The organism is Pseudomonas sp. LH1G9 (assembly GCF_002949975.1).
In the GTDB taxonomy this organism is placed as follows: Bacteria; Pseudomonadota; Gammaproteobacteria; order Pseudomonadales; family Pseudomonadaceae; genus Aquipseudomonas; species Aquipseudomonas veronii.
In genome coordinates this window covers 3,873,895-3,930,185 of sequence record NZ_CP026880.1, presented here as the reverse complement: position 1 = coordinate 3,930,185, position 56,291 = coordinate 3,873,895, and the positions used below count along the sequence as shown (strand labels likewise).

At 61.7% G+C, this 56,291-nt stretch carries 51 protein-coding genes and 1 pseudogene (2 of these 52 only partly in view); 30 read left to right on the top strand and 22 right to left on the bottom strand.

All coding sequences use genetic code 11. The annotated features are described in order from the left end of the window. The 3 genes from C5F70_RS18230 to C5F70_RS18220 form a co-directional block, all read left to right on the top strand. Positions 1-1,785: the 3' portion of a potassium transporter Kup gene (locus tag C5F70_RS18230; protein ID WP_017844675.1), read on the top strand. The gene continues 117 nt to the left of window position 1, outside the view; only the last 1,785 of its 1,902 coding nucleotides appear in the window; its start codon lies beyond the left edge, outside the window; it ends in the stop codon at positions 1,783-1,785. A gap of 225 nt (positions 1,786-2,010) precedes the next feature. Continuing rightward, positions 2,011-3,117, top strand: coding sequence for an NADH:flavin oxidoreductase/NADH oxidase (locus C5F70_RS18225; RefSeq protein WP_017844676.1), 1,107 nt, complete (start codon positions 2,011-2,013; stop codon positions 3,115-3,117). A 271-nt stretch (positions 3,118-3,388) separates the two neighbouring features. After that, positions 3,389-3,574, top strand: a complete 186-nt coding sequence (locus C5F70_RS18220; protein ID WP_017844677.1) for a hypothetical protein — start codon at positions 3,389-3,391, stop codon at positions 3,572-3,574. Between the two features lie 59 nt (positions 3,575-3,633). Here the strand turns inward: C5F70_RS18220 and C5F70_RS18215 are convergent, their stop codons facing one another. From C5F70_RS18215 to C5F70_RS18175, 8 genes are all read right to left on the bottom strand, one after another. Continuing rightward, positions 3,634-5,259: a glucan biosynthesis protein D gene (locus C5F70_RS18215; RefSeq protein ID WP_026139759.1), complete on the bottom strand. Its 1,626-nt coding sequence runs from the start codon at positions 5,257-5,259 to the stop codon at positions 3,634-3,636. A gap of 355 nt (positions 5,260-5,614) precedes the next feature. Next, positions 5,615-7,039 carry a gamma-aminobutyraldehyde dehydrogenase gene (locus tag C5F70_RS18205; RefSeq protein ID WP_017844679.1) on the bottom strand — a complete coding sequence of 475 codons (1,425 nt, stop codon included), beginning with the start codon at positions 7,037-7,039 and terminating at the stop codon, positions 5,615-5,617. Positions 7,040-7,121: 82 nt separating this feature from the next. Continuing rightward, complete coding sequence (locus C5F70_RS18200; protein ID WP_010563467.1) at positions 7,122-7,931, bottom strand: ABC transporter permease; 810 nt, start codon at positions 7,929-7,931, stop codon at positions 7,122-7,124. Further along, the gene (locus tag C5F70_RS18195) at positions 7,921-8,844 is read right to left on the bottom strand and encodes an ABC transporter permease (protein WP_046484936.1); all 924 of its coding nucleotides are present in this window, start codon (positions 8,842-8,844) and stop codon (positions 7,921-7,923) included. Before C5F70_RS18195 ends, C5F70_RS18200 begins: the two co-directional genes overlap by 11 nt. 1 nt (position 8,845) lies before the next feature. After that, positions 8,846-9,880: an ABC transporter ATP-binding protein gene (locus C5F70_RS18190; RefSeq protein ID WP_017844681.1), complete on the bottom strand. Its 1,035-nt coding sequence runs from the start codon at positions 9,878-9,880 to the stop codon at positions 8,846-8,848. 120 nt (positions 9,881-10,000) lie between these two features. Continuing rightward, positions 10,001-11,152: a putative ABC transporter substrate-binding protein YdcS gene (ydcS, locus tag C5F70_RS18185; protein WP_017844682.1), complete on the bottom strand. Its 1,152-nt coding sequence runs from the start codon at positions 11,150-11,152 to the stop codon at positions 10,001-10,003. 73 nt (positions 11,153-11,225) lie between these two features. Next, positions 11,226-12,683 (bottom strand): gamma-aminobutyraldehyde dehydrogenase, encoded by a 1,458-nt coding sequence (locus C5F70_RS18180; RefSeq protein WP_017844683.1) that lies wholly within the window; start codon positions 12,681-12,683, stop codon positions 11,226-11,228. A 131-nt stretch (positions 12,684-12,814) separates the two neighbouring features. After that, on the bottom strand, positions 12,815-13,726 hold the full coding sequence (locus tag C5F70_RS18175) for a LysR family transcriptional regulator (RefSeq protein ID WP_017844684.1): 912 nt from the start codon (positions 13,724-13,726) through the stop codon (positions 12,815-12,817). A gap of 168 nt (positions 13,727-13,894) precedes the next feature. Here C5F70_RS18175 and C5F70_RS18170 point away from each other — a divergent pair, with 168 nt between their 5' ends. Then, the gene (locus C5F70_RS18170) at positions 13,895-14,605 is read left to right on the top strand and encodes a tellurite resistance TerB family protein (RefSeq protein WP_102617361.1); all 711 of its coding nucleotides are present in this window, start codon (positions 13,895-13,897) and stop codon (positions 14,603-14,605) included. Between the two features lie 356 nt (positions 14,606-14,961). Here the strand turns inward: C5F70_RS18170 and C5F70_RS18165 are convergent, their stop codons facing one another. Next, positions 14,962-15,573: a hypothetical protein gene (locus tag C5F70_RS18165; protein WP_104903820.1), complete on the bottom strand. Its 612-nt coding sequence runs from the start codon at positions 15,571-15,573 to the stop codon at positions 14,962-14,964. After that, positions 15,570-17,009 (bottom strand): PAAR domain-containing protein, encoded by a 1,440-nt coding sequence (locus C5F70_RS18160; protein WP_158683867.1) that lies wholly within the window; start codon positions 17,007-17,009, stop codon positions 15,570-15,572. Before C5F70_RS18160 ends, C5F70_RS18165 begins: the two co-directional genes overlap by 4 nt. Before the next feature lie 216 nt (positions 17,010-17,225). On the opposite strand from C5F70_RS18160, the gene C5F70_RS18150 reads away from it, so the two are divergent. The 15 genes from C5F70_RS18150 (at position 17,226) to C5F70_RS18080 (ending at position 33,044) form a co-directional block, all read left to right on the top strand. Beyond that, entirely contained in the window at positions 17,226-18,848 is a 1,623-nt protein-coding gene (locus C5F70_RS18150) for a methyl-accepting chemotaxis protein (protein ID WP_017844689.1), read from the top strand. Then, positions 18,848-19,360 (top strand): chemotaxis protein CheW, encoded by a 513-nt coding sequence (locus C5F70_RS18145; protein WP_104903819.1) that lies wholly within the window; start codon positions 18,848-18,850, stop codon positions 19,358-19,360. Before C5F70_RS18150 ends, C5F70_RS18145 begins: the two co-directional genes overlap by 1 nt. Beyond that, the gene (locus C5F70_RS18140; RefSeq protein ID WP_104903818.1) at positions 19,357-20,616 is read left to right on the top strand and encodes a protein-glutamate O-methyltransferase CheR; all 1,260 of its coding nucleotides are present in this window, start codon (positions 19,357-19,359) and stop codon (positions 20,614-20,616) included. The genes C5F70_RS18145 and C5F70_RS18140 overlap by 4 nt, the downstream gene beginning before the upstream one ends. After that, positions 20,609-21,310, top strand: a complete 702-nt coding sequence (locus tag C5F70_RS18135; protein WP_017844692.1) for a chemotaxis protein CheW — start codon at positions 20,609-20,611, stop codon at positions 21,308-21,310. Before C5F70_RS18140 ends, C5F70_RS18135 begins: the two co-directional genes overlap by 8 nt. Continuing rightward, positions 21,307-23,589 (top strand): hybrid sensor histidine kinase/response regulator, encoded by a 2,283-nt coding sequence (locus tag C5F70_RS18130; RefSeq protein ID WP_102617366.1) that lies wholly within the window; start codon positions 21,307-21,309, stop codon positions 23,587-23,589. The genes C5F70_RS18135 and C5F70_RS18130 overlap by 4 nt, the downstream gene beginning before the upstream one ends. Further along, positions 23,586-24,596: a chemotaxis response regulator protein-glutamate methylesterase gene (locus tag C5F70_RS18125; RefSeq protein ID WP_026139760.1), complete on the top strand. Its 1,011-nt coding sequence runs from the start codon at positions 23,586-23,588 to the stop codon at positions 24,594-24,596. The genes C5F70_RS18130 and C5F70_RS18125 overlap by 4 nt, the downstream gene beginning before the upstream one ends. 51 nt (positions 24,597-24,647) lie before the next feature. After that, on the top strand, positions 24,648-25,649 hold the full coding sequence (locus C5F70_RS18120) for a PleD family two-component system response regulator (RefSeq protein WP_017844695.1): 1,002 nt from the start codon (positions 24,648-24,650) through the stop codon (positions 25,647-25,649). Positions 25,650-25,889: 240 nt separating this feature from the next. Further along, a protein-coding gene (gene prfB, locus C5F70_RS18115; protein ID WP_098100956.1) for a peptide chain release factor 2 occupies positions 25,890-26,985 on the top strand; the annotation gives its coding sequence in 2 pieces (ribosomal slippage) (positions 25,890-25,961 and positions 25,963-26,985; 1,095 coding nt in all). Positions 26,986-27,055: 70 nt separating this feature from the next. Further along, a complete protein-coding gene (lysS, locus tag C5F70_RS18110; protein ID WP_017844697.1) occupies positions 27,056-28,558 on the top strand; it encodes a lysine--tRNA ligase in 1,503 nt (500 codons plus the stop codon). Between the two features lie 106 nt (positions 28,559-28,664). Next, positions 28,665-29,381, top strand: coding sequence for a TetR/AcrR family transcriptional regulator (locus tag C5F70_RS18105; protein WP_017844698.1), 717 nt, complete (start codon positions 28,665-28,667; stop codon positions 29,379-29,381). A 15-nt stretch (positions 29,382-29,396) separates the two neighbouring features. Next, positions 29,397-29,945 (top strand): hypothetical protein, encoded by a 549-nt coding sequence (locus tag C5F70_RS18100; RefSeq protein WP_017844699.1) that lies wholly within the window; start codon positions 29,397-29,399, stop codon positions 29,943-29,945. Between the two features lie 21 nt (positions 29,946-29,966). Further along, complete coding sequence (locus C5F70_RS18095; protein ID WP_017844700.1) at positions 29,967-31,244, top strand: flavohemoglobin expression-modulating QEGLA motif protein; 1,278 nt, start codon at positions 29,967-29,969, stop codon at positions 31,242-31,244. Between the two features lie 104 nt (positions 31,245-31,348). Then, positions 31,349-32,254: an alpha/beta hydrolase gene (locus tag C5F70_RS18090; RefSeq protein WP_046490139.1), complete on the top strand. Its 906-nt coding sequence runs from the start codon at positions 31,349-31,351 to the stop codon at positions 32,252-32,254. Then, positions 32,251-32,577 carry a hypothetical protein gene (locus C5F70_RS18085; RefSeq protein WP_017844702.1) on the top strand — a complete coding sequence of 109 codons (327 nt, stop codon included), beginning with the start codon at positions 32,251-32,253 and terminating at the stop codon, positions 32,575-32,577. The genes C5F70_RS18090 and C5F70_RS18085 overlap by 4 nt, the downstream gene beginning before the upstream one ends. A gap of 119 nt (positions 32,578-32,696) precedes the next feature. Continuing rightward, positions 32,697-33,044, top strand: a complete 348-nt coding sequence (locus tag C5F70_RS18080) for a hypothetical protein (protein ID WP_104903817.1) — start codon at positions 32,697-32,699, stop codon at positions 33,042-33,044. 46 nt (positions 33,045-33,090) lie between these two features. Here C5F70_RS18080 and C5F70_RS18075 read toward each other — a convergent pair whose 3' ends face one another. The 3 genes from C5F70_RS18075 to C5F70_RS18065 form a co-directional block, all read right to left on the bottom strand. Next, positions 33,091-33,876, bottom strand: coding sequence for an OmpA family protein (locus C5F70_RS18075; RefSeq protein ID WP_017844704.1), 786 nt, complete (start codon positions 33,874-33,876; stop codon positions 33,091-33,093). Between the two features lie 56 nt (positions 33,877-33,932). After that, positions 33,933-34,358: a DUF4398 domain-containing protein gene (locus tag C5F70_RS18070; RefSeq protein ID WP_026139763.1), complete on the bottom strand. Its 426-nt coding sequence runs from the start codon at positions 34,356-34,358 to the stop codon at positions 33,933-33,935. Positions 34,359-34,642: 284 nt separating this feature from the next. Continuing rightward, on the bottom strand, positions 34,643-34,987 hold the full coding sequence (locus tag C5F70_RS18065) for a hypothetical protein (RefSeq protein WP_017844706.1): 345 nt from the start codon (positions 34,985-34,987) through the stop codon (positions 34,643-34,645). 198 nt (positions 34,988-35,185) lie between these two features. On the opposite strand from C5F70_RS18065, the gene ppc reads away from it, so the two are divergent. The 6 genes and pseudogenes from ppc (at position 35,186) to C5F70_RS18035 (ending at position 41,697) form a co-directional block, all read left to right on the top strand. Next, positions 35,186-37,831, top strand: a complete 2,646-nt coding sequence (gene ppc / locus C5F70_RS18060) for a phosphoenolpyruvate carboxylase (protein WP_046490144.1) — start codon at positions 35,186-35,188, stop codon at positions 37,829-37,831. 279 nt (positions 37,832-38,110) lie between these two features. Next, positions 38,111-38,758, top strand: a complete 648-nt coding sequence (gene adk / locus C5F70_RS18055; RefSeq protein ID WP_046384484.1) for an adenylate kinase — start codon at positions 38,111-38,113, stop codon at positions 38,756-38,758. A gap of 90 nt (positions 38,759-38,848) precedes the next feature. After that, a complete protein-coding gene (tsaB, locus tag C5F70_RS18050; protein WP_104903816.1) occupies positions 38,849-39,535 on the top strand; it encodes a tRNA (adenosine(37)-N6)-threonylcarbamoyltransferase complex dimerization subunit type 1 TsaB in 687 nt (228 codons plus the stop codon). Between the two features lie 160 nt (positions 39,536-39,695). Further along, a complete protein-coding gene (locus C5F70_RS18045; RefSeq protein ID WP_017844710.1) occupies positions 39,696-39,995 on the top strand; it encodes a hypothetical protein in 300 nt (99 codons plus the stop codon). Next, the gene (locus C5F70_RS18040; protein ID WP_104903815.1) at positions 39,995-40,855 is read left to right on the top strand and encodes a DUF72 domain-containing protein; all 861 of its coding nucleotides are present in this window, start codon (positions 39,995-39,997) and stop codon (positions 40,853-40,855) included. Before C5F70_RS18045 ends, C5F70_RS18040 begins: the two co-directional genes overlap by 1 nt. A 27-nt stretch (positions 40,856-40,882) precedes the next feature. Beyond that, positions 40,883-41,697 (top strand): annotated as a pseudogene (locus tag C5F70_RS18035) (oxaloacetate decarboxylase). Between the two features lie 40 nt (positions 41,698-41,737). Here the strand turns inward: C5F70_RS18035 and C5F70_RS18030 are convergent. After that, positions 41,738-42,358: a hypothetical protein gene (locus tag C5F70_RS18030; RefSeq protein ID WP_017844713.1), complete on the bottom strand. Its 621-nt coding sequence runs from the start codon at positions 42,356-42,358 to the stop codon at positions 41,738-41,740. Positions 42,359-42,454: 96 nt separating this feature from the next. On the opposite strand from C5F70_RS18030, the gene C5F70_RS18025 reads away from it, so the two are divergent. Then, a complete protein-coding gene (locus C5F70_RS18025) occupies positions 42,455-43,237 on the top strand; it encodes a class I SAM-dependent methyltransferase (RefSeq protein WP_017844714.1) in 783 nt (260 codons plus the stop codon). 18 nt (positions 43,238-43,255) lie between these two features. Here the strand turns inward: C5F70_RS18025 and C5F70_RS18020 are convergent, their stop codons facing one another. After that, positions 43,256-43,915, bottom strand: coding sequence for a TetR/AcrR family transcriptional regulator (locus C5F70_RS18020; RefSeq protein ID WP_046490153.1), 660 nt, complete (start codon positions 43,913-43,915; stop codon positions 43,256-43,258). Positions 43,916-44,008: 93 nt separating this feature from the next. Between C5F70_RS18020 and C5F70_RS18015 the strand changes: the two genes are divergently transcribed. Together C5F70_RS18015 and C5F70_RS18010 are read left to right on the top strand one after the other, a co-directional pair. Beyond that, positions 44,009-45,109: an efflux RND transporter periplasmic adaptor subunit gene (locus C5F70_RS18015; RefSeq protein ID WP_017844716.1), complete on the top strand. Its 1,101-nt coding sequence runs from the start codon at positions 44,009-44,011 to the stop codon at positions 45,107-45,109. A gap of 6 nt (positions 45,110-45,115) precedes the next feature. Further along, on the top strand, positions 45,116-48,187 hold the full coding sequence (locus C5F70_RS18010; protein ID WP_017844717.1) for an efflux RND transporter permease subunit: 3,072 nt from the start codon (positions 45,116-45,118) through the stop codon (positions 48,185-48,187). Positions 48,188-48,312: 125 nt separating this feature from the next. Here the strand turns inward: C5F70_RS18010 and C5F70_RS18005 are convergent, their stop codons facing one another. Then, positions 48,313-48,768 (bottom strand): Lrp/AsnC family transcriptional regulator, encoded by a 456-nt coding sequence (locus tag C5F70_RS18005; RefSeq protein ID WP_017844718.1) that lies wholly within the window; start codon positions 48,766-48,768, stop codon positions 48,313-48,315. Between the two features lie 406 nt (positions 48,769-49,174). Between C5F70_RS18005 and C5F70_RS18000 the strand changes: the two genes are divergently transcribed. Beyond that, complete coding sequence (locus C5F70_RS18000) at positions 49,175-49,792, top strand: LysE family translocator (protein ID WP_082118899.1); 618 nt, start codon at positions 49,175-49,177, stop codon at positions 49,790-49,792. A 703-nt stretch (positions 49,793-50,495) separates the two neighbouring features. Here C5F70_RS18000 and C5F70_RS17995 read toward each other — a convergent pair. From C5F70_RS17995 to plsB, 3 genes are read right to left on the bottom strand one after another with little or no spacing between them, the layout of a single operon-like run. After that, positions 50,496-51,185 carry a DUF4197 domain-containing protein gene (locus C5F70_RS17995; protein WP_104903814.1) on the bottom strand — a complete coding sequence of 230 codons (690 nt, stop codon included), beginning with the start codon at positions 51,183-51,185 and terminating at the stop codon, positions 50,496-50,498. A gap of 27 nt (positions 51,186-51,212) precedes the next feature. Continuing rightward, on the bottom strand, positions 51,213-51,614 hold the full coding sequence (locus tag C5F70_RS17990; RefSeq protein WP_104903813.1) for a YbaY family lipoprotein: 402 nt from the start codon (positions 51,612-51,614) through the stop codon (positions 51,213-51,215). Between the two features lie 50 nt (positions 51,615-51,664). Next, positions 51,665-54,184, bottom strand: a complete 2,520-nt coding sequence (gene plsB / locus C5F70_RS17985; RefSeq protein ID WP_104903812.1) for a glycerol-3-phosphate 1-O-acyltransferase PlsB — start codon at positions 54,182-54,184, stop codon at positions 51,665-51,667. A gap of 180 nt (positions 54,185-54,364) precedes the next feature. On the opposite strand from plsB, the gene C5F70_RS17980 reads away from it, so the two are divergent. Beyond that, the gene (locus tag C5F70_RS17980) at positions 54,365-54,574 is read left to right on the top strand and encodes a cold-shock protein (protein WP_017844724.1); all 210 of its coding nucleotides are present in this window, start codon (positions 54,365-54,367) and stop codon (positions 54,572-54,574) included. Between the two features lie 81 nt (positions 54,575-54,655). On the opposite strand, the gene C5F70_RS17975 is transcribed toward C5F70_RS17980, so the two are convergent. The 3 genes from C5F70_RS17975 to dapE all read right to left on the bottom strand — a co-directional run. Continuing rightward, positions 54,656-55,033: a hypothetical protein gene (locus tag C5F70_RS17975; RefSeq protein WP_046490163.1), complete on the bottom strand. Its 378-nt coding sequence runs from the start codon at positions 55,031-55,033 to the stop codon at positions 54,656-54,658. A 71-nt stretch (positions 55,034-55,104) separates the two neighbouring features. Beyond that, positions 55,105-55,914: a putative RNA methyltransferase gene (locus tag C5F70_RS17970; RefSeq protein ID WP_017844726.1), complete on the bottom strand. Its 810-nt coding sequence runs from the start codon at positions 55,912-55,914 to the stop codon at positions 55,105-55,107. Next, positions 55,914-56,291, bottom strand: partial view of a succinyl-diaminopimelate desuccinylase gene (dapE, locus tag C5F70_RS17965; RefSeq protein ID WP_017844727.1) — the 3' end only. The gene runs 774 nt beyond the window's last position; only the last 378 of its 1,152 coding nucleotides appear in the window; its start codon lies off the right edge, out of view; the stop codon is at positions 55,914-55,916. The genes C5F70_RS17970 and dapE overlap by 1 nt, the downstream gene beginning before the upstream one ends.

The following is a 56,291-nucleotide window of genomic DNA, read 5'->3' as shown; positions in this document are numbered from 1 at the left end:
ACCCTTAAAGAGGTGTTCGGTGGAGGTTATGGGGTTCAGGTCAACCAGGACGGAGTCTTCGGGATACTGGCGCTGATCTTCTGGTCGCTGATCTGGGTCGTTTCGATCAAGTACGTGTTGTTCATCCTGCGCGCCGACAACCAAGGCGAGGGCGGGATCATGGCCCTCACCGCGTTGGCGCGGCGAGCGGCGTCGCCGTATCCGAAGCTGCGTTCGGTGCTGGTGATTCTCGGGTTGATCGGCGCGGCGCTGTTTTACGGCGACAGCATGATCACCCCGGCAATCTCGGTGCTCTCGGCGGTAGAAGGCCTGGAACTGGCCTTCGAAGGGCTTGAACGCTGGGTCGTACCGCTGTCGCTGGTGGTGCTGGTGGGGCTGTTCCTGATCCAGAAACATGGCACCGACCGTATCGGCAAGCTGTTCGGGCCGGTCATGGTGTTGTGGTTCCTGGTGCTGGCGGGCCTGGGCGTGCATGGCATCAGCCAGCATCCGGAAGTGCTCAACGCATTGAACCCGGTGTGGGGTGTGCGTTTCTTCATAGTCCACCCAGGCATGGGTGTGGCGATTCTCGGCGCCGTGGTGCTGGCATTGACCGGTGCCGAAGCGCTGTACGCCGACATGGGCCACTTCGGGCGCAAACCCATTGCGCGTGCCTGGTTCGCCCTGGTGCTGCCGGCGCTGGTGCTCAACTATTTCGGCCAAGGTGCGTTGCTGCTGGAAAACCCCGAAGCGGCGCGTAACCCGTTCTACCTGCTCGCACCGAGCTGGGCGCTGATTCCGTTGGTGGTGTTGTCTACCCTGGCCACGGTGATTGCGTCCCAGGCGGTGATTTCCGGCGCGTTCTCCCTGACCCGTCAGGCGATCCAACTGGGTTACATCCCGCGCATGCACATTCAGCATACGTCCAGCGCCGAACAGGGCCAGATCTATATCGGCGCGGTGAATTGGTCGCTGATGGTCGGCGTGATCCTGCTGGTGCTGGGTTTCGAGTCGTCCAACGCGCTGGCTTCGGCCTACGGCGTGGCGGTCACCGGCACCATGCTGATCACCAGCATCCTGGTGTCGGCAGTGATGCTGTTGCTGTGGAAATGGCCACCGGTGTTGGCGATTCCGGTACTGATCGGTTTCCTGTTGGTCGACGGGCTGTTCTTCGCCGCCAACGTGCCGAAAATCGTCCAGGGCGGTGCATTCCCGGTATTGGCGGGGATTGTGCTGTTTATCCTGATGACGACGTGGAAACGCGGCAAGGAACTGCTGATGGACCGCCTCGACGAGGGCGGCCTGCCGCTGCCGATCTTTATCAGCAGTATCCGCGTGCAGCCGCCCCATCGCGTGCAGGGCACCGCCGTGTTCCTCACCGCGCGGCCCGACGCGGTGCCCCATGCGCTGTTGCATAACCTGCTGCATAACCAGGTGTTGCACGAGCAAGTGGTGTTGCTGACGGTGGTCTACGAAGACATTCCCCGCGTTCCCGCCGCACGGCGCTTCGAGGTGGATGCCTACGGCGAAGGGTTCTTCCGCGTGATCCTGCACTTCGGTTTCACCGATGAGCCGGACGTGCCCGAAGCGCTGAAGCTGTGCCACCTGGATGATCTGGATTTCAGCCCGATGCGTACCACGTACTTCCTCAGCCGCGAAACGGTCATCGCCTCGCGCATCAAAGGCATGGCCCGCTGGCGCGAAGGCTTGTTTGCGTTCATGTTGAAGAACGCCAACGGCAACCTGCGGTTCTTCAAACTCCCGGTCAACCGGGTGATCGAGCTGGGTACCCAGGTCGAAATGTAAGCGGTTGTTGGACGGGAGCCGGCAATCGGCTCCCGCTTTGTCTTCTGAACCCTGTGCAATCCCTCGTTGTCGACTAGGCTCTAAGCACTGTTGTGTAGGAGCGGGCTTGCCCGCGAAAAACCTTAACGGTAACGCGTCGATCCTGGATAAACGCGGTGCCCATGAGGCTTTCGCGAGCAAGCTCGCTCCTACAGAAGTGCCCAAAAAGCCAAGAAGAGGTGCGCCATGAGTCAGTTGCTCGAACCGTATACCCTGCGCCAATTGACCCTGCTCAATCGCATTGCCGTGTCGCCGATGTGCCAGTACTCCAGCGTCGATGGCCTGGCCAACGACTGGCACCTGGTCCACCTCGGCAGCCGCGCTGTCGGCGGGGCGGGGCTGATTTTCACCGAAGCCACCGCCGTGACCGCCGAGGGCCGTATCACCGCCGAAGACCTGGGCCTGTGGAACGACGCACAGATCGCCCCGCTGCAACGCATCACGCGCTTTATCACTGCCCAGGGCGCCGTGGCGGGGATTCAACTGGCTCACGCCGGGCGCAAGGCCAGTACCCATCGGCCGTGGATCGGCAAACACGGCAGCCTCAAGCCGCAAGACGGCGGCTGGGTGCCGGTGGGGCCCTCGCCGATTGCCTTTGACCCGAACCACACGCAGCCCAGGTCGCTGGACGAGGCGCAGATCGAGCAAGTGATCGCCGACTTCGTCGCCGCCGCCAAGCGCGCGTTGACCGCCGGTTTCAAAGTGGTGGAGATCCACGCCGCTCACGGTTACCTGCTGCATCAATTCCTCTCGCCCATCAGCAATCAGCGTCAGGACCAGTACGGCGGCACCTTTGAAAACCGTATCCGCCTGGTGCTGCAAGTCACCGAAGCGGTACGCGAAGTCTGGCCGCAAGACCTGCCGCTGTTTGTGCGGGTGTCAGCCACCGATTGGGTGGAGGACGGCTGGAACCCTGATGAAACCGTGGAACTGGCACGTCGCCTGAAAGCTTTGGGAGTCGACCTGATCGACGTGTCCTCCGGCGGCACCGCCGCCAACGCCGAGATCCCCATCGGCCCCGGCTACCAGACGCGGTTTGCCGAGCGTGTGCGCAAAGAGTCGGGCATCGCCACCGGCACCGTGGGCATGATTACCGAGCCGGCCCAGGCCGAACACATCCTGCGTACCTGTCAGGCCGACATCATCTTCCTCGCCCGCGAGCTGCTGCGTGACCCGTATTGGCCATTGCATGCCGACGATGACCTGGGCGGGCGCAAGGCGACCTGGCCGGCCCAGTACCAGCGGGCGACCCATCGGGAGCAGCCGATTCATGAGTCTGATCTCAGGGATTGAGCCTTCTTAGGTTCCAACAAAACCCACCCTTATCCGGTGGGTTTTTTTTGCCAGGAGCTGTGGGATAGGGCTGTAGGTATTTATTCCTGACCCAATTATTTAAGTGAATACTCTAAAAAAATCCCACACGTCATGAGATTGTTTCTACGCTTAGGGTACGTCTGATTTCTGGCCCAGGGAGTCAGTCGGTTTGTCTACCGAGGCATTGCGCTTCACGGCAGGCGGGTAATGGGCACACGGAGTTTTTGATCGATATCAGGAGAAACAGTCCATGGCCAAGTCCTATGGTGTAGCGGGTGTGGTGGCGTCTTTTCTGACCCGCAGGGTGTCCTTGCGTGCCCGAAGGTTGAGTTCCGATGAAGCTGAATTGCTCGCGCAGTATCGCGCCTTGACCGAGAACGATCAGGTGGCGATGCGCTATTTGATTGGGGCGATGAAGAGTGTATCGCGGTTCTGAGCGGGCGGTGACCCCATGTGGGGGCGGGCAAGCCCGCTCTCACATGGTCGGTCACGGTGTCAGGTGTATTTACGCTGCTCCGGTGCCGGCGGGAAGTACTGATACAACCAGGTTTCACTCAAGGTGCGGTCCTGCGTGCGGATAAACAGGCGCAGTTCCACTGGCTCCACGCTGTCGCTGGTCGGGTACCAGTCGAAGAGGATGCGATAGCCCTTGATGCTGTCGAGCACCAGCACGCTGAAGTCTTTCACCTCGCCGTGGGAACAGGTCACCACCGGCTCGATCCCGGTGCCGGCTGCCAGGCGATCCAGGCCGCCGCCCTTGAAGTCCACGGCAAACCGCCGCGCCCAGACTGGCGGGTAATGTTCGCCCGGTGCCCAGCCTTCGGTGAAGCCGCCCATGCCTGAACGCGTGGCGTCGACTTGCGCCAACGGCGTGCTCACCGGTGGCAGGGCGCTCCAGTACAACTTGTAGCCATAGTTGAGCGAGTCACCGGCGGCCACGGGTTTTTTCGGGGTCCAGAAGGCCACGATATTGTCCAGGGTCTCGCCGGTGGTCGGGATCTCCAGCAGGTCGATCGAGCCTTCGCCCCACGCGGTGGTCGGTTCGACCCACAGGCTTGGGCGCTTGCTGTACCAGTCGACGGTGTCCTGGTAGCTGGCGAATTCATGGTCGGTCTGCACCAGGCCGAAGCCTTTCGGGTCGGTGTCGGCGAACGCATTGAATTGCAGCTTGGCCGGGTTGTTCAGCGGGCGGCAGATCCACTCGCCGTTGCCGCGCCACATCGCCAGGCGGTCCGAGTCGTGGATCTGCGGGTGGATGGTGTCGCACATGCGCCGCTCGTGGGTGCCGCAGCTGAACATGCTGGTCATCGGCGCGATGCCCAGTTGTTCGATGGCGGTGCGCGCATTGATATGGGCGTCGATTGCCATGACCACCTGGTTGGCCTGGCAGTCGATATCGAAACGGTAGGCGCCGGTGGCGCTCGGCGAGTCGAGCAGGGCGTAGACCACAAAGCGCGTGGCATTTTTATCCGGGGTTTCGAACCAGAACTGCGTGAAGTCGGGGAATTCCTCGCGCTTTTTCGCGTAGGTATCGATCGCCAGGCCGCGTGCGGAAAGGCCATATTGCCCCGTGGAATCCACCGCGCGGAAGTAACTGGCGCCGAGAAACGACAGCACGTCATGGCGATCCAGTTCCGGCGCCTTGAACAGCTTGAAGCCGGAGAAACCCAGGTCGCCGGTCAGTTGTTGAGTGTCGACCGTGGTTTTTTCATAGTTGAACAGCGAAGGGCGGAAATGCACTTCGCGGGCCTCACGGGTCGTGGGGTCGACGGCGTGCATGCGAACGGGCGTCTTGAAGCCCATGCCGACGTGGAAAAACTGCACGTCCAACTGGCCGTTCACTTCCTTCCACAGCGAGTGTTTGCCGTCGTAGCCGATGGCGTTGAAATTTTGCGGGGTCATGGTCGCCAGGGTGGGCGGCAGCACCTGTTTGGTGTCTTTATACGCGGTCCCGGCGAGTTGCCTGGCCTGGGTCTTCAGCGTTTCGAAATCGAACGCCACGGCCTTGCCGTCGGCGGCGCGGTTCCCGGCCCAGGCTTGCGCAGCCAACAGGCCGCTGGCCGATAAACCGGTGTAAGCCGCAATGGCCATGGACGCTTTAAGCAAATTCCTGCGGTGCATAGAGACAACCTGTCGTGAGCAAATCCCGCGCCGGCCCTGGCGCGTGCTGGATCAAAGATAACGGTTCGGACATGCCTTCGGCCAAACGCAACGGACATTAAACAGACGCCGCATAGCTTAAGCGGTTCGATGGCGTAGGAAAAATGATTGATGGCGGGATGATGGCTTGGCAAATGAGACAAGACATTTCCGGGCTTTGAGTGAGCACATTACCCAGGAATTATGAAGATCCAATGTGGGCGGGGGCTTGCTCGCGACAGGCGCCTGGACACCGCGTTTAATCGGATGCCCCGCATTATCGTTGGCGTTCTTCGCGAGCAAGCTTGCTCCTACAGTCAAGGTATCAGGGCGAGGTTCAGTGCTTGAACATCACATGGCGCACGGTGGTGTAGTCCTCCAGCCCATACATGGACATGTCCTTGCCATACCCCGACAGTTTCTGACCGCCGTGAGGCATTTCGCTGACGAGCATGAAGTGGGTGTTCACCCAGGTGCAGCCATACTGCAAGCGCGCAGCCAAGCGATGGGCGCGTCCCACGTCGGCGGTCCATACGGATGACGCCAGACCGTAGTCCGAATCGTTGGCCCAGCCCAGCACCTGTGCTTCATCGGCGAACTTGGTCACCGACACCACCGGCCCGAACACCTCGCGACGCACGATCTCATCGTCCTGCTGCGCATCGGCCAAAACCGTCGGCTCAAAGAAGAAGCCGTTGCCTTCCACCGCCTTGCCGCCAGTCACCAGGCGGATATGCGGCTGCGCCACGGCACGTTCGACGAAACCGGCCACGCGGTCGCGGTGTTGCGCGGTGATCAGCGGGCCCAGTTCGGTGGTCGGGTCGTCCTGCAAGCCGTACTTGATACTGGCGACTGCCGCGCCGAGCTTCTCGACGAACGCGTCGTAGATTTCCGCCTGGGCATAGATGCGGCACGCCGCAGTGCAATCCTGGCCGGCGTTGTAGAAACCGAAGGTGCGGATGCCTTCCACCGCCGCGTCGATGTCTGCGTCGTTGAAGATGATCACCGGCGCCTTGCCGCCCAGTTCCATGTGCATGCGCTTCACGCGGTCGGCGGTGTTGGAAATGATGTTGGCGCCCGTGGCGATGGAGCCGGTCAGCGACACCATGCGTACTTTCGGGTGGTTCACCAACGGGCTGCCCACGGTGGGCCCACGGCCGAAGACCAGGTTGAGCACGCCGGCCGGGAAGATCTCCGACGCCAGTTCGACCATGCGCAACGCGGTCAGCGGGGTTTGTTCCGACGGCTTGAGCACCACGGTATTACCGGCGGCCAGGGCTGGGGCGATTTTCCAGGCGACCATCATCAGCGGGTAGTTCCACGGGGCGATGGAGGCGATCACGCCCACCGGATCGCGGCGGATCATCGAGGTGTGGCCCGGCAGGTATTCACCGCCGGCCGAGCCGCTCATGCAGCGGCTGGCACCGGCAAAAAAGCGGAACACGTCGGCAATCGCCGGGATCTCGTCGTTCAGTGCCGCACTGTAGGGTTTGCCGCAGTTGTCCGATTCCAGCTTGGCCAGTTCTTCGCCGTGGGCTTCGATCACGTCCGCCAGTTTCAGCAGCAACAGCGAGCGATCCTTGGGCGTGGTCTGTGACCAGCTTTCAAACGCTGCATCGGCGGCCCGCACGGCGGCGTCGACCTGGGCTTCGCTGGCTTCGTTGATTTCCACCAGCACACGGCCCAACGCCGGGTTGAATACGGCCTGCGCCGGGCCTTCGCCTTTGACCAGTTGGCCGTTGATCAAGAGTTTGGTTTGCATGGTTCACTCCTCCAAAAAACTGTTGTTATTGCCCTGAAGAAACCGGCTCTGAGTGTGGGGGGGCACTTCTCCAATACCCACATTATTTACCGCCACTGCCTGCCACGCTTTCACCGCCGCGGGTCAGGTAATAGGCGCCCAGAATCGGGAACATCGTCACGATCATCACCAGCATCGCCACCACGTTGGTCACCGGCACATCCCGTGGGCGACTCAACTGGTTGAGCAGCCACAGCGGCAAGGTGCGCTCATGCCCGGCGGTGAAGGTGGTGACGATGATTTCGTCGAATGACAGCGCAAACGCCAGCATGCCGCCGGCCAGCAGCGCCGAGCCGAGGTTGGGCATGATGATGTAGCGGAAGGTCTGCCAGCCGTCGGCGCCCAGGTCCATCGAGGCTTCGATCAGGCTGTGGGAGGTGCGGCGCAAGCGGGCGATGACGTTGTTGTAGACGATCACCACGCAGAAGGTCGCGTGGCCGACGATGATGGTGAACATCCCCGGCTCGATGCCCAGCGTCTTGAACGTCGCCAGCAGGGCGATACCGGTGATGATCCCCGGCAGCGCGATCGGCAGGATCAGCATCAGCGACACGCCTTGCTTGCCGAAGAACTCGCGGCGATACAGCGCGGCTGAAGCGAGGGTACCGAGGACCATGGCGATCAGGGTAGCGATCGCCGCGATCTGCAGCGACAGCTTGATCGCTTCGAGCACGTCCGGGCGGGCGAACGCCACGCTGAACCACCTCAGGGTGAAGCCCTGGGGTGGAAAGCTGAATGCCGCCTCTTCGGTGTTGAAGGCGTAAAGGAAGATGATCAGGATCGGGAAGTGCAGAAACACCAAGCCGCCCCAGGCCGCGATCTTCAGGCCGATGGATGATTTCTCAGAGTGCATCGAAGGCCCCCAGACGTTTGACGATGGACAGGTAAACCGCGATCAGCACGATCGGCACCAGGGTGAACGCCGCGGCCATGGGCATGTTGCCGATGGCGCCTTGCTGGGCGTACACCATGCCGCCGACGAAGTAACCCGGCGGCCCGACCAGCTGCGGCACGATGAAGTCGCCCAGGGTCAGCGAAAACGTGAAGATCGAACCGGCGGCAATCCCCGGCACCGACAGCGGCAGGATCACCTGCATGAAGGTCTGGCGCGGCTTGGCGCCCAGGTCGGCCGAGGCTTGCAGCAACGACGGCGGCAAACGCTCCAGCGACGCCTGGATCGGCAGGATCATGAACGGCAGCCAGATGTAGACGAACACCATGAACCGCCCCAGGTGCGAGGTGCTCAAGGTGCTGCCGCCCACGCCGGGGATCCCCAGCACGAACTGCAACAGCGGCCCCAGCCCCAGGTGCTGCACAAACCATTGCGCCACGCCGCCCTTGGCCAGCAGCAGGGTCCAGGCATATGCCTTGACGATATAGCTGGCCCACATCGGCATCATCACCGCGATATAAAAGAACGCCTTGGTCTTGCCCGTGGTGTAGCGCGCCATGTAATAGGCGATGGGGAAGGCGACGATGGCGCTGGCGAGCGACACCACGATCGCCATGCTCAGGGTGCGCAGGATGATGTCGAAGTTCGATGGCTGGAACAGTGCGGCAAAGTTGGCCAGGGTCAGGTCCGGCGTGACCGCCATGGTGAAGTCGTCGAACGTGTAGAAGCCTTGCCACAGCAAGGTCAGCAACGAGCCCAGGTAGATCGCGCCGAACCAGATCAGCGGCGGTATCAGCAGCATTGCCAGGTAGAGGTTGGGTCTGCGATACAGCAGGTTGGAAAACCTGCGCATCGGCGCTTGGGTCAGGCTCATGTCACACCTCGCCTGCGTGGTCGGTCAGGGTGGTCATGGCGGCCCGCGCCCAGCGTGCGGTGATGGGCTGGCCGACCTGATAGCCGTTGCTGATGTCCAGCCACTGGTTATTCGCCTGGCTGATGTTCAACGCCTGGCCGTTCGCCAGTTTCAGTTCGTAGCGGGTGGCGCTGCCCTGGTACTGGATGTCATGCAACAGGCCGCTGATTTCCACTTCGTCGGCCGCCAGCGGGCCTTCGGCAAAGCGCACGTGCTCCGGGCGGATCGAGAACGGCTGCGGGCTGCCGCTGAGGCGCTGGGCCAAATCGCCGCGAATCACATTGGAGGTGCCGACGAATTCGGCGACGAACGCGGTGGCCGGTTTCATATAGAGGTTGCGCGGGGTGTCGACCTGTTCGATGCGGCCCTTGTTGAACACGGCCACGCGGTCGGACATCGACAGCGCTTCGGTCTGGTCGTGGGTCACGAAGATAAACGTGATGCCCAACTGACGTTGCAGCTTTTTCAGCTCGCTTTGCATCTGTTCGCGCAGCTTGAGGTCGAGGGCACCCAGCGGCTCATCCAGCAGCAACACGCGCGGGCGATTGACCAGCGCGCGGGCCAGGGCGACCCGTTGGCGCTGGCCGCCGGAGAGCTGCACCGGCTTGCGCTCGCCGTAGCCGCCGAGGGCGACCATGGTCAGGGCTTCTTCGGCGCGGTCGAGGCGCTCGGTCTTGCCCACGCCTTTGACTTTCAGGCCGTAGGCCACGTTGTCGCGCACATTCATGTGGGGGAACAGCGCGTAATCCTGGAATACCGTGTTGACGTCACGCTGATACGGCGGCAAGCCGGCGGCTTCCTCGCCATGAATCCGGATCGAGCCTGCGCTCGGCTGCTCGAACCCGGCGATCAGGCGCAGGCAGGTGGTCTTGCCCGAGCCGGAAGGGCCGAGCATGGAAAAGAACTCGCCGTCCTGGATATCGATGGAAACCCGGTCAACGGCTTTCACTTCGCCGAACTGACGGGAAACGTGGGTGAATTGGACTGCAAGCGTCATGGTGCGGTGCTCCCAAAAGGCGCGGGTCGTCGCAGCGGCCCGGCCTGGACTTCTGAAAAAACAGAACATCGGTGAATGCGCTCAATGTGGGAGGGAGCAAGCCCCCTCCCACAGGGGGGATTAGCGCCCGCCCATGATCGCGATGTAATCCTGGGTCCAGCGGCTGTACGGCACGAACTTGCCGCCCTCAGCCTGCGGGGTTTTCCAGAAGGCGATCTTGTCGAACTGGTCGAAGCCGTTGGTCTTGCAGCCCTCGGCGCCGAGCAATTCGCTGCCGGTGCAGGCCGCCGGCACCGCCGGCAGGGAGCCGAACCAGGCGGCGACATCGCCCTGGACCTTCGGCTGCAGCGACCAGTCCATCCATTTATAGGCGCAGTTCGGGTGCTTGGCCTCGCTGTGCAGCATGGTGGTGTCGGCCCAGCCGGTGGCGCCTTCCTTGGGAATGGTCGAGGCAATCGGCTGCTTCTCGTTGATCAGGCCGTTGACCTGATACGGCCAGGCGCTGGAGGCGACCACGCCTTCGTTCTTGAAGTCACTCATCTGTACGGTGGTGTCGTGCCAGTAGCGGTGGATCAACGGTTGCTGTGCGCGCAACAGGTCGAGCACGGCTTTGTACTGGGTTTCGGTCAGTTCGTAGGGGCTCTGGATACCCAGCTCCGGCTTGGTCGACTTGAGGTACAGCGCCGCATCGGCGATGTAGATCGGGCCGTCGTAGGCTTGCACGCGGCCTTTGTTCGGCTTGCCGTCCGGCAGGTTTTGCGCCTCGAACAACACATTCCAGCTGGTGGGCGCGGTCTTGAACACGTTGGTGTTGTACATCAGCACGTTCGGCCCCCACTGGTACGGAGTACCGTAGGTTTGCTGGCCGACCACGTACCATGGCGCGTCTTTCAGGCGCGGGTCGATAGTCTTCCAGTTGGGAATCAACGCGGTATTGATCGGCTGCACCCGCTTGCCGACGATCAACCGCAGCGACGCATCGCCTGACGCGGTGACCAGGTCGTAACCGCCCTTGGCCATCAAGCTGACCATTTCGTCAGAGGTAGCGGCGGTTTTCACATTGACCTTGCAGCCGGTTTCCTTCTCGAAACCTGTGACCCAGTCGTAAGCCTTGTCGCTTTCGCCCCGTTCGATATAGCCGGGCCAGGCGACGATATCCAGCTGGCCTTCGCCGGCGCCTACCGCTTTGAGCGGTTCGGCGGCCTGCAGGCTGGCGCTGGCCAGCAGCGCGGTGGTCAGGGCACTGAGCAGTGCGGTCTTATGCGCGGACATGGGGAATCCCTCTTCTTTAATTATGGTCGGGGCAGTTTTTTGCAGCCGGTGACGCTTGAGCTTAGTTGTTGTTTTAAAGGTGCTGGCCGTGGCGGGCCATGATGTGCCGCACCACGCTGTAGTCCTGTAGCGAATCGCTGGACAGATCTTTGCCGTACCCGGAGCGCTTCAAGCCGCCGTGGGGCATTTCGCTGACCAGCATGAAATGGCTGTTGATCCAGGTGCAGCCGTATTGCAGGCGCGCCGCCACCTGCATGGCCTTGTCCAAGTTCTGCGTCCACACCGACGAGGCCAGGCCGTATTCGGAGTCGTTGGCCCAGTCCACCGCTTGTTCCAGTTCGTCGAAGCGGGTCACGGTGACCACCGGGCCGAACACTTCGCGCTGGACGATTTCGTCACTTTGTTTACAGCCGGCGAGCAAGGTCGGCTGATAAAAGAAGCCCGCGCCGGAATGCACGGCGGCGCCGGTGACGCGTTCGATATGCGGCTGGCCGAGGGCGCGTTCGACAAAGCTGGCGACGCGGTCGCGCTGGCGCGTGCTGATCAGCGGGCCGAGTTCGTTGTCGGCATCGCGCTTGCCAGCAAAGCGCAGGCTGCTGACCGCCGCGCCCAGGTCGGCGACCAATTTGTCGTGAATCCCCGCCTGGGCGTAGATGCGGCACGCGGCGGTGCAGTCCTGGCCGGCGTTGTAGTAGCCGTAGGCGCGCACGCCTTCGACCACGGCTTGCAGGTCGGCGTCGTTGCACACGATCACTGGCGCCTTGCCGCCCAGTTCCAGGTGCGTGCGTTTAAGGGTTTTTGACGCGGCTTGCAGGATCTTTTGTCCGGTGACGATATCGCCGGTCAACGACACCATCCGCACCTTCGGGTGGCTGACCAGATGGCTGCCGACGCCTTCGCCGCCGCCGCACACAATGTTGATCACCCCGCGCGGCAACAACTGGTTGAGCGCTGGAGCGAGGGCGAGGATCGACAGCGGCGTGTGTTCCGACGGCTTGAACACCAGGGTATTACCGGCGGCGAGGGCGGGGGCGATCTTCCACGCGGCCATCATCAGCGGGTAATTCCACGGCGCAATCGAGGCCACCACGCCAATCGGGTCACGCCGCACCATGCTGGTGTAGCCCGGCAGGTATTCGCCGCTGAGCTGGCCGGTCTGGCAGCGCACGGCGCCGGCAAAGAAGCGGAACACATCGACGGTGGCGCTCAAGTCATCCTGGCGGGCCAGGTGCAACGGTTTGCCGCAGTTCAGGGATTCGAGGCGGGCCAGGTAGTCGGCTTGGTGCTCGATGGCATCGGCGATGCCCAGCAGAATGTTCGAACGTTGCTGCGGCGTGGTGCGGGACCAGCCGGCAAATGCGCGGTGGGCGGCGAGGATCGCGGCTTCGACCTGTTCGATGCTGGCTTCGGCGATCTGGGTCAGCACTTCGCCCGTGGCTGGGTTGAGAATCGGTTCGACAAAGCCCTGGCCCTGGACCAGTTCGCCGTCGATCAGCAACGCAGTAAGCAGCGGGGTGGGCGCAGCGGACATTTTTCGCGATCTCTTTTCTTGTGTGGCCATGGGCGTTCTCTTACAAGGCGCCCGACTTCTCTTATGGATGCACAGAGACTAGAGGTCAGGCGCGAGGTCAACAAATACTAAATACTGAATGCAGCATTCGATTAAATAGATGGCTTGCGCGGGTGCGGCTGTTCCCGCGCCACGGTCAGGAACGGGTCGACCAGTGCCGGGCGCGCGGTGCCACGGCGCCAGGCGAGGCCGACGTCGAGGGTCTGGCTGAGGTCGGCGATGGGGCGCGCTTCGATAATGTCGCCCTCCAGGGACCAGGGGCGGTAGGTCATGTCCGGCTGGATCGACACGCCCAGGCCGGCGGCCACCAGGCTGCGCACGGCTTCGGTGGAGGCGGTGCGCAAAGTGACGTGTGGTTGCAGGCAGGCAGAGGCCCACATGCGTTGAGCGTTGTGGCCCATTTCGTCGACGTTCAGCTGAATCAACGGCTCACGCGCCACATCGGCCAGGTTGATGCTGTCGTGCTCCAGCAGCGGATGTTGCGCCGGCAGCCACAGGCGGTGGGGCGAGTGGGTGAGTACTTCGGTCTGCAGGGCGTGGCGGTCTTCGAGGTTGGAGAGGATCAACACGCCCACGTCGATCTCGCCGCTGACCAGCAAATGTTCGATGTACGGGCGCTCATCCTCCATCACGCGGATTTCCACATTGGGGTAGGCGCGTTGGAAGCGGGTGAGCAGGTCGGCCAGGTAATAACCGGCCACCAGGCTGGTCACGCCGACGATCAATTGCCCGGCCACCTGGTCGGTGCTCTGCTGCAGGCTGCGCTTGGCGTTGTCGACGGTGGCCAGGATCAAGTGCGCCTGGCGCAGGAACTGATGGCCCTGGTGGGTCAGGGTCATGCCCTTGGCGTGGCGGTTGAACAGGTTGACGCCGATTTCCTGCTCCAGTTGCTGGATCGCCAGGGTCAGGGTCGACTGCGAAATAAACGCGGTTTGCGCAGCGGCGGAGATCGAACCGGTCTCGGCCACGGCGATGAAGTGGCGGATCTGACGCAAGGTCATCATGCTGGAGTTACCAGTGGGGTGTTTTTATCGATTTGTTCGAGTGTATATCGATTTAACCGAAGGATAGCCGCGTTACATCTGGAAGCACTCTAGATCGGGGTTTTTTGGCGCTTAGTTTTACGCTGGGAGTCTATTGGTCTTATGAACCCTGGTGTCTGGAGGCTACGCATGAATACCCGTGGATTACTCGAACAACTGCTCAAGTCTGGTCAGGACATGTTGCAGAACAAGGCCGGCGGCCAGCGCAAATCCGACGACAAAGGCGCCCTCGGCGGCCTGCTCGGCAGTGGCGGGCTCGGCAGTTTGCTCGGCGGCGCTGGTGGCGGGGCCCTGGCCGCTGGGGCCATGGGCCTGCTGCTGGGCAATAAAAAAGCGCGCAAATTCGGCGGCAAGGCCCTGACCTATGGTGGGTTGGCGGCATTGGGCGTGATCGCCTACAAAGCCTATGGCAACTGGCAGGCGCAGCAGGCCAGCGCGCCCCAAGGCGAGCCGCAGACCATCGACCGTTTGCCACCGGCTCAGGTCGAGCAACACAGCCAGGGCATCCTCAAGGCATTGGTGGCGGCGGCCAAGGCCGACGGGCATGTGGATGAGCGCGAGCGCGCGCTGATCGAAGGTGAATTCAACAAGCTGGATAACGACCGTGAATTGCAAAGCTGGCTACACGGCGAACTGAACAAACCCCTCGACCCGGCAGACGTGGCGCAGGCCGCCGGCACCCCGGAAATGGCCGCCGAGATGTACATCGCCAGTGTGATGCTGGTGGATGAGGAGAACTTTATGGAGAAGGCGTACCTGGATGAGCTGGCGCGACAGCTCAAGTTGGAGCCCGGTTTGAAGGTTGAATTGGAGAAACAGGTGCGCCAGGCGACGCTTTAGGGATCGTTCCTCCTCATAAATGTTCTTGCGCGACCGCAAGCAGGTCTCAAGCAACCCCAACCCCCGGTCCTTACCTTCAAGGGCGATGTCCACTTGAGTGATGCAAAAGCCCCTCAAACCGCCGCCGACGGTCCCGCCAGCGGTGGTCTTGGCCTCTCAGGTAATGAAATAGCGGCGCATGCCAGCGGTGTCCTTTTGTTAGCTGGGACCAGCACGCTAGGCTCGGCGAGAAAAGCCTGGTAGTCGGACGTTGTAGGTTGGTTCTGGGAAAAGGGTGCCTCAGGCCACCCTCTAGGCATGCCCGCGCACGATGAAGATCGTTCTCACGTTCTGTGGAAACGATTTAACAAATCTATTTATGGCAGCCCCCACGGCCTGGATAATTCCAGTGTAATGAGGTACCGCTCTTCTGTGGGATGCCGATAGTCCTTGAAGCGCCCAACTACCAACATGACTTGGTATTTGTTTTCTGCCCGCCAGTAAGACTTGCCACCCCGGTTCACATTTCGCAATCGAGCACGCCATTCAGGTGTGTCGGCGAATGGAGGGTTGGAGGCGACTCGGATGGGCAGCCAGCCGGCATTGCTCCATTGTTTTTGCAAATACAGCACGACGTTGAGGGTGTCATCGAGCAATAGCGGTTCGATTTGGGGGGACATGCGGATACTGCCAACGCGCTCGTTGTCGAAACTTACCGCGAGGAAGCGGGCAGGCGGGGTAACGAATCCATATTGAGGGTCTATAAAGCGTAGGCGCGCATCGGACTTTGGTAGCCTCCCCCATATTTCTCCGGGAATAGCAGGGGCGATTGCTGCACTGGAGCGCTGACGCATGTCTTCCCAAGGCTCCCCAAGCATCAGTGCGATTTCTGGCGTACTGGTGAAGAAACGTATCATTCCTACCAGTAGTACGGCAGCGAACAATACAAGTGCGGCATGTTGCCAATTTACTTTTGAGAGCCGGTTCATCGAATGCCCCGACCTGCAGCGACATCATCCAGCGCTTGTTCGATTCGATGCCGCTCACCGCTATTTAACAGCTTGTCAAATTGCGCCGCGGCCTTGAGCACGAAGGTCATGCGTTGATCGATATCGGCCAAGTTGGCGATGGGGTTGTTGCTGAACTCAATGACCCTGCCGTCATCAACAGAGCGGCATTGGCTTGCCAGCGTTAGCTCAATGGCCTGTGCTGCTCCGGACGGTATGCCCGTGACGTATGAAAGATGGTTGCTACGTAGCAGAGCCACTAATTTTTGGTCGGTATACATGGTTGGCTGAAGGATATTTTGCTGTTCATGCCAAGCCAGATACTTAACACTTTCGGCGATATTTCCTTCGTCAATGGCCTGAAAGGCTTGCAGAATGTAGTCGTGGTCAAGCCCAAACCTTAAATTTTCCTGCCCCACCGGCCACAACACCCGCTGCAGCCCATCCTCAAAAATGTTCTGGCGCGAGGACAGGCAGGTCTCAAGCAACCCCAACCCCCGCTCCTTATAAAACGCATGCAACGGAAACACATCCAAAAACAGCGTGGTATTGCCCATCGCCATCATCTCGTACACATGTTGATAAAGCTGCTGCACGCTCGATAACGGTTCACCCTCGCGCCGCCAATCAACATCAGGCACCGGGTTATTACGGCTGGCCTGTTCATACTCCCGCAGGCGCCGCTCGTACTCCCGCAGCTTTGCCTGCCGTTCACGTTCCTCGGCGCTGAACAACCCCCAAACCCCTTTCCGGGCACTCTTTCGCAATTGCTCCGCCGCTTCAAATTCCGCCTGAATTTTCTCGATGGATTCTGCCGCGTGCAGCAAACCGCACCCCACTTGCTTGGAGGCAAACGCCGCAAGGCCCGCCCACTGGAAACGGTTATCGAGGCGCCAGAGCTGGGCATACGCCGAGTTGATGAGCCGGTTGCGCAACCTGGGGTCGGCGATCAGCTTGCCGCCGGGGGCGATCACGTCTTCTGCCTGCTTCTGGTAGAAGCGCCAATTGCGCTCGCAGGCTGACTCGAGTATTTCGCTGAAAGCGGAAGGCGTTGAGCTCGGGGCGGAGTTTTTCGCGGGCGCTGGCGCTTCCGATGCAGTCGCGCTTCGGCGGTGTACCGCGGAGTCTTCGGCGGTAAGGGTCTGAAACCGCTCGAACTGGTCGGCCAGCAGGCGAGGGGGCGGGTCGCATTGGCAGCGGCAGAGATCGTCCGAGAGCGCTACCCGTCGCCCTCGTGCCCACTGCTCCAGGCGCGGGCCGACACAGACTATGACTCCGGTGGTTTTGCATACCGGGCAAAGCACTTCATGACCTTCAAGGGCGATATCCACTTGGGTGATGCAAAAGCCCGTCAAACCGCCGACGACGGTCCCGCCAGCGGTGGTTTTGGCTCCTCGGGTAATGAAATAGCGGCGCATGCCAGCCGTGTCCTTTTGTTAGCAGGGACCAGCACGCTAGGCTCGGCGAGAAAAGCCCGGTAGTCGGACGCTTCGCGGGTTTTTGTAGGTTGGTTCTGTAATTACCTTCAGGGATGTTTTTGCATTCTGTGGGCACCACGTCGAAACCCATTGATAAATGAAGGCTTGTGCTCAGCTATACTCCCCCCCATTTGAATGGCTCTTCGAGGAAACACTGTGAAGAATTGGACCTTGCGCCAGCGGATTTTGGCGAGCTTTGCGGTCATTGTCGCGATCATGCTGCTGATGGTTGTGGTGTCCTACTCGCGGTTGCTGAAGATCGAAGTCAGCCAGGAATCGGTCCGGGACGATGCGGTACCGGGGGTTTACCTCAGTTCGATGATCCGCAGCGCATGGGTCGACAGCTATCTGCTGACCATCGATATCATCGGCCTGCGCGCAGATAAAACCCTCACCAGTGCCGATAAGACGGACTTCAAGTCTTTCGAAGCGCGTATTGAACAGCAGATCGCCAATTACGAAAAAACCGTCAACAGCCAGGCTGATCGCATGGAGTTCGATAACTTCAAGGCGGCGCATATCAACTACAACAAGGCCCTCGCCGAGGTGCTGGCGCGCATTGAAGCCAATGATTTGCCGGGTGCGAGCGTCCTGGTCGAAGAGCAATTGACGCCGATCTGGATCGAAGGGCGCATGAAGCTCAATGACATCATCACCGAAAACAAGAGCATGTCTGACCGCGCCACTTCGGCCATCGACGAGTCGGTGCTGTCGGCCAAGCTCAGCATGGCGGTTTCGCTGATTATCGCCATCTTCGCCGCCGGCCTGTGCGGTCTGCTGTTGATGCGCGCAATCATGGCGCCGATGCAGCGTATCGTCGAGATCCTCGACGTCATGCGTACCGGTGACCTGAGCAAGCGCTTGAACCTGGAGCGCAAGGACGAATTCGGCGCGGTCGAAACCGGCTTCAACGACATGATGACCGAACTGACCGCCCTGGTGTCCCAGGCTCAGCGTTCGTCGGTGCAGGTGACTACCTCGGTCACCGAGATTGCCGCCACCTCCAAGCAACAACAGGCCACGGCCACGGAAACCGCGGCGACCACCACCGAGATCGGCGCTACTTCGCGGGAGATCGCCGCCACTTCCAAGGACCTGGTCCGTACCATGACCGAAGTCTCCACCGCCGCCGACCAGGCCTCGGTCGCCGCCGGTTCCGGCCAGCAAGGCCTGGCGCGCATGGAAGAAACCATGCACTCGGTGATGGGCGCGGCTGAGCTGGTCAACGCCAAGCTGGCGATCCTTAACGAGAAGGCCGGCAACATCAACCAGGTGGTGGTGACCATCGTCAAGGTTGCCGACCAGACCAACCTGTTGTCCCTCAACGCCGCCATCGAGGCCGAGAAGGCCGGTGAGTACGGCCGCGGTTTTGCCGTGGTGGCCACTGAAGTGCGCCGCCTGGCCGACCAGACCGCCGTGGCCACCTACGACATCGAGCAGATGGTGCGCGAGATCCAGTCGGCGGTGTCCGCCGGGGTGATGGGCATGGACAAGTTCTCCGAAGAAGTGCGCCGGGGCATGTTCGAAGTGCAGCAAGTGGGCGAGCAACTGTCGCAGATCATCCACCAGGTCCAGGCCCTGGCGCCGCGGGTGTTGATGGTCAACGAAGGCATGCAGGCCCAGGCCACCGGGGCCGAGCAGATCAACCACGCGCTGGTGCAATTGGGCGATGCCAGCAGCCAGACCGTGGAGTCCCTGCGCCAGGCCAGCTTTGCCATTGATGAACTGAGCCAGGTTGCGGTCGGTCTGCGCAGCGGCGTGTCGCGTTTCAAAGTCTGATGAGCGACCTCGCGGCTAAACACGGCGTCGTCCCGGCAGCAAAAAAGGCGTTGTTCCTGGTGTTCCACATCGGCCACGAACGGTATGCCCTCAAGGCCACCGAAGTGGCCGAAGTGCTGCCGCGCCTGCCGCTCAAACCCATCGCCCATGCACCGCTGTGGGTGGCGGGTATCTTTGCCCACCGCGGCGCGATGGTGCCGGTCATCGACCTCAGTGCCTTGACCTTCGGCGAGCCGGCCCAGGCGCGGACCAGCACGCGGCTGGTGCTGGTCAACTATAAACCTGAGCCCTGGCTCGAGGCGCGTTGGCTGGGACTGATTCTGGAGCAGGCCACCGAAACCCTGCGTTGCGACCCGGCGGAGTTCAAGCCCTACGGCCTGGACAATCCCCAGGCGCCCTACCTGGGACCGGTGCGCGAAGATGCCTTGGGCTTGATGCAATGGATCGGCGTCGCAGATATGCTCACCGATGACGTGCGCGCCTTGCTGTTTTCTGCCGAGCCGAGCCTATGAGCAACGACCCGCGCTTCTTTGCCTTCTTGAAGGAACGCATTGGCCTGGACGTGGCCTCGGTGGGCGAAGCCATCATCGAACGCGCCGTGCGCCAGCGCAGCCAGGCCGTCGCGGCCCACACGGCGGATGAGTACTGGCAGCACCTGCAGCACTCCCAGGACGAACAGCAAGCGCTGATCGAAGCGGTGATCGTGCCCGAGACCTGGTTTTTCCGTTACCCCGAATCCTTCGCGACCCTGGCCCGTCTGGCCAAGGCGCGCCTGGCCGAGATCAACCAGTTGCGCGCGCTGCGCATCCTCAGCCTGCCCTGTTCCACCGGCGAAGAACCCTATTCGATCGCCATGGCCTTGCTCGATGCCGGCCTGGCGCCGCACCAGTTCAAGGTGCAGGGCATGGACGTCAGCCCGCTGTCGGTGGAGCGTGCCCAGCGCGGCGTGTATGGCCGCAACTCGTTTCGCGGCGGCGACCTTGAATTTCGCGACCGCCACTTCACCGAGCAGGCCGATGGTTATCGCATCGAAGACCGCGTGCGCGAACAGGTGCGCCTGCAAGTCGGCAACCTGCTCGACCCGGGGTTGCTCGCCAATGAACCGAGCTACGACTTTGTGTTTTGCCGCAACCTGCTGATCTATTTCGACCAACCCACGCAAAAACAAGTGTTCGACGTGCTCAAGAACCTGACCCACGTGGACGGCGTGCTGTTTATCGGCCCGGCCGAAGGCTGCCTGTTGGGGCGTCATGGCATGCGTTCGATCGGCGTGCCGCAGTCGTTTGCATTTAGCCGGCACACTGAGCCGGTCAAGCCTGAGCCGGTATTCGTGCCGATACCCGCGCCCGCGCCTCGACGCAGCATCGCAGCGATCCCGCCCAAGCCACGACCGTTCAGCACGCTCAACGCCCAGGTGGTGCCGATCAAGGCGCCGGCGTCGGAGGCCGGCGACCTGCTCAGCCAGATCGCGACCCTGGCCAACGAAGGCAAAAGCGCCGAGGCCCGTGCCGCCTGCGAGCGTTATTTAAGTCAACACCCGCCGGCCGCCCAGGTATTTTACTGGTTGGGGTTGCTCAGCGATGTGGCCGGCAACGCCCTGGACGCCCAGGGGTTTTATCGAAAAGCCTTGTACCTGGAACCGCAGCACCCGCAGGCCCTGATGCAGCTGGCCGCGTTGCTCGAAGCCCAGGGCGACATTGCGGCGGCGCGTCGGTTGCAGGCGCGGGCCGCGCGTAGCGAGCTGACAGTGAGCAAAAACCATGAGTAGCCCCAACGCGCTCGACACTGCGGGCCTGGCCCTGACGATGGACGACACCCAGGCCATCGACGATTGCTGGAACCGGATCGGCATTCACGGCGACAAGTCCTGCCCGTTGCTGGCGGACCATATCCACTGCCGCAACTGCTCGGTGTACTCCGCCGCCGCTACCCGCTTGCTGGATCGCTATGCGTTGCAGCAGGACGATCATCGCCCGGTCGCCGATACCCAGGCGAACGAAGACATCGTCACCCGTTCCCTGCTGATATTCCGCCTCGGCGAAGAATGGCTGGGGATCGCCACCCGATGCCTGGTGGAAGTGGCAACCCTGCACCCGATCCATTCCCTGCCGCACCAACGTTCCCGCGCGTTGCTTGGCGTGGCGAACGTGCGCGGCGCGCTGGTGGCGTGCCTGTCGCTGGTCGAGCTGTTGGGCCTGGACGCCATCAGCCACGGCACGCCGGGCGGGCGCATCATGCCGCGCATGTTGATCATCGCCGCGCAGGATGGCCCGGTGGTGGTGCCGGTGGATGAAGTCGACGGTATCCATGCCATCGATGAGCGTACTTTGACGGCGGCATCAGCCTCCGGCACCCAGGCCAGCGGCCGCTTCACTCAGGGCGTGTTGCAGTGGAAGGGCCGCAGCCTGCGTTGGCTGGACGAGGCTCAGTTGCTGTCTGCCGTGACCCGGAGCCTCACATGACCCCCGACCAGATGCGCGATGCCTCGCTGCTGGAATTGTTCAGCCTGGAAGCCGATGCCCAGACCCAGATACTGAGCGCGGGCCTGCTGGCCCTGGAGCGCAACCCGACCCAGGCCGACCAGCTCGAAGCCTGCATGCGCGCCGCGCACTCGCTCAAAGGCGCGGCGCGGATTGTCGGGGTGGACGCCGGGGTCAGCGTGTCCCATGTCATGGAGGATTGCCTGGTCAGCGCCCAGGAAAGTCGCCTGTATCTGCAGCCGGAACACATCGACGCGCTGTTGCAAGGCACCGACCTGCTGATGCGTATCGCCACGCCGGGCAACACCGTGGGGCCGGCGGATGTCGAGGCATATGTGGCCTTGATGGAGCGCCTGCTCGACCCGTCGCAGCCCACCGCCAAGGTGGCGCCGCCGCCAACTGCGCCTGCTCCAGCGCCCACTCCGCTGATTGAAGCACTGCCCGCCGAACCCGAGCCTGCGCCGTCCCTCGGCAGCGAACCGCTGCGTCAGAACAAGCGCATGACCGAAGGCGGCGAGCGCGTACTGCGTGTGACCGCCGAGCGTTTGAACAGCCTGCTGGACCTGTCGAGCAAATCCCTGGTCGAAACCCAACGACTCAAGCCATACCTGGCCAGCCTGCAACGCCTCAAGCGTGTGCAGGGTAACGGTGTGCGTGCGCTGGACCACCTCGATGGTCACCTCAAGACCCTCGACTTGAGCCTGGAAGCCCAGGAGTCCCTGGCCGATGCCCGCCGCTTGCTGAGCGAAGCCCAAGCCCTGCTGGCAGAAAAAACCGCTGAGCTCGATGAGTTCGGCTGGCAGGCCGGGCAACGCGCCCAGGTGCTTTACGACACCGCGCTGGCCTGCCGCATGCGCCCGTTTGCCGATGTGCTCGCCGGCCAGGTCCGCATGGTGCGCGACCTCGGCCGCAGCCTGGGCAAGCAGGTGCGCCTGGAGATCGAGGGCGAAAAGACCCAGGTCGACCGTGATGTGCTGGAGAAGCTCGAAGCGCCGCTCACCCACTTATTGCGCAATGCCGTCGACCACGGCATCGAAACGCCGGAACAACGCCTGCTGGCGGGCAAGCCGGCCGAAGGCTTGATCCGCTTGCGGGCCTCCCACCAGGCCGGTTTGCTGGTGCTGGAACTGAGCGACGACGGGAATGGCGTCGACCTCGAACGCCTGCGTGGCACGATCGTTGATCGGCATCTGTCGACGGTGGAAACCGCCTTGAACCTCAGCGAGGAGGAGTTGCTGACGTTCCTGTTCCTGCCGGGCTTCAGCCTGCGCGACAAGGTCACCGAAGTCTCCGGGCGCGGCGTCGGCCTGGATGCGGTGCAGCATATGGTCCGCCAACTGCGCGGCGCGGTGGTGCTGGAGCAAGCGGCGGGGCAGGGCAGTCGTTTCCATCTGGAAGTGCCGTTGACCCTGTCGGTGGTGCGCAGCCTGGTGGTGGAAGTCGGCGAAGAAGCCTATGCCTTCCCGCTGGCGCATATCGAGCGCATGTGCGACCTGGCGCCCGACGACATTGTGCAGCTCGAAGGCCGCCAGCATTTCTGGCACGAAGGCCGGCATGTCGGCCTGGTCGCCGCCAGCCAACTGTTGCAGCGCCCGCCGGGGCAAGGTAATGACGAGACGTTGAAGGTGGTGGTGATCCGCGAGCGCGATGCGGTGTATGGCATTGCCGTGGAGCGTTTTATCGGCGAACGCACGTTGGTGGTGCTGCCGCTGGATGATCGGTTGGGCAAGGTCCAGGATATTTCCGCCGGGGCGTTGCTGGACGATGGCTCGGTGGTGTTGATCGTCGACGTCGAAGATATGCTGCGCTCGGTGGACAAGCTGCTCAATACCGGCCGCCTGGAGCGTATCGCCCGGCGCAGCCAGCAGGCCGCCGAAGCCCCGCGCAAACGCGTGCTGGTGGTGGACGATTCGCTCACCGTGCGTGAGTTGCAACGTAAATTGCTGCTTAACCGCGGTTATGAAGTGGCCGTCGCCGTCGATGGCATGGACGGCTGGAACGCCTTGCGCTCCGAGGACTTCGACCTGCTCATCACTGATATTGATATGCCTCGTATGGACGGGATCGAATTGGTCACACTCTTGCGCCGGGATGCTCGCCTGCAATCGTTGCCGGTGATGGTGGTGTCCTACAAGGACCGCGAAGAAGACCGACGCCGTGGACTCGACGCCGGCGCCGATTACTATCTGGCCAAAGCCAGTTTCCACGATGACGCCCTCCTTGATGCCGTGGTGGAACTGATCGGAGGCGCGCGGGCATGAGGATTGCAATCGTCAATGACATGCCCATGGCTGTGGAGGCGTTACGCCGCGCCGTGAGCTTCGAGCCCGCGCACCAAGTGGTGTGGGTAGCCAGTAATGGCCTGGAAGCGGTGCAACGTTGCGCCGAATTGACCCCGGACCTGATCCTGATGGACCTGATTATGCCGGTGATGGACGGCGTGGAAGCCACCCGGCGGATCATGGCCGAGAGCCCGTGCGCGATTGTGATCGTCACCGTCGACCGCCAGGCCAATGTCAGCCGGGTGTTCGAAGCCATGGGCCATGGCGCCCTGGATGTGGTGGATACGCCGGCCCTGGGCGTCGGTAATCCCAAGGATGCCGCCGCGCCGTTGTTGCGCAAGATCCTCAATATTGGCTGGCTGATCGGCCAGCGCGGCAGCCGTGTGCGCGCCGAAACCGCGCCGCCGCGCAGCACCGGCAAACGCCAGAGCCTGGTGGCGATCGGTTCTTCGGCTGGCGGCCCGGCGGCCCTGGAAGTCCTGCTCAAGGGCCTGCCCCGGGACTTTCCCGCCGCCATCGTGCTGGTGCAGCATGTGGACCAGGTGTTCGCCGCCGGCATGGCCGAGTGGCTGAGCAGCGCCTCCGGCCTGCCGGTGCGCCTGGCCCGCGAGGGGGAGCCGCCACAAAGCGGGGTCGTGCTGCTGGCTGGCACCAATCACCACATTCGTCTGTTGAAAAATGGCACGCTAGCCTATACAGCCGAGCCGGTGAACGAGATTTACCGGCCATCCATCGATGTGTTTTTCGAAAGTGTGGCCAGCCACTGGAATGGTGATGCCGTCGGCGTGCTGCTGACCGGCATGGGTCGCGACGGAGCCCAGGGGCTCAAATTAATGCGGGACCAAGGATATCTGACCATCGCCCAGGACCAGCAGAGTTCGGCGGTGTATGGCATGCCCAAAGCGGCGGCGGCGATTGACGCTGCTGTTGAAATTCGCCCACTGGACAGAATTGCGCCCCGACTGCTGGAGGTATTTGCAAAATGATCAATATCCCCGGCGGTGCTGGTTTGCGGGCAGTAATTCAGGTGATTGCAGATGAATGATTTACAGATCGACGGCATCAAGACCGACGAAAATGCCGCCATGGTGTTGCTGGTCGACGACCAGGCCATGATCGGCGAAGCCGTGCGGCGTGGCCTGGCCCATGAAGAAAACATCGACTTCCACTTTTGCGCCGACCCGCACCAGGCCATCGCCCAGGCGATCCGCATCAAACCCACGGTGATTCTGCAGGACCTGGTGATGCCCGGCCTGGATGGCCTGACGCTGGTGCGCGAATACCGCAACCACCCGGCCACGCAGAACATCCCGATCATCGTGCTTTCCACCAAGGAAGACCCACTGATCAAAAGCGCGGCGTTCTCGGCCGGGGCCAACGATTATCTGGTCAAGCTGCCGGACAACATCGAACTGGTGGCGCGTATCCGCTATCACTCGCGCTCCTACATGACCCTGTTGCAGCGTGACGCGGCCTATCGCGCGCTGCGCGTCAGCCAGCAGCAACTGTTGGACACCAATCTGGTATTGCAACGGCTGATGAACTCCGACGGCCTCACCGGGCTGTCCAACCGCCGGCATTTCGACGAATACCTGGAACTGGAATGGCGCCGCGCCATGCGGGACCAGACCCAATTGTCGCTGCTGATGATCGACGTGGACTTCTTCAAGACCTACAACGACAGCTTCGGCCACGTTGAAGGCGACGAAGCCCTGCGCAAGGTTGCCGCCAGCATCCGCGAAGCCAGCAGCCGGCCTTCGGACCTGCCGGCGCGCTACGGCGGCGAAGAGTTCGCCCTGGTGCTGCCGAACACTTCGCCGGGTGGCGCACGGCTGGTCGCCGAAAAACTGCGCATGGCCGTCGCCGCCCTGAAAATCCCGCACATCGCTCCGGCCGAGGGTGCGAGCCTGACCATCAGCATCGGCCTGTCGACCATGACGCCGGTGCAAGGCACCGATTGCCGACAGTTGATCATGGCGGCGGACAAGGGGCTGTATACGGCCAAGAACAACGGGCGCAATCAAGTCGGTATCGAGTGATCCGAGGCCAGTGCAGGTCCACATGTGCGAGGGGCGGCGCGACGACTCGACTTGCCCCCCGATGGCGGTGTGACAGTCACCGGGTGTAGGGCTGACACACCGCCATCGGGGGCAAGCCCCCTCTCACAGTGGATATTCACTGTTCTTGAACCTGCCTTTTCGCCAAGCGGACTGCCGTTTGCGCACGTTTGTCGTTATACTCGTCGGCTTTCAAAAGTTCGCCAACGAGTGCTGCCCGCCATGGAAATCAACCCGATCCTTAACACCATCAAGGACCTGTCCGAGCGCTCCGAAACTATTCGGGGGTATCTTTGACTACGATCAAAAGCATGAGCGTCTGACCGAAGTCAATCGCGAGCTTGAAGATCCGAGTGTCTGGAACAAACCCGAATACGCCCAGGAACTGGGCCGCGAGCGCGCAGCGCTGGCGCAGATCGTCGACACCCTCGACGAACTGAACACCGGTCTGGCCGATTGCCGCGACCTGCTGGACATGGCTGTCGAAGAAAACGACGAAGGCGCGGTAGGCGATGTCGTCGCCGAGCTGGCCCGTCTCGAGGAAAACCTCGCCAAGCTTGAATTCCGCCGCATGTTCAGCCACGAAATGGACCCGAACAACGCCTACCTGGACATCCAGGCCGGTTCCGGCGGCACCGAAGCCCAGGACTGGGCCAACATCCTGCTGCGCATGTACCTGCGCTGGGCCGACAAACGCGGTTTCGACGCGACCATCATGGAGCTGTCGGCCGGTGAAGTCGCCGGCATCAAAGGCGCCACCGTTCACATCAAGGGTGAATACGCCTTCGGCTGGCTGCGTACCGAGATCGGCGTGCATCGCCTGGTGCGCAAGAGCCCGTTCGACTCCGGCAATCGCCGCCACACCTCGTTCTGCGCGGTGTTCGTCTCGCCCGAGATCGACGACAAGGTGGAAATCGAGATCAACCCGGCCGACCTGCGGATCGACACCTATCGCTCCTCCGGTGCCGGTGGCCAACACGTAAACACCACCGACTCGGCGGTACGTATCACCCACGTGCCGACCAACACCGTGGTCAGTTGCCAGAACGAACGTTCCCAGCACGCGAACAAGGACACCGCCATGAAAATGCTGCGGGCCAAGTTGTACGAGCAGGAAATGCAGAAGCGCAACGCCGCTTCCCAGGCGTTGGAAGACACCAAGTCGGATATCGGCTGGGGTCACCAGATCCGTTCCTATGTTCTGGACGCGTCGCGGATCAAGGATCTGCGCACTAACATCGAACGCAGCGACTGCGACAAGGTGCTCGACGGCGACATCGACGAATACCTGGAAGCCAGCCTGAAATCGGGGCTGTAAACCGCCAGCCCGACCTCAAGTCCCCCGTCAGTGGCGGGGGCAACGAACCTGTGATGGAAAATTTAAAGACATGAGCGACCAACAACTCGACCCGCAAGCCCTGCAACAGGAAGAAAACTCCCTGATCGCCCTGCGCAAGGAAAAGCTTGCTGCCGAGCGCGCCAAGGGCAATGCCTTCCCCAACGACTTCCGCCGCGATGCCTACTGCGAAGACTTGCAGAAACAGTACGCGGACAAGACCAAGGAAGAGCTGGCAGAGGCTGCGATCCCGGTCAAGGTGGCAGGTCGCATCATGCTCAACCGTGGCTCGTTCATGGTGATCCAGGACATGTCCGGGCGCATCCAGGTCTACGTCAACCGCAAGACCCTGCCGGAAGAAACCCTGGCCGCCGTGAAAACCTGGGACCTGGGCGACATCATCGCCGCCGAAGGCACCCTGGCCCGTTCCGGCAAGGGCGACCTGTACGTTGAAATGACCAGCGTGCGCCTGCTGACCAAATCCCTGCGCCCGCTGCCGGACAAGCACCACGGCCTGTCCGACACCGAGCAGCGTTATCGCCAGCGCTACGTTGACCTGATCGTCAACGAAGACGTGCGCCACACCTTCCGCGTGCGTTCGCAAGTGATTGCCCACACCCGCGCCTTCCTGATGAAGCGTGACTTCCTGGAAGTGGAAACGCCGATGCTGCAGACCATCCCCGGGGGTGCCGCAGCCAAGCCGTTCGAAACCCACCACAACGCGCTGGACATGGGCATGTACCTGCGTATCGCGCCTGAGTTGTACCTCAAGCGCCTCGTGGTCGGCGGCTTTGAAAAAGTGTTCGAGATCAACCGCAACTTCCGTAACGAAGGCGTCTCGACCCGGCACAACCCTGAATTCACCATGTTGGAGTTCTACCAGGCCTACGCCGACTACGAAGACAACATGGACCTGACCGAAGAACTGTTCCGCGAACTCGCGCAGCTTGTTCTGGGGACTACCGACGTGCCGTATGGCGACAAGGTATTCCACTTCGGCGAGCCGTTCGTGCGGCTGTCGGTCTTCGACTCGATCCTCAAGTACAACCCCGAGTTGACTGCCGACGACCTGACCGACATCGACAAGGCCCGCGCCATCGCCAAGAAAGCCGGCGCCAAGGTGCTGGGCTTCGAAGGCCTGGGCAAGCTGCAGGTGATGATTTTCGAAGAGCTGGTGGAGCACAAGCTGGAACAGCCGCACTTCATTACCCAGTACCCGTTCGAAGTGTCGCCGCTGGCCCGTCGCAACGATGACAACCCGAACGTCACCGACCGTTTCGAACTGTTCATCGGCGGCCGCGAAATCGCCAACGCCTACTCCGAGCTCAACGACGCGGAAGACCAGGCCGAGCGCTTCATGGCCCAGGTGGCCGACAAGGACGCCGGCGACGACGAAGCCATGCACTACGACGCCGACTTCGTGCGCGCCCTGGAGTACGGCATGCCGCCGACCGCGGGCGAAGGCATCGGCATCGACCGCCTGGTGATGTTGCTGACCAACTCGCCGTCGATCCGCGACGTGATCTTGTTCCCGCATATGCGGCCACAAGCGTAACCGTAGCGAAATCCGAAGCCGCCTTTTATAAGGCGGCTTTTTTATGTGGCGTAAATAAGCGTCAAGCAAACAGCGCCAGGTTTTGATCTTTTCAAGGATGTGTGTCGTGAACCGCGTAATCGCTCAGGAAGGAGCCGCTGGCATTGCCGCTGCCGTGGCTGAAAGTGTCCAGTACCAGGGCCGTAAGGCCAGTCGTCGGGGCAGCGAGCAACGCAGGCAAGATATTCTCGATGCCGCCATGCGGATCGTGGTGCGTGATGGCGTGCGAGCCGTGCGTCACCGTGCCGTGGCGGCGGAAGCTGGGGTGCCCCTGTCGGCGACCACCTATTACTTCAAGGACATCGATGACCTGCTCACCGATACCTTCGCCCAATACGTCGAGCGCAGCGCCGCATTCATGGGCAAGCTGTGGGTGCGTAACGAAGGTTTGTTGCGCGAGATGGTCGCGTATGGCGATGGCAGCCCGGAGTCGCGTTCGCAACTGGCCGATGACATTGCGCGGTTGACCGCCGATTACGTGCAGCGCCAATTGAGCAATCGTCGTGAGTACTTGATGGCCGAGCAGGCCTTTCGCCAGGAAGCCTTGCTCAACCCGCGCCTGGCCGAGCTGGTGCGTTCTCACCAGCAGATCCTGTTGCAGGGCACCGGGCAGTTTTTCCAGGTATTGGGCTCGCGCGAGCCGCAACAGGATGCCAAAGTGTTGACGGCGATTATCGGTCGGATGGAATATCAGGGCCTGCTGGACGGCGCGGAGCCGCTGAGCGCTGACGACATGCTTGAGATCCTCAAGCGTTACATGCATTTGGTGTTGGCCTCGGTCTGACACCGGGAGTGTCCAATGAAAGCCTGGCGTGTCGCGGTCGTCGCCTTGTCGTTCCTCTTCCTCAGCGGTTGCCTGGTGACCTTCAAGGAACCGCTGCCGGCCAGCGAGGCGGCGCCCGCTGCGCTGGTGGGCCAATGGACGAGCAAGAATGCCTGGGGCGAGCCGCTCAACCTGCAGATCAGCCGCGCCGGCAAACACCGCTACAAAGCCGTGAGCTACCCTCAGGCCAAGCCCGGCCAGCGTGATGAGTACGTGTTCAGCGTCTCGCGCCATGGCAATCGCTGGTATCTGTCGGCGCCGTTGCCGGGCAAACTCGGTGGGCATTACGTCCTGGCGGGGTTCGAACTCGACGAAACGCACGAATTGGTGGTCTATAACCTCGACCTCGAGCAAATTCACCAGGCCATCGGGCAGCGGTCGTTGCACGGCAGCACCGTGGACACCGTGGAAGGCCCCGGCGTACTGGTCGACAGCCCGATGGACCAGGTGTTTGCCTACCTGGATGACCCGGCCAATGCCGATGTGTTCGTTGAAGCTGCGCGCTACCGGCGTGCGGATAAATAACGTTTAAAGAGGAAGTACCGGGTGGACGATTACCAGCAGACGATACGCAGTTTGTCCGATCGCATTGTGCTGGCGCAAACACCGATCCGCGTCCTCGACGCAGTGAAATGGGACGACAACATTCGCCAAGGCTTCCTCAAGGCCAAGGGCAAGGCAATGCCCGCGGTAGACCGCGATTACTACCTGAACCGGCCGCTGTCGTTCGATTCGAGCGCGGTGAAGCTGGAGTTTCAGAACATCGAGCGCGACATCACCCGCCGCCTCGGCCAGTTCAGCCCGGTGGGGCAGATCATGCGCCGCATGTGCCGGGAGTACCGCATGGTGGTGCGTATGCTCGAAGCGCGCGGCACCGAGGATTTCGGCCTGATTTCCCAGGAACTCTACGGCGCCGCCTCCGATGCCTTCCATGCCGGCGACCCGACCCTGGCCGACCTCGGCCTGATGCTCTCCGACTACCTGAACAATATCGACGTGCGTGGCGACCTGAAGGACGAGGCCAAGACCCTCACCGCCAAGGACGCAGTCAGCCTGCTGCAAACCCGTCTGAACAAGGTGTTTGGCGAGGCCGAGGAAACCATCCGCGTGTTCGAGTCCGACGGCATTGTCGCCGACGCAGCGGCGGGGGCCGACTACATCAAGATCCGCGCCGATGCGATGTTCAACGAGCGCGACGTGCGCGCCCTCGAAGTGCATGAAGGCCTGGTGCATGTGGGCACCACCCTCAACGGCCTGAACCAGCCGATCTGCACCTTCCTGTCCAAGGGCCCGCCATCGTCGACCGTGACCCAGGAAGGCCTGGCGATCCTGATGGAAATCATCACCTTCGCCTCCTACCCGAGTCGCTTGCGCAAGCTGACCAACCGCACCCGTGCCATCCACATGGTGGAAGAGGGCGCCGATTTCCTGCAGGTGTTCGAGTTCTTCCGCGAGCAAGGTTTTGAAATGGCCGAGAGCTACGGCAACGCCAGCCGGGTGTTTCGCGGTTCGGTGCCGAACGGTCTGCCGTTTACCAAGGATTTGTCCTACCTCAAGGGCTTTATCATGGTCTACAACTACATCCAGCTGGCCGTGCGCAAAGGCAAGTTGGAACAAGTGCCGTTGCTGTTCTGCGGCAAGACCACCCTGGAAGACATGCGTACCCTGCGCCAACTGATCGACGAAGGCCTGGTGGTGCCGCCCAAATATCTGCCGGAGCAGTTCCGCGACATGAACGCCCTGGCGGCGTGGATGTGTTTCTCCAACTTCCTCAACCATTTGAGCCTGGATCGGATCGAGGCGGATTACTCCAACATCCTGTAAAGGCTGAACTGACCCAACCGGTCCAACAAGGTGGGACGGGGCGTGCTCCCACAATTGGACCTGCACACGCCTGAACATTTCGACCATCAGCGAGGCTTCAACGGATGAGAATCCTCGGCATTCTTTGCCTGTTACTCACACTGAACGGCTGCAGCTCCCTGCTGTTCTACCCGGAGCCCGGCTTGCCGTTCACGCCGCAAAAGGCGCACCTGGCGTATCGCGACGTCACGCTCACCACCGCCGATGGCGTCAAGCTGCATGCCTGGTGGCTGCCGGCCAAGCCGGGAGTGCCGCTCAAGGGCACGGTGCTGCACCTGCACGGCAACGGCGGCAACCTGGCCTGGCACCTGGGCGGCAGTTGGTGGTTGCCGGAGCAGGGCTATCAAGTGCTGTTGCTGGACTATCGCGGCTATGGGCTGTCGCAAGGCAAGCCGTCGCTGCCGGCGATCTATCAGGACGTCGACGCGGCTTTCAGCTGGATCGACAAGGCGCCCGAAACCCAGGGCCAGCCGTTGATCGTCCTCGGCCAAAGCCTGGGCGGCGCGCTGGCCGTGCATTACCTGGCGGCCCACCCCGAGCGGCAGGCCCACCTCAAGGCCCTGGTGCTGGACGGCGTGCCCGCCAGTTATCGTGATGTAGGACAATTCGCCCTGAGCACCTCCTGGTTAACATGGCCGTTTCAGGTGCCCTTGTCTTGGCTGGTGCCCGACGCCGACAGTGCGATCAATGGCATGCCCCAGTTGAGCGGAGTCCCGAAACTGCTGTTCCACAGCCTCGATGACCCGATCGTGCCGCTGTCCAATGGCATCCGCTTGTATCAGGCCGCGCCTGCACCCAGGGTGTTGCAACTGACCCGCGGCGGCCATGTGCAGACCTTTGCCGACAAGACCTGGCAAACTGTGATGCTGCGTTATCTGGACGACCCGCAACACTTCAATGGCCTGCGTCGCCTGGGCGAGATTCCGAATTACCCTATTCCTAAAGTTGACTCATCAGAGAGCCCGCAATGAGCGAAGAACGCAACATGATCCCGCTGATCCTCACCGGTATCGGCACCATCATCGGCACCGTCGGCTGCCTGTGGTTTTATGGCTACCTGCATTTCGCCAAACCGGAAGACGCGTTGCTGCTCAGCGACTTCACCATGCTCAAGACCGTGCCCGGCGAGGACTACAAGATCTCCCTGACCCCGGCGGCGCAAGTGGCGCAATGCGTCGATGGCGTGCTGGTGATGTTCGATACCGAGCAAAAAGGCCTCAGCGGTGTGCTGGTGAACAACAAAAAGCAGGCCGTGCGTTGTGTCGGTCAGGAAACCCCACAGTTGCAGCAATAAACCGCTGCGCGCAGTACCGCCCGGCCTGAAATTTCTGGAACCGTTTTGCGTAAGACGCCACTGATTGGCTTGTCAGCGTTGCTGATAACAATCCTTACGAAAAAATCCGGGAGAGCGGTATGGCTATCAGTGCACTCGATAGAGCAATGGGCATGGTCAATGGGCAGAACAGCCTTGATCAGGGGGGCTTGCAAGAGGTTGGCCAGCAGCCGGGTAAGATGCTCGCCGATATGAAGAAGCTTCTGGAGAAGCTGGAAGGCAGCAACGGTGCTCAGGGCGGTGGCGGTGCTCAGGGCAGTGGCGGTGCTCAGGGCAGTGGCGGTGCTCAGGGCGGTGGCGATTCCTCGGGCTCTGGCGGTTCCGGCGATCAACTGGATATGGAGAAACTGAAGAAGATGATGGCCGGGCGCCAAGGCATGGAAGCGATGATGCCGGACAGCGACAACGGTCGTAAGATCGGCGGCTGACAGGCAAAAAAACCCACCGTTCAGGTGGGTTTTTTTCCAGCATCGATCAGTAAGCGACGGACGAACGTGGCTTGACCGGCTGGTTGTCGTTGGAGATGGTCACTTCAACGCGGCGGTTCATGGCGCGCCCGGAAACGCTGCCGTTATCGGCCACCGGGTATTCCTTGCCATAGCCCTGGGTCACGATGCGCGAAATGTCCACGCCTTGCTGGGCCAGTGCGCGCTGCACGGAGGCCGCACGGCGCTCGGACAGGCTCTGGTTGTACGAATCGGAACCGGTGCTGTCGGTGTAGCCTTCGACGATCACTTTACGGTCCGGGTTATCGCGCAGGAACTGCGCCAGCTTGGTGATGTTGACCAGGCCGTTGGACTTCAGGTCGGACTTGTTGGTGGCAAACAGCACGTCACCAAAGGTCACCAGGGTGCCACGCTCGGTCTGCTTGGCGTTCAGGCTGTCTTGCAGTTGCTTGATCTGCGCATCGCGGGCATCGAGCAGGGCGCGGGCGCGCTCGTCACCGGCGTTTTTCAGTTTGGCTTCGGATTCGCGCAGCGCGATGGTGTCTTTGGCCACTTCAACGCGCTGGTTGGTCAGGTAGGCCAATTGGTCGACTTTCTTCTGGTCTTCCTTGTCGCGGTAAGCCTTGTCAGCCTTGTCCAGCCATTCGCTGGCGTCCTTGGTTTCCAGGGCCGCCACTTTGGTGGCTTGCGGGTTGGACTGCAGGGCCGAGAAGTTGGTCCGTGCATTTTCCAGGTTCGCGTTCGGCGGAGTGGAGCATGCTGCCAGAGCAACGCTCATCGCCAGCAGGGCAGGGATCATCAATTGTTTGCGCATAGTCGTGTCGTCCTTTCAATTCGATATCAGGTGCGATGCAGCCAAGGGGCGGCGGCTTATTTCTGTTGGATAGCAGCCGGGCGCATGCCTTCCTTGCGCAGTTCATCAACCGCTTTCTGCGAGTCCTTCACCGCCTGCTCGGCCTTGGCGGCCTGGGCTTTACGCTCAGCGACGCGGGCGTCCCATTCGGCTTGCTCGGCCAGGCGACGGGCTTCGTCATAGTTTTTGTCGTGCATGGCAATTTCGGCTTGCTTGAGCTTGTCCTGGGCCGACTTCATTTCCACGGCGGCGAACTCGGTGCCGCCGGCGCTGACTGCGCTGTTGACCGCAGACTGAGTCACCGCGTATTGCTCGGTCGGTGGGTTGCCCGCGCAGCCCGCCAGGACGAAGCTAGTGCCGATGGCCAACGCGGCCAGTTTGAGCCCGCGCAGGTGGTTAAACGTGGATTTGGCAGTGCTGGTCTTCATCGTCTTCAACTCCATTGGATAACGCCTCAAAAACATCAAAATCCATCGCACTGGTCAGCGGCTGCGGGCCCGGCGGTAAAGCACGAAACGCCTATTCAAACGGCCGTTCCAAGTGATGGCTTACTGGTTGTGACCTGCGGCTTTTTTCAAAAGTTCAGAGAAGATGGCTATTGGCCTGAAAAAATACCTGACTGATCGGTCAGCGCTTTTTGGCTTGAACTTTTGCCGCGCGCAGAGGTATGCCGGGCCCTTGTGAGGCCCGGAAATACGCGGGATGGAGGGTGTTTAAGAACGGCTGATCAGTGCTTCGGTTCGTCGGCGCCGGCCGACATGTCGTGCAGATAGCGGCGCGACAATGTCAGGAAGCGCGGGGTGGGGCCAACGTCTTCATACAACGGATCACCCTCTTCGTCGGTGGCAATCACATGCTGGCCCTTGATGTACGGAAAGCTGGTTTCCAGCTCTTCGAGGGCGGCGCCGATCAGCTCGCCGAGCAATTCTTCGGGGTGGCGCTTGGGGTACATCTCCGCGATGGCCGCCAGGCGGGCGGCGGATTCCACGTCCAGATGGATCGCGTACTCCGTCTTGGTCAGGCGACCCTTGGCGTTTTCTTCCCAATGCTGGGCCAGTTCTCGAATTTTCATGGCAACCTCAATAAAACCCTGGGTAACGGGCGGTGATGAGTGACCAGCCGCCAGCGTGGATAAACGCGGCGACTCACTCATGAGACTAGCTGTAAGCCACAAGGTTTAAAGTGGTTTGTGCTTGGCCTTGTCAGAAAGTGACGCGGGCGGCACTCTGGAAGGCCTGCGCGTCCCGGATTTCTGGCTGGAGATTGGCTGATGAGTGATATCGATGCACGCTTGCGTGAGGATGTTCACCTGCTGGGTGAACTGTTGGGCAACACCATTCGAGAGCAGTACGGCGATGATTTTCTCGACAAGATCGAGCAGATCCGCAAAGGCGCCAAGGCTGACCGGCGTGGCGCGGTGGCCGATCAGGCGGCGGGCGAGGAACTCAGCGCCAGTCTGAACCAACTGCAGGAAAACGAACTGTTGCCGGTCGCCCGGGCCTTCAACCAGTTCCTCAACCTGGCCAACATCGCCGAGCAGTATCAGTTGATTCATCGGCGCGATGAGTCGCAACCGGCGCCTTTCGAATCGCGGGTGTTGCCGGAGTTGTTGGCGCGCCTGCAACGCGAAGGCCACAGCAATGAATCCCTGGCCCGTCAATTGGGGCGCCTGGAGATCGAACTGGTCCTCACCGCGCACCCCACCGAAGTGGCCCGTCGCACCTTGATCCAGAAATACGACGCGATTGCTGCGCAACTGGCGCTGAAGGATCACCGTGACCTCACCACCGCCGAGCGCGAACAGATCCGCGAGCGCCTGCAACGGCTGATCGCCGAGGCCTGGCACACCGAGGAAATCCGCCGTACCCGGCCCACGCCCGTGGATGAAGCCAAATGGGGCTTCGCGGTGATCGAACACTCGTTATGGCAGGCAATCCCGAATTACCTGCGCAAGGCCGACCATGCGTTGCAGGCCGCCACCGGCCTGCGCCTGCCTTTGGAAGCGGCGCCGATTCGCTTCGCCTCGTGGATGGGCGGCGACCGTGACGGCAACCCGAATGTCACCGCGCCGGTCACCCGCGAAGTCTTGCTGCTGGCGCGCTGGATGGCGGCCGATCTGTACTTGCGCGATATCGATCAGTTGGCCTCGGAGCTGTCGATGCAGCAGGCCAGCCCGGCGTTGCAGGCCAAGGTCGGCGACAGCGTCGAGCCGTATCGCGTGCTGCTCAAGCAACTGCGTGATCGCCTGCGGGCGACCCGCCAATGGGCCCAAGCCGCATTGAGCGCGGCCATCCCGGCACCGGCGGATGTGCTGCAACACAACCGCGACCTGCTGGACCCGCTGGAGCTGTGCTACCAGTCGCTGCATGAGTGCGGCATGGGCGTGATCGCCGATGGTCCGTTGCTCGATTGCCTGCGCCGCGCCGTCACCTTTGGCCTGTTCCTGGTGCGCCTGGATGTGCGCCAGGACGCCAGCCGCCACACCGCGGCGATGACCGAAATCACCGATTACCTCGGTCTGGGGCGTTACGAAGACTGGAACGAAGAGATGCGTATCGGCTTCCTGATGAAGGAACTGGTCAATCGTCGACCGCTGCTACCGGGCTATTTCAAGCCGTCGGCGGATACCGCCGAGGTGTTGAACACCTGCCGCGAAATCGCCGCCGCCCCGGCCGCGTCCCTGGGCTCGTATGTCATTTCCATGGCCGGCGCCGCGTCGGATGTGCTGGCGGTGCAACTGTTGCTCAAAGAGTCGGGCGTGCAACGGCCGATGCGCGTGGCGCCGCTGTTCGAAACCCTGGCCGACCTGGACAACGCCGGCCCGGTGATCGAAAAACTGTTGCTGCTGCCGGGTTACCGCGCACGGCTGCAAGGCCCGCAGGAAGTGATGATCGGCTACTCGGACTCGGCCAAGGACGCCGGCACCACCGCCGCCGCCTGGGCGCAGTATCGGGCGCAGGAACGTCTGGTGGATATCTGTCGCGAGCAACAGGTGGAACTGCTGTTGTTCCATGGTCGCGGCGGCACCGTCGGACGAGGCGGCGGCCCGGCCCACGCGGCGATTCTGTCGCAACCGCCGGGCTCGGTGGCGGGGCGGTTCCGCACCACTGAACAAGGCGAAATGATCCGCTTCAAATTCGGCCTGCCGGACATCGCCGAGCAGAACCTCAATCTGTACCTGGCGGCGGTGTTGGAAGCGACGTTGTTGCCGCCGCCACCACCGCAGCCGGACTGGCGCCATTTGATGGATGAATTGGCAGCGGACGGCGTCAGCGCCTACCGCGCGGTGGTGCGGGAAAATCCGCAATTCGTCGAGTATTTCCGCCAGTCCACCCCGGAGCAGGAGCTGGGGCGCCTGCCCTTGGGCAGTCGCCCGGCCAAACGCCGTGCCGGTGGTATTGAAAGCCTGCGGGCGATCCCGTGGATCTTCGGCTGGACCCAGACCCGCCTGATGCTGCCCGCCTGGCTCGGCTGGGAAGCGGCGTTGAGCAAGGCGCTGGAGCGCGGGGAAGGCGAGTTGCTGGGGCAGATGCGCGAGCAATGGCCGTTCTTCCGCACCCGCATCGATATGCTGGAAATGGTGCTGGCCAAGGCCGATGCCGATATCGCGCGGCTCTATGACGAGCGCCTGGTGCAGCCCGAGCTGTTGCCGTTGGGCGCGCATTTACGCGACCTATTGTCGCAGGCCTGCCAGGTGGTGCTTGGCCTGACTGGCCAGTCTCAACTGCTGGCCCATAGCCCGGACACCCTGGAGTTCATCCGCCTGCGCAACACCTACCTCGACCCCTTGCACCTGTTGCAGGCCGAATTGCTGGCGCGCTCGCGTCGCCAGGAAGCGGCACAAGACAGCCCTCTGGAACAGGCGTTGCTGGTGTCCGTGGCCGGTATCGCCGCCGGCTTGCGCAATACTGGCTGAGGTTTTTTGCGTGTGCTCAACGGCTTGCAGATAACCCACGACGGCCGCCCTTAACAGGGCGGTCGGCGTTTAGGGGGGCGGGTTGCACTCAGGCACACCTCTCCTATGACGCATGCGTGGTGCGGGTTTTTCCTACTTTTGGCGGCTTGTGTGGTTAAGGCCTGCTGTGTATCTTGATCAGCCTTTGGCCGTTTGGGCGGCCTGGACCCACATTTTTACGAGATTGGCCCCCGCGGCGAATCCGAGCGTCATCTCTATAAAAAATTGAGGAGCACATCGATGCGCGTCATTCTGCTGGGAGCTCCCGGGGCCGGTAAAGGTACTCAGGCAAAGTTCATCACTGAAAAATTTGGCATTCCACAAATCTCCACCGGTGACATGCTGCGCGCTGCGGTAAAAGCAGGCACCGAGCTGGGCATTAAAGCCAAAAGCATCATGGATGCTGGCGGTCTGGTTTCCGATGACCTGATCATCGCGCTGGTCAAGGACCGTATCGCGCAACCCGATTGCGCCAATGGTTTCCTGTTCGACGGCTTCCCACGCACCATTCCCCAGGCAGAAGCCCTGGTGACGGCGGGTGTCGAGTTGGACGCCGTGGTCGAGATCGCGGTTGAAGACGAAGAGATCGTGCAGCGTATCGCCGGTCGCCGCGTTCACGAGGCCTCGGGTCGCGTGTACCACACCATCTACAACCCGCCGAAAGTCGAAGGCAAGGACGATGTCACCGGTGAAGACCTGGTGCAGCGTAAAGACGACACCGAAGAAACCGTGCGTCATCGCCTGTCGGTCTACCATTCCCAGACCAAGCCGCTGGTGGATTTCTACCAGAAGCTGTCGGCTGCCCAAGGCAAGCCGAAGTACAGCCACATCCCTGGCGTCGGCTCGGTGGAAGCGATCACCGGCAAGGTGCTGCAAGCACTGAGCTGATCGAACGATCGGCTTTACGCACAACGGCCCGCTTGCGGGCCGTTGTTGTTTATACTGGCGCACTTTTTTTCGACTTGGACACCGACACCGATGAGCACCCTGCTGGCCCTGGACACTGCGACTGAAGCTTGCTCGGTTGCCTTGCTGCACGATGGCAAGGTCACCAGCCACTACGAGGTGATCCCGCGCCTGCACGCGCAGAAGCTGTTGCCGATGATCAAGCAACTGCTGGAGGACGCCGGCACGAGCCTGTCGGCCGTGGACGCCATCGCCTTCGGCCGTGGCCCGGGCGCCTTTACCGGCGTGCGTATCGCCATCGGCGTGGTCCAGGGCCTGGCCTTTGCGTTGGAGCGCCCGGTGTTGCCGGTGTCCAACCTCGCCGTGCTGGCCCAGCGTGCGTTGCGTGAACACGGCGCACGGCAAGTGGCGGCGGCGATCGATGCGCGGATGGATGAAGTCTATTGGGGCTGCTACCGCGAAACCGACGGCGAGATGCGCCTGGCAGGCGTTGAGGCCGTGCTGCCCCCCGAAGCGGCGGAGTTGCCGAGCGATGCCAGCGGTGATTGGTTCGGTGCCGGTACGGGCTGGGGTTATGGCGAGCGCATCGGTGTGCCGCTGGTTGGCCAGGACGCCACAATGCTGCCGCATGCCGAAGACCTGCTGACCCTGGCGCGCTTTGCGTTCGAGCGCGGCGAAGCGATTGCTGCGGACCAGGCGGCGCCGGTGTATCTGCGCGATAAAGTCGCGCAGACCAAGGCCGAACGCGGGATAATTTGACGTCAAAAGTACGGGTGTTTTTGGCCAAAGCGCGCCAATCGTCAGAATTTGCCCCGGCGTTTAAACCTTTTTCCATTTATGTGTTCTAGTTATCACCAGAGCATTTGCGCGCTACGGATTGCGCCACTAAAATGCCATTACTGATACCGAGTTCGCATCGATGCGTATAGACGGCTTTTCCTCACAGTCCTACCCCCTCAAGCGTAAGCCGCGCAAGGCAAACGTCACGGTAGACGAGTCCGTCGAGGATTCGCCGGACTTCATCGAGGTCCAGTCCGAAGCGTCCAGCCCCCAAGGCGCTGCAAACGCGCGTACCAGCGGTCTTCCTGCCCGTCAGCAAGACATGGTCTTCCCGCGCTCCATGAGCAAAAGCGTCGCCACCGCCCTGGCCAGCTACCTGACCACCGCCGGCTTTGTCGAATGGGATATGGAAGTGCTGGGTCTCGACATCCACATCTGATGCGCCTGCCTTATTTCATCGGTTGCCCGTCCTGGAGTGAAAACGCCTGGCGCGAGTACCTGTACCCTGTCGATGCCCGTTCCAGCGATTACCTCGCCCTCTACTCGCAAGTCTTCAACGCGGTGGAAGGCAACACCACGTTTTATGCGCGCCCGTCAGCCGCCACCGTGCAGCGCTGGGCCGAGATCATGCCCGCGGATTTTCGCTTCACTGCCAAGTTCCCCGGTGACATCAGTCACGGTGGCGACCTGCGTGAGCAACTGCCGGCGGCACACAGTTTCGTCGGCTTGATGAGCCCGTTGGGTGAGCGCGTTTCGCCGCTGTGGCTGCAATTGTCGGCCAGCTTTTCGCCGCAGCGCCTTGGTGAGTTGGCCGGGTTTATCGACGGGCTGGAACGCCCCCTGGCCGTGGAAGTGCGCCACCCGCAATTCTTCGCCAAGGGCGATGCCGAGCGCATGCTCAACCGCCTGCTGCGCGACCGTGGCGTCGAACGGATCTGCCTCGACCCTCGCGCCCTGTTCAGTTGCACATCCACCTCGGCCGCGGTGCTGCATGCCCAGGCGAAAAAACCCAAGGTACCACCGCGTCCGGCGGCGTTGACCCTGTTTCCCCAGGTGCGCTTCATCGGCCACCCCGAGCTTGAAGCCAACGACCCCTTCCTGATCCCGTGGGTGGAAAAGATCGCCGGTTGGATCGAAGAGGGACGCACCCCCTACGTGTTCCTGCACACCTCGGATAACCGCCTCGCCGCGCAACTGGCGCTGCGTTTTCACGCCAAGCTGATGGCACGTTTGCCCGGCTTGCCCGCGTTGCCGACCTTGCACCGCGAACCCGCAGCGCAGCAACTGGGGTTACTCTAAGGCTCCTTTTCCCGCCAGGAGTCAGTCATGGATGCCCAAACCCTTCGCGCCGAAACCTTCAAGGCCCTGCATGCACGCGATCGTGCGTTTGTGATGCCCAACCCGTGGGACGCAGGCTCGGCGATCATGCTCGCCAGCCTCGGCTTCGAAGCCCTGGCCACCACCAGCGCGGGCTACGCGTTCAGCCTGGGGCGCCGGCGCTGTCCCTGGAAGACACCCTGGTCAACGCCACGATGATCGCCAAGGCCACCGCGTTGCCGGTGGCCGCCGACCTGGAAAACGGCTTCAGCGACACCCCCGACGGTTGCGCCCGGACCATTTTGCGCGCGGCGGCCAGCGGTATCGTCGGTGGCTCCATCGAAGATGCCACGGGTATCGCCGTCGACCCGATCTATTCCTTTGACCTTTCCGTCGAGCGTGTGGAAGCTGCGGTCGTTGCTGCGCGCAGCCTGCCATTCCCGTTCATGCTGACGGCCCGTGCAGAAAACCTCCTGCATGGTCGCCTGGATTTGCCTGACACTATTCGCCGCCTGCAGGCCTACGCCGAAGCCGGTGCGGACGTGCTCTATGCGCCGGGGCTGCGCAGTGCCGAGGAGGTGCTGGCGGTGGTCAAGGCCGTGGCCCCAAAACCGGTGAATGTGTTGATGTCCGGCGGCCTGAAACTCAGTGTGGCGCAGTTGAGCGCGATGGGCGTCAAGCGCATCAGCGTGGGCTCGGCCATGGCGCTGGCGGCGTATGGCGAGTTTTACCGCGCGGCGCAGGAGGTGTACCAGTCCGGCACGTTTACTTTCACCGAGCGCTCGATGCCCTACAGCCAGGCGAGCCAATTCTTCAAGGATTAAGCGGCGCGTGTTCGCACGGCATGGGGCGCGGCGTTGAGGCTTATGCCGCCAGGCGCAGGTTGTTGACGATCAGCGGACGCGCCCAGTGGTAGTCGAAGTCCAGGGCCTTTTGTTGGGCGACCAGCTCTTCTTGCGGGAACGGCGTGGCGGCTGGTGGCAGCAGGTCCAGTTCGAACTCGGCGATCGGCAAGTGCAATGGGCGCGGTTCCGGCGCGGCGCCGGGTTCCGGTAACGGTTGGCCGGCGCTCAGCACGATCGGGCGCACCCAAGTGCTTTCGAAATTCTGCTGGCGCTGCTGGGCGACGATCTCTTCTTGCGGGAATGGCGTGGCGGCCGGTGGCAACAACTCGGTTTCGAATTCGGCAATCGGCAGGAACAGCGGTTCAGGCGGGGCGATCTCGGTGTCTTTCACGTCGCACTCACGCTGGGTGAGGATCTGCGACAGCAGGTCAGCGCCAGCGCTGGGTTCCACCGCCGGGTCCAGCGGCGCTGGCGCCTTGGCCGCGAGCGCGTCCGGCGTTTCGCCGAGCTGCTCGGCCAACGCGCGGGCGAAGAAGTCCTGCCACACATGACTGACGCCGGCCAGCGCTTGAGTATTGCGCAGGCCGTAGTGGTTGTGGGTCGGCAGTACACCGATGGTTAGCGGAAGAATGTCTGACATTTTTCTCGGTCGACGCTCAGCTCTGGCAAAATACCTGATCCTTGTTTCTATCGGCCGTTGTTGGCCGATCCTTAATATTTTTGAGCGTAGCGATTCATGAGCGAACAACCAGCGGCCAGCCGCATCCAGGTCGAGGCCTTGGCCGACGGCTTCCAGGCCCGCGCCGAACAGTGGGCTGCGCTGCTGGGCTTGCCGCTACAGCTGGCGGATGCGGAGTTTTCCCTGCAAGTCGGGGAGCAAGGCCTGCAGTTGCAACAGCTCGGGCCTGACGCGCCAGGGCCGGTGCGCGTGGATTTCGTCGAAGGCGGCGCGGCGCATCGGCGGTTGTACGGCGGTGGCAGCGGGCAGATGATCGCCAAGGCCGTGGGCATCGCCCAAGGCGTGCGTCCACGGGTGCTGGACGCCACGGCCGGGCTGGGCAAGGACGCATTCGTGCTGGCCAGCCTGGGCTGCGAGATGAGCCTGATCGAACGTCAGCCGCTGATCGGCGCATTGCTCGAGGATGGCCTGGCACGCGCGGCGGAGGATTTTGAGGTGGCGCCGATCGTGGCGCGGATGACGCTGCTCAAGGGCAACTCCATTGAGGTGATGCTCAATTGGCAAGGCGAGCCGCCCCAGGTGATCTACCTCGATCCGATGTTCCCGCACCGTGAGAAAACCGCCCTGGTGAAGAAGGAAATGCGCCTGTTCCGCCCCTTGGTCGGCGACGATCCAGACGCACCGGCCCTGCTGGCGGCGGCGCTGGCCCTGGCCAGCCACCGCGTGGTGGTCAAGCGCCCGCGCAAGGCGCCGTGCATCGAGGGGCCCAAGCCGAGCCATGCGCTGGATGGTAAATCCAGCCGCTACGACATCTATCCGAAAAAGGCACTCAAGTCCTGAGCCTCGCGCTGCAAGCGATCACCCGTTGCCGCTTGCAGCGGGTTCTCGGCGATAGGCCCGCATAAACAATCCCACCACGTCCTGCACGTGGGCTTCGGCCGCTTCCTCGCTCAATTGCCCGCCGCAGCCATACAACAAGCAGAAGTTCGCCGTGCCCTTGAGCAGACAGAAGAAGTGTTCGGCTGCGGTAAGGGGCTTGTCGATGCTCAGCGCGCCGCTCTGGTCGATGTGCCCGAGCAGACGCTCCATGCCTTGCAACATCCGCATCGGCCCGGCTTCGAAGAAGATCTGCGAGAGTTTCACGTCCTGATTGCCCGTGGTCATCATCAGGCGGTGCAGGTTCACCGATTCCTTGCTGTTGACCAAGCGATGGAAGCGGCGCCCGATATTCAGTAGCACCGTCTCCACAGGCACACCCTCGGGCAGCTCAAAGTACATCACCGGCAACTGTTCTTCGCACTTGGCCATCACGGCGGCGGTGAACAAGGTCTCTTTGTCGGTGAAGTGGCTGTAGACGGTCAGTTTCGATACGCCGGCCTCAAGGGCCACGGCATCCATGCTGGTATTTGCGTAACCGTTGCTCAAAAACAGGATTTTCGCTGCTTCGAGGATTGCCTGGCGTTTTGCCATGTCCTTGGGGCGCCCAGGGCTACTGGTATTGACAAGATTGTCGGACATTTCCACCTTTAATACTGGACTGGTGAGTTTGGTATTAATAACATACTGCCCAGTATAATTATTCCTAGCATCATTTGCGAAAGGTCCTTCAGCATGCGCAGCATTCTCCTGCCCCTTGCGTTGCCTGCCAGCCTGGTCTTTCTACTCGCCGCCTGCGGCCATGAAGAATCGCCCCAGACTACCCTCCGCCCGGCCATGGTGGTGCAACCACAGCCTGCAGCGCAGATGATGGACAGTTATCCAGGCGAGGTGCGTGCCCGGTACGAGCCGGACCTGGCCTTTCGCATCGGCGGCAAGGTCAGCAAACGGCTGGTGGAGGAGGGCGAGCGGGTCAAGGCCAATCAACCGCTGGCGGAACTCGACCCTCAGGATGTGCGCCTGCAACTGGAAGCCACCCGCGCCCAGGTGGCCGCCGCCGAGGCCAACCTGCGGCTGGTGCGTGCCGAGCGTGACCGCTACAAGACCCTGATGGATCGTCAGTTGGTCAGCCGTTCCCAGTACGACAATGCTGAAAATCTGTACCGATCAGGTGAGGCTCGCCTCAAGCAGATCAAGGCCGAGTTCGATGTGTCCAGTAACCAGGCCGGTTATGCCGTACTCCGCGCTCCGCAGGACGGCGTGGTTGCCAAGCGCGCGGTGGAAGTCGGCCAGGTGGTGTCCGCCGGCCAGACCGTGTTCACCCTGGCCACCGATGGCGAGCGTGAAGTGCTGATCAGCCTGCCCGAGCAAGGTTTCGGCCGGTTCAAGATCGGCCAGCCGGTGTCGGTCGAGTTATGGAGCCAGCCGGGCCAGCGATTTGCCGGACGTATTCGCGAACTGTCGCCCGCAGCCGATCCGAAATCGCGCACCTTCGCTGCGCGCATCGCCTTCACCGGCGGCAAGGTTCCGGCCGAGCTGGGCCAGAGCGCCCGCGTTTTCATACAGGCAGACGGTGTTATTCCTCTGTCGGTGCCGCTGTCAGCCTTGAGCGCGGAGAACGGCGTGTCCTACGTCTGGCGCGTGCAGCCGGATGACACCCTTGTGCGTACCCCGGTGCGTATCGGCGCCTTTGGCGAAAAAACCGTACCCGTGCTCGAAGGCTTGAGCCCTACCGACTGGGTGATTGCCGCCGGCGTTCATGTGCTCCATGAGGGGCAGCAAGTGCGCCCGGTGGATCGCTCCAACCGGGTGGTGAATCTGGCGGTCAAGGAGTAGTCCCCGATGGGTTTCAATCTTTCCGAATGGGCGTTGCGTAATCGCCAGATCGTACTGTTCCTGATGATCCTGCTGGCGGTGGTCGGCACTTTGTCCTACACCAAGCTTGGGCAAAGCGAAGACCCGCCGTTCACCTTCAAGGCCATGGTGATCAAGACCAATTGGCCCGGTGCCACGGCCCAGGACGTGTCGCGCCAGGTCACCGAACGCATCGAGAAAAAGCTCATGGAGACCGGTGAGTACGAGCGCATTGTGTCTTTCTCGCGCCCCGGCGAATCCCAGGTCACCTTCATCGCCCGCGACGCCATGCGCTCGGCGCAGATTCCCGAGCTGTGGTACCAGGTGCGCAAGAAGATCAGCGATATTCGCCAGACCTTGCCGCCGGATATCCAGGGACCGTTTTTCAACGATGAATTCGGCACCACCTTCGGCAATATCTACGCCCTGACCGGCGACGGCTTTGACTATGCCGTGCTCAAGGACTACGCCGACCGCATCCAGATTCAACTGCAGCGCGTGCCGGATGTGGGCAAGGTCGAACTGCTCGGCCTGCAGGATGAGAAGATCTGGATCGAGCTGTCCAACCTCAAACTCGCCACGCTCGGCTTACCGCTGGCCGCTGTTCAACAAGCGCTGCAGGAGCAGAACGCGGTCTCCACTGCCGGCTTCTTTGAAACCCCGACTGAGCGCGTGCAACTGCGGGTGTCGGGTAACTTCAAGAGTGTGGAAGAGATTCGCAGCTTCCCGATTCGCGTAGGTGACCGAACCTTCCGTATTGGCGATGTGGCCGACATCCACCGTGGCTTCAATGATCCACCGGCGCCGCGCATGCGCTTTATGGGCGAAGACGCGATCGGTCTGGCCGTCGCCATGCACGAGGGCGGCGACATTCTGGTGTTGGGCAAAGCCCTCGAAGGCGAGTTCGCACGCCTGCAGAAGAACCTTCCGGCGGGCATGCAACTGCGCAAGGTGTCGGACCAACCGGCGGCGGTGAAAACCGGTGTCGGAGAGTTCGTCCGGGTACTGGCCGAGGCGCTGGGCATTGTCTTGCTGGTGAGTTTTTTCTCCCTCGGTATACGCACTGGCATGGTCGTGGCCCTGGCGATTCCTCTGGTGCTGGCGATGACCTTTGCCTGCATGTACTACCTCGGCATCGGCTTGCATAAGATCTCCCTCGGCGCGCTGGTGCTGGCCCTGGGCTTGCTGGTGGATGACGCGATCATCGCCGTGGAAATGATGGCGATCAAAATGGAGCAGGGGTACGACCGCCTTAAAGCGGCCAGTTTTGCCTGGACCAGTACCGCGTTCCCGATGCTGACCGGTACGCTGATCACGGCGGCCGGCTTCCTGCCGATTGCCACCGCGCAATCGAGTACCGGTGAATACACCCGTTCGATCTTCCAGGTAGTGACCATCGCGTTGCTCGCCTCGTGGGTCGCGGCCGTGGTGTTCGTGCCGTACCTGGGCGAAAAACTCCTGCCGGACTTGGCGAAAATTCATGCGGCTAAACACGGCGCTGACGGTCCCGATCCCTACGGCACACCGTTCTACCAGCGTGTCAGACGTTTGCTGGAGTGGTGTGTCAGTCGGCGCAAGACCGTGATCGTGCTGACGCTGCTGCTGTTTGTCGGCTCGGTCGCACTGTTTCGTTTTGTGCCGCAACAGTTCTTCCCGGCTTCCGGCCGCCTGGAGTTGATGGTCGACCTGAAGCTCGCCGAGGGCGCGTCCCTGAGCAACACCGCTGGCCAGGTCAAGCGCCTGGAAGCCCTGCTCAAGGAACACGCCGGCATCGACAACTACGTGGCCTATGTCGGAACCGGTTCGCCGCGCTTCTATCTGCCCCTCGACCAGCAACTGCCGGCCGCCAGCTTTGCGCAGTTCGTGGTGTTGGCCAAGTCCATCGAAGAGCGCGAAAGCCTGCGCATCTGGTTGATCGAAACCCTCAACGAGCAGTTCCCCGACCTGCGTTCACGGGTCACACGCCTGGAAAACGGCCCGCCCGTGGGTTACCCGGTGCAGTTTCGCGTGACCGGCGAGCATATCGACGAAGTCCGTGCCCTGGCGCGCAAAGTGGCGGCCAAGGTGCGCGAAAATACCCACGTAGCTAACGTGCATCTGGACTGGGAGGAACCGAGCAAGATCGTCTACCTCAATATCGACCAGGACCGTGCGCGCGCCCTCGGTGTGAGTACCGCCAACCTGTCGAAATTCCTGCAGAGTTCTCTGACCGGCGCCAGCGTCAGCCAGTACCGGGAAGACAACGAGTTGATCGAAATTCTCCTGCGCGGCACTGTCCATGAGCGCACTGAACTGTCGCTGCTGCCGAGCCTGGCCGTGCCGACCGACAACGGCAAAAGCGTCGCGCTGTCGCAGATCGCCACCCTCGAATACGGCTTTGAGGAAGGCATCATCTGGCACCGTAACCGCCTGCCCACCGTGACCGTGCGCGCCGACATCTACGGCAAGGAACAACCGGCGACCCTGGTTCAGCAGATCCTGCCGACCCTCGAAGGCGTGCGTGCCGAACTGCCGGACGGCTACCTGCTGGACGTCGGCGGTACCGTCGAGGACTCGGCCCGCGGGCAGAATTCGGTCAAGGCCGGTGTACCGCTGTTTATCGTGGTGGTGCTGACGCTGCTGATGCTGCAACTGCGCAGCTTCTCACGCACGGTAATGGTATTTCTCACGGCACCCCTGGGGCTGATCGGGGTCACGCTGTTCCTGCTGGTGTTCCGCCAACCCTTCGGCTTCGTGGCCATGCTCGGCACCATCGCCCTGTCAGGAATGATCATGCGCAACTCGGTGATTCTGGTGGACCAGATCGAACAGGACATCAAGGCAGGGCTGGCGCCGTGGCAGGCGATTATCGAAGCCACTGTCCGACGCTTCCGGCCGATTGTTCTCACAGCCCTCGCGGCGGTACTCGCGATGATCCCGCTGTCACGCAGTGTGTTCTTCGGGCCGATGGCAGTGGCGATCATGGGCGGGTTGATTGTGGCGACGGCGTTGACGTTGCTGTTCCTGCCCGCGCTTTATGCTGCATGGTTTCGTGTCAGGAAAACGGGTGACCAAGAGTAAGGAGAACAGGCGTATGTATATAAGTGCCTACGCCTGATGCACGCTGAAGAAAGTGTAAGGTGAGTGGGGAATGCCTGAAGCCGCGACAGCGGTTAATAGCGCCAGGATATCTCCCACAGGACTAATCAGAGGGCCGGCAGTTTCTTCTCGACGGTTTTTATAATCGATGTATTAGTGTCGGCCAGGGGTGAGATCTTTTGAAGGGTCAGGTCCAGGTGGGCAACTGAGTCGATATAAAGATGGCAGACAAAACTGTCGTCCCCGGTGATTTTGTAGCACACCACACATTCAGCCATTTGCGCGAGCAACTGTTCAACCTGTTGGAATTTTCCAGTCAGGGGTTTAACCCTGACCAGCGCTTGCAATGCAAAGCCCAGGGCCTGGGCGTCCAACTCGACGCTGAACCCGCTGATGACCCCCGACCCTTCCAGACGCTTGAGGCGTTCGCTGCAGCCGGGGGCCGATAACCCCACCTGTCGGCCGAGAGCGCGAATAGACGCGCGGGCGTTCTGGTGGAGGGCGACAATCAGCGCGCGATCAATAGGGTCAAGTGTCTGGTCGCCCTTTGTAAGCTTTTTCATTAGATGGACCTTACGAATTTTGATGAAAACGCGTGAAAATCTTACATACCATACACGGATGAAAAAAGAATAGACCTTTTCAAGGTGCCCACCTATTGTTTGATTCGCGGGCCCTGCAATATTGCGCCGCTCACTTAACGCTATGTTGTGATGTTTCTATTGCAACTTTATCTGCATTGTCGAGGGCGCGAGATGAACTACATACTTGATGCAAGCTCGCTTGCAATTACTTCACAATAATAACTTCCCTGCCGAAAAAGTATTTTCGCTGCGTCATGAGTTTGCCCGACATAAGAGGATCCAATGGCGTGATCGACTTCATGAAAAACCACAGAACCGTCTACTACTGCCATGAACACGGGCTGCCTCGCTAAGCCGTCACGAATGTTCTTCAAGGGGGAAGCGTATGCCCGACATTGCACTGTCCGTTTACCAGGCGGTATTTACCTTCGCCGTCGCCGCCATCGCGCTGCTTGCCAGTCCAGGCCCGGCGACCCTGGCGCTGGCGGCGAGTGGGGCTGCTTATGGCATGAGGCGTTCAACTCGGTTTTTCGTGGGGATCACGTTGGGCCTGGTGATCGCGATGGCATTGGTTGCTTCCGGTCTCTATGTGGTTCTGCACAGTTTTCCGATGCTGGCGACGGCGCTGACGGTCATCTCCATTGTTTATATTGTGTGGCTGGCCTACCAGATTGCTACCGCGCCGCCCATCAGGGATGAGCAGTCCGTGATCACGCCGGGCTGGGGCGCCGGGTTTGTGCTGGGTGTGGCGAATATCAAGGCCTATGCCGCATTCGCCGCGTTGCTGGGCAGTTTCACCCTGGGCGCCGCACCTGCCTGGGAGCAAGGTGCGAAAGCCTTGATCTGTCTGCTGGTGTGTGTGGTATTCGACGTTCTGTGGCTCTTTGCCGGCAGTCGAATGCGCAAGTTATTCATCCACCCCACTTGGAGCCGACGACTTAACGTAAGCTTCGCGATTTTGATGGTCGCGACGGTTGCCTGGTCAATCACGCTGACGCAATAGCGCTTTCGCTGGGAAGACCATTGAATAGTTCCGCCCGAGGATAGTTTTCATGTTTGGGGCCGTGTCTGCACTGCTGTTGACCCTGGCGCGGACTGCTTCTGCGGGTGGTACTTCTTCTGGCTGACGCTGATGAATCCCAATGGCCTGCTGACTGTTTCGTTTATTGCGCCGATCAACGCATTTGCCACGCTGCTACTGAGGCGCCTGGCCGATTCTATTTTCAACTGACGCGAGGCAGTATTTCACACGCAGGACGGAACCATTTTTGCCCTTGCTTCCACACAGGATTAGTCGACCGAGCGGTTCCCGCGTATGAGATGCGGGGCAGTGAGTTGGCGCTAATCTGAATAGGAAGGAGTGTGTATGCTTTTACTACCTTTGCTGGCGTTACCGATGCAAGTCGCGGGCTCGATGCTTGGGCTGGGAAATATGTTTGGACAGAATCAGCCAAACGCCAATCGCGATATCAATATTAATATCAACAACGATAGCCATAACTTCAATGCGTCGTCGTCCAGCTCTCATCACTCACACATGTCTCACGGTGGCGCCCGACGAGCGTCGCACATCCACTATTGAGCCTACTCATCGACGCTGCCGGGCGTGAGCGTGCGGCGCCTGGTTCGGGGGCCTGATAGACGGTTCGGCGAAAAAAAGGCCCTGACATCGTCAGGGCCTTTTTTTCAGCTCAGGTCGCGTGGCGTTACAGCGCGCCAAACACCTTCTTTGCCAGACTGGTCGCCGCTGCCGCCGGGTTTTTGCGAATGGTCTCTTCCTGCTGCGCAATCATCTTGAACAAACCATCCAGCGCTTGTTCGGTTACATAGTTTTCGACGTTGGCACTTTTGGCATCGACCGCGCCAAACGCCGCGGCCTTGCCGGCCAGGGCGTTGTACTGCTGCGCCACGCCGACCTTGTCGGTGGCGGCCTTGACGATCGGCAGGAACTTGGCGCGGATGGCTTCGCGGCTGCTTTTGTTCAGGTACTGGGTGGCCGAATCCTGGCCGCCGGTGAGAATGCCCTTGGCATCGCTCACGCTCATGTTTTTCACCGCGTTGACCAGGATTGGCTGGGCCTGGGTCACGGCGGTTTCGGCGGCTTTGTTCATGCTGGTTTCCAGCTGCTCGACCTGGTCACCCATGCCGAACATCTTCAGCTTGTCGGCAACTTTGCCCAGTTTTCCCGGCAGGCCGATCTTGACGTCGGGGTTGTTGCTGAAACCACCCGGTACACCCAGTTGTTTCACGGCGATCTGTGCGCCTTGGGTCAATGCATCCTTGAGGCCGCCGGCGGCGTCGCTCTGGGACAGGCTGCCAAGATCCAGGGCCATGGCGTTGGCACCGAGCAGCAGGCTGGCGCACAGGGCGGTGAGACGAAGGGAATTACGGAGCATGGGCGCTTCCTTATGATCTGGAAATAATCAGTGTGCGACCGCATCAACCCGCAGGCGCAGCGGTTGAGCGTCTTGGCCATTGAGTTGCACAGGGTGCCGCTCGGTGGTGATGAACAGTAGCTTGCCCTCCACTTCGATGCGAGCGCTGACCGAGTAACTGTGGCCCGGCTTGACCTGGGCCGGGTCATAGCTCAAGTGGAACGGCAATGGCACCTGGCCTTTGACCGGGCCTTTCTGTTCGGCCAGGGTCACGGCCGGCGCGTCCATCAGCGATACGTCCTGCAGGCTGACGCTCAAGATGGCTGTCGGCGGCAGCGCGATGCGTTGCAGGTAAAACACTTCGCCATCGAGGCTGGCCTTGGACGCGGGATTCATGGAATGGCAGGCGCCGAGCAGGGCGGTCAGGCCCAGGAGGATGATCTTTTTCATGGTGCAGCTCCTTTTCAACGGCGCCGTAACCCAGCGACGCCTTATTCAATTTAGCGGCTTTCTTCCGGTTTGCGGGCTTCGGCTTCGACCGGCGCTTCGGCCGCGCCGTCGACGCGGTGCAGGGCAACCTGGCGGATCGACAGGCGAATCTCAGCCGGCAGCACCCGTTTCGCCGCGCCTTCAGCCAGTTCGCCGAGCAGGTCGTGATAGCTCAACTTACCGGCTTCGTCGCGGCGCAGCACATCTTGCTCCAGCAACGTCTGAATAAAATGTCGGAAAAGGCTCTTGTCGAAGAACTCCGGGGCATTGAGGCCATGCAGGATCGATAGGCGCTGGGCCATGATCGTACACAGGTCTTCCAGCTCTTCGGCGCTGATGCTGTTCTGGCCGCTGTTGAGCAGCAGCGAAATCGCCATGTAGAAGCGTTGCAGGGTCTGGGCGATGCTCTTGGACAGCAGTGTCAGCAGCACAAAGTGCCGCGAACTCGGCGCCGGGCGCAGGTACACGTTGTTCTCGAAACGCAGCAGGCCTTGTTCGACAAACGCCTCCAGCCACTGGTCGATCACCGTGTCCAGTTCCTCCAGCGACCAGCGGATAAACAGCTCTGACTGCAGGTATGGGTACAGCGCACGGGTGTAGCGCAGAATCTGCTCGTGGCTCATCCGCGAGCTGCTCTGGAAGAAGCTCGCCAGCAACGCCGGCAAGGCAAAGATATGCAGCACGTTGTTGCGGTAGTAGGTCATCAGGACGGCGTTCTGCTCGTCCAGGTACAGAATCTTGCCGAGGGCATCGCTCTGTTCCGACAGCAGGTTCATGTCCTTGACGTGCTTGATCAACGCCATGCCATCCCCTTCGGGCAGGGTGGTATGCGGCGAGTAGGGCACCCGGCGCAGCAGCGCCAGGTACAGGTCCAACTGGCGGGCCATGGCCTGTTCGTCCAGGGCCAGGCGCGTGGTCGACAGCAGCGCCAGGGCCACCAGATTCACCGGGTTGATCGCCGCCGCTTCGTTCAAATGGCGCGCCACCCGCTCGCCGAGGCGGTTGGTGGTTTGGTTGAGCCACGCCGGTTTGTAGTGCGGGCCCAGTTCCTGGGCGCGCCAGCCCGGTTGTTCGGCGTCGAGGAATTGCGCCAGTTTGATCGGTTCGCCGAAGTTGACCGCGACCTGGCCAAAGCGCTGCTTGAGCGCACCGACCACCTTGAAAATATCGAAGATGGACTCTTTTTTCTTGCTCGCGCCGCGCAGCTCACCGAGGTAGGTACGGCCTTCGAGCACACGCTCGTAACCGATATACACCGGCACGAACACGATCGGCATGCGCGAGGAGCGCAGGAAGCTGCGCAACGTGATCGCCAGCATGCCGGTTTTCGGTTGCAGCATGCGCCCGGTGCGCGAGCGTCCGCCTTCGACGAAGTACTCCACCGGGAAACCCTTGGTGAACAGGGTGTGCAGGTATTCGTTGAACACCGAGGTGTACAGCGGGTTGCCCTTGAAGGTGCGGCGCATGAAAAACGCACCGCCGCGGCGCAGCAGGCTGCCGATCACCGGCATGTTCAGGTTGATGCCGGCGGCGATGTGCGGTGGGGTCAGGCCGTTCTTGAACAGCAGGTAGGACAGCAGCAGGTAGTCGATATGGCTGCGGTGGCAGGGTACGTAGATCACCTCGTAACCCTGGGCAACCTGTTGCACACCCTCGATGTTATTGACCTTGATGCCGTCGTAGATCTTGTTCCAGAACCAGCTCAGCACCACTTCCAGGAAGCGGATCGCGGTGTAGGTGTAGTCCGAGGCGATTTCGTTGCCGTAGCGCAGGGCCAGGGCCTTGGCTTTTTCCGGGCTGATCTTCTCGCGTTCGGCTTCATCGAGGATGGCCTGGCGCACCAGCGGCATATTCACCAAGCCCTTCACCAGGTTGCGGCGGTGGGACAGGTCGGGGCCGATCACTGCGGTTTTCAGGTTGCGAAAGTGTACGCGCAGGATGCGTTGGGCCATGCGAACGGTGCGTTCGTGGCCTTTATTGTGCTCGATCAATTCACGCAGGTTGATAGGCGCGGAGAATTGTACGCGGGTCTTGCGCCCCAGGATCAGGATGCTCAGCAACCGGCGCAGGCGCCCGGTGACGGCCCAGCTGTCGGCGAACAGCAGTTTCCATGGGCTGGACTCGCTGTCGGGCGACTGCCCCCAGAACACGCTGACCGGAATGATTTGTGCATTCTCTTGTGCGTGTGCGCTGAGGGTATTGACCAGGCGGGTCAGAGTCGGCGGCGCGCCGCGTTTGTCCTGGCGGCCGAGCCAGTCCGGCTCTGGCGTGAGGTAGAAGAACGCCGCGGGTTCCAGCAATGGCCCGACCGCTACCGGCAGCACCGGGCGCGGCAGGCCGGCCTTGGTGCACTCGGTATCGACCACGGCCAATTCGGTGAGGGAGGGTGATTGCAGGACGTAGAACACCGGCCGGCTGCGGTCGAGGTTAAGGGTAAGGGACGACTGGTTGATCGTCTCTGAGCGAACCCAGAGGTACAACAGTCGGCGCAAGGTGCCAAACACCAGACGGCGGAACGGGGAGCGGGTCATAGGCGAGCTGCTTCAAGTGGAAAAAACCGAGCAGGTGCTCGGGTGGGTAGTGTGCCGTATTCACCGAAAATCGGCAAAAAAGCAGCGATGTAAAGTTGGGTTGATCGTTTTTGAGCCTGTCTTATACTCGGCAGTTCAACGCGACCGACTCGACAATAACAATCATGTGGGAGTGAACAGATGACAACGCGCGAAACCGGTAATGTGAAGTGGTTCAACGATGCCAAGGGATATGGCTTTATTCAGCGTGAAGACGGCAAGGATGTGTTCGTACACTACCGCGCCATCCGCGGTGAAGGGCACCGTTCCCTGGCCGAAGGCCAGCAGGTGGAATACGCCGTGGTGAGCGGCGAGAAGGGCTTGCAGGCAGAGGATGTGGTGGGTTTGTAATGCGGGTTTTTGTTACACCGTAGAACCCATGTGGGAGGGGGCAAGCCCCCTCCCACATTTGATTGGGTTCGCAATTGCGGATCAGGTGGTTTTCCAGGTGATCTGTTCTTCACCGTCTTCGCTGATGCGAATCCAGGTGTCGGCGCTTTCCTCGCCTTCTTCCTCAACCCAGCTGCCCGGTGCGCAACGCACTTCGACGTTCAGCGCGGCAAAGGCGGCGCGGGCGCAGGCGATGTCGTCTTCCCACGGGGTCTGATCGCTTTCCAGGTACAGGCTGTTCCATTTGCCTACCGCCTTGGGCAACCAGGTGACAGGCACGTCGCCGGCCGTGCACTTGTAGGTCTGGCCGCGCTGGACCCAGGCGGTGCAAGGGCCAAGGGCGGCGCCCAGCCAGGCGGCGATGGCCTTGTGGTCGACGTCGGCGTCCTTCAGGTAAATCTCGATATCAGGTTGGCGCATGGATGTTCCTCGTTGCGGGATTCGAAAATCCATTCGCGGATTCAGGGTGGGCGGAGTGCCCGAAAAGTCGGTTATTGAAGCACGAAATAATCGTAGCGCATCGATACGCTGACCCGCAGCGGCTCGGCATGCTCGATCACCTCGGTGCGGCGCTCGGCGCTGGCGCGCCAGCCGTGAGGGGTCATGGCCAGCAGGTTGGCACGGTCTTTCGGGTCCGCCAGGCTCAGCGTGAACTCGAGGGTTTCGCTGTGCGCAAGGCTCATGCCGTCCGGCACCAGGGCCAGGTGTTTGTCGTCGGTGTACTCGCGCACTTCGTCGTACAGGCGCTCGCGCAGCTCCATCAGGTGACCGCGGGTCGGGCCGACTTTCATCAAGCCGCCGCCGGGGCTGAGCAGGCGTTTGGCCTCTTGCCAGTCCAACGGGCTGAACACGCTGGCGAGAAACTGGCAGCTGGCATCGGCCAACGGCACGCGGGCCATGCTGGCGATCAACCAGGTCAGTGCCGGGTTGCGCTTGCACGCACGCTTGACCGCTTCCTTGGAGATATCCAGGGCATAGCCATCGGCGTGGGGCAGGGCGTCGGCGATTTGTGCGGTGTAGTAACCCTCGCCACAACCGATGTCCACCCAGCGCTGCGGGGCTTGTTGCGCGGCCAGTTGCGCCAGGCGCTTGGCCACCGGGGCGTAGTGGCCGGCGTTGAGGAAGTCGCGGCGCGCCTCGACCATGGCGAGGTTGTCGCCCGGGTCGCGGCTGTTTTTGTGCTGCACCGGCAACAGGTTCAGGTAACCCTGGCGCGCGCGGTCGAAACGGTGTCCGACCGGGCACGCCACGCCATTGTCCACCGCGTGGAGCGGTGCGCTGCAAATGGGACAGGCCAGCATCAGGCGAGCAACTTGATCAGGGTCTGGTAGTAGATCTCGGTCAGCACGTCGAGGTCGCTGGCCAGAATGCGCTCGTTGACCTGATGGATCGTCGCGTTGACCGGGCCCAACTCGACCACCTGGGTGCCAAGGGTTGCGATGAAGCGCCCGTCGGACGTACCGCCGCTGGTGGACGCCTGGGTCTCACGACCGGTGACCGCCTTGATGCTGGCGGACACCGCATCGAGCAAGGCCCCCGGTTCGGTGAGGAACGGCAGGCCGGACAGCGCCCAGTCTACGTGCCAGTCCAGGGCGTGTTTGTCGAGGATCGCGGCAACGCGCTGTTGCAGGCCTTCCACGGTGGATTCGGTAGAGAAGCGGAAGTTGAACACCGCTGT

What these genes read in the sequence shown, in the direction of transcription:
- C5F70_RS18175 (WP_017844684.1), bottom strand. Translation starts at nt 13,726, where the DNA reads ATGATGACCTTGCGTCAGATCCGCCACTTCATCGCCGTGGCCGAGACC.
- C5F70_RS17980 (WP_017844724.1), top strand. Translation starts at nt 54,365, where the DNA reads ATGACAACGCGCGAAACCGGTAATGTGAAGTGGTTCAACGATGCCAAG.
- tsaB (WP_104903816.1), top strand. Translation starts at nt 38,849, where the DNA reads ATGAGCACCCTGCTGGCCCTGGACACTGCGACTGAAGCTTGCTCGGTT.
- C5F70_RS18075 (WP_017844704.1), bottom strand. Translation starts at nt 33,876, where the DNA reads ATGCGCAAACAATTGATGATCCCTGCCCTGCTGGCGATGAGCGTTGCT.
- C5F70_RS18000 (WP_082118899.1), top strand. Translation starts at nt 49,175, where the DNA reads ATGCCCGACATTGCACTGTCCGTTTACCAGGCGGTATTTACCTTCGCC.
- C5F70_RS18100 (WP_017844699.1), top strand. Translation starts at nt 29,397, where the DNA reads ATGAAAGCCTGGCGTGTCGCGGTCGTCGCCTTGTCGTTCCTCTTCCTC.
- C5F70_RS18090 (WP_046490139.1), top strand. Translation starts at nt 31,349, where the DNA reads ATGAGAATCCTCGGCATTCTTTGCCTGTTACTCACACTGAACGGCTGC.
- C5F70_RS18165 (WP_104903820.1), bottom strand. Translation starts at nt 15,573, where the DNA reads ATGAACCGGCTCTCAAAAGTAAATTGGCAACATGCCGCACTTGTATTG.
- C5F70_RS17990 (WP_104903813.1), bottom strand. Translation starts at nt 51,614, where the DNA reads ATGAAAAAGATCATCCTCCTGGGCCTGACCGCCCTGCTCGGCGCCTGC.
- C5F70_RS17995 (WP_104903814.1), bottom strand. Translation starts at nt 51,185, where the DNA reads ATGCTCCGTAATTCCCTTCGTCTCACCGCCCTGTGCGCCAGCCTGCTG.
- C5F70_RS18040 (WP_104903815.1), top strand. Translation starts at nt 39,995, where the DNA reads ATGCGCCTGCCTTATTTCATCGGTTGCCCGTCCTGGAGTGAAAACGCC.
- plsB (WP_104903812.1), bottom strand. Translation starts at nt 54,184, where the DNA reads ATGACCCGCTCCCCGTTCCGCCGTCTGGTGTTTGGCACCTTGCGCCGA.
- ydcS (WP_017844682.1), bottom strand. Translation starts at nt 11,152, where the DNA reads ATGTCCGCGCATAAGACCGCACTGCTCAGTGCCCTGACCACCGCGCTG.
- C5F70_RS18190 (WP_017844681.1), bottom strand. Translation starts at nt 9,880, where the DNA reads ATGACGCTTGCAGTCCAATTCACCCACGTTTCCCGTCAGTTCGGCGAA.
- C5F70_RS18130 (WP_102617366.1), top strand. Translation starts at nt 21,307, where the DNA reads ATGACCCCCGACCAGATGCGCGATGCCTCGCTGCTGGAATTGTTCAGC.
- C5F70_RS18070 (WP_026139763.1), bottom strand. Translation starts at nt 34,358, where the DNA reads ATGGAGTTGAAGACGATGAAGACCAGCACTGCCAAATCCACGTTTAAC.
- C5F70_RS18120 (WP_017844695.1), top strand. Translation starts at nt 24,648, where the DNA reads ATGAATGATTTACAGATCGACGGCATCAAGACCGACGAAAATGCCGCC.
- C5F70_RS18125 (WP_026139760.1), top strand. Translation starts at nt 23,586, where the DNA reads ATGAGGATTGCAATCGTCAATGACATGCCCATGGCTGTGGAGGCGTTA.
- C5F70_RS18215 (WP_026139759.1), bottom strand. Translation starts at nt 5,259, where the DNA reads ATGCACCGCAGGAATTTGCTTAAAGCGTCCATGGCCATTGCGGCTTAC.
- C5F70_RS18220 (WP_017844677.1), top strand. Translation starts at nt 3,389, where the DNA reads ATGGCCAAGTCCTATGGTGTAGCGGGTGTGGTGGCGTCTTTTCTGACC.
- adk (WP_046384484.1), top strand. Translation starts at nt 38,111, where the DNA reads ATGCGCGTCATTCTGCTGGGAGCTCCCGGGGCCGGTAAAGGTACTCAG.
- C5F70_RS18225 (WP_017844676.1), top strand. Translation starts at nt 2,011, where the DNA reads ATGAGTCAGTTGCTCGAACCGTATACCCTGCGCCAATTGACCCTGCTC.
- C5F70_RS18030 (WP_017844713.1), bottom strand. Translation starts at nt 42,358, where the DNA reads ATGTCAGACATTCTTCCGCTAACCATCGGTGTACTGCCGACCCACAAC.
- C5F70_RS18080 (WP_104903817.1), top strand. Translation starts at nt 32,697, where the DNA reads ATGGCTATCAGTGCACTCGATAGAGCAATGGGCATGGTCAATGGGCAG.
- C5F70_RS18005 (WP_017844718.1), bottom strand. Translation starts at nt 48,768, where the DNA reads ATGAAAAAGCTTACAAAGGGCGACCAGACACTTGACCCTATTGATCGC.
- C5F70_RS17970 (WP_017844726.1), bottom strand. Translation starts at nt 55,914, where the DNA reads ATGCTGGCCTGTCCCATTTGCAGCGCACCGCTCCACGCGGTGGACAAT.
- C5F70_RS18025 (WP_017844714.1), top strand. Translation starts at nt 42,455, where the DNA reads ATGAGCGAACAACCAGCGGCCAGCCGCATCCAGGTCGAGGCCTTGGCC.
- C5F70_RS18140 (WP_104903818.1), top strand. Translation starts at nt 19,357, where the DNA reads ATGAGCAACGACCCGCGCTTCTTTGCCTTCTTGAAGGAACGCATTGGC.
- C5F70_RS18065 (WP_017844706.1), bottom strand. Translation starts at nt 34,987, where the DNA reads ATGAAAATTCGAGAACTGGCCCAGCATTGGGAAGAAAACGCCAAGGGT.
- ppc (WP_046490144.1), top strand. Translation starts at nt 35,186, where the DNA reads ATGAGTGATATCGATGCACGCTTGCGTGAGGATGTTCACCTGCTGGGT.
- C5F70_RS18170 (WP_102617361.1), top strand. Translation starts at nt 13,895, where the DNA reads ATGAATACCCGTGGATTACTCGAACAACTGCTCAAGTCTGGTCAGGAC.
- lysS (WP_017844697.1), top strand. Translation starts at nt 27,056, where the DNA reads ATGAGCGACCAACAACTCGACCCGCAAGCCCTGCAACAGGAAGAAAAC.
- C5F70_RS18015 (WP_017844716.1), top strand. Translation starts at nt 44,009, where the DNA reads ATGCGCAGCATTCTCCTGCCCCTTGCGTTGCCTGCCAGCCTGGTCTTT.
- C5F70_RS18200 (WP_010563467.1), bottom strand. Translation starts at nt 7,931, where the DNA reads ATGCACTCTGAGAAATCATCCATCGGCCTGAAGATCGCGGCCTGGGGC.
- C5F70_RS18085 (WP_017844702.1), top strand. Translation starts at nt 32,251, where the DNA reads ATGAGCGAAGAACGCAACATGATCCCGCTGATCCTCACCGGTATCGGC.
- C5F70_RS18010 (WP_017844717.1), top strand. Translation starts at nt 45,116, where the DNA reads ATGGGTTTCAATCTTTCCGAATGGGCGTTGCGTAATCGCCAGATCGTA.
- C5F70_RS18045 (WP_017844710.1), top strand. Translation starts at nt 39,696, where the DNA reads ATGCGTATAGACGGCTTTTCCTCACAGTCCTACCCCCTCAAGCGTAAG.
- C5F70_RS18180 (WP_017844683.1), bottom strand. Translation starts at nt 12,683, where the DNA reads ATGTCCGCTGCGCCCACCCCGCTGCTTACTGCGTTGCTGATCGACGGC.
- C5F70_RS18205 (WP_017844679.1), bottom strand. Translation starts at nt 7,039, where the DNA reads ATGCAAACCAAACTCTTGATCAACGGCCAACTGGTCAAAGGCGAAGGC.
- C5F70_RS18195 (WP_046484936.1), bottom strand. Translation starts at nt 8,844, where the DNA reads ATGAGCCTGACCCAAGCGCCGATGCGCAGGTTTTCCAACCTGCTGTAT.
- C5F70_RS18160 (WP_158683867.1), bottom strand. Translation starts at nt 17,009, where the DNA reads ATGCGCCGCTATTTCATTACCCGAGGAGCCAAAACCACCGCTGGCGGG.
- C5F70_RS18135 (WP_017844692.1), top strand. Translation starts at nt 20,609, where the DNA reads ATGAGTAGCCCCAACGCGCTCGACACTGCGGGCCTGGCCCTGACGATG.
- C5F70_RS18145 (WP_104903819.1), top strand. Translation starts at nt 18,848, where the DNA reads ATGAGCGACCTCGCGGCTAAACACGGCGTCGTCCCGGCAGCAAAAAAG.
- C5F70_RS17975 (WP_046490163.1), bottom strand. Translation starts at nt 55,033, where the DNA reads ATGCGCCAACCTGATATCGAGATTTACCTGAAGGACGCCGACGTCGAC.
- C5F70_RS18020 (WP_046490153.1), bottom strand. Translation starts at nt 43,915, where the DNA reads ATGTCCGACAATCTTGTCAATACCAGTAGCCCTGGGCGCCCCAAGGAC.